Source organism: Pontibacillus marinus BH030004 = DSM 16465 (genome assembly GCF_000425225.1).
Lineage (GTDB): Bacteria > Bacillota > Bacilli > Bacillales > BH030062 > Pontibacillus > Pontibacillus marinus.
Genome location: NZ_KE384333.1, coordinates 113563 through 171233 on the forward strand (window position 1 = coordinate 113563; position 57671 = coordinate 171233).

Here is a 57671-nt window from a genome sequence, read left to right on the forward strand (position 1 = left end):
GGACCTACCGGGCCGACTGGACCTACCGGGCCGACCGGACCTACTGGGCCGACCGGACCTACGGGACCTACCGGGCCGACTGGAGAGTGTGTATGCTTACCGAGATATTGCGACTTCTACTTTGAAGGTACAACAATTAATGTAGCACCAAATAGTAGCATTCCATTTAACGAAGAAGGAGAATGTACAGAGGACGACTTTACTCCAGTAAACGTTATGGAAGGAACTTTCACACAAATCGAAGTAGAACATGAAGGAGATTACCTCATTAACTACAGTGTGATCTTTAATAACACACCGCCAACTGAAATTGTAGAAGGAGCTTTCGCATTGTTTGTAGACGGTTTAGATGTAGACGCCAGTAGATTTGGTGAAACTATAGTTCTTGCAAGCCAACCGGCAGGTGCTCAAACTAAAATACAGGTTAATGGTGAAGCCATTGTTCATATTCCAGAAGGTGGAATACTTGAACTTCGAAATATAAGTAACCGAACAGTTCATGTTTTAGCTAGCGTAGCTGGTGCCGATATAAATGGTGCTGCAATAACTATTGTTCAATTAGATAATGACACAGTATAAAATATAATCTATGTAAAAAAGAGGTAGGGTTACCCTGCCTCTTTTTCCATTCAATATTATTCCACTTCTTCTAAATGTTTCTTAATACGGAAGATAAATTCAGGATATGACGTAGCATCTCCTAATAGACAAAGTTCATTAAATAAGGGTTGGTTTTTATGACCATCAATGAGCATTGAAAGCAAGCCTAACTCAGAAAAATAATTATGTGTATGGTCTTCCTGCCAATTTCTTAATTTCACCCTCGCTTCTCGCTTCCTTTGAAGACGATATAGACATAATATAATCCAACGAAAATATATTGTTCTTCTCGACAGATCAGAGCGGTTATAAAGGACTTTGAACTCCTCCATAGCCTCATCGTATTCCCTTTTATAAAATGCTCGATACGCTTTATCATTTAGAATTGAAAAATGGTTTTTAGGCAATGCAGGACAGTAACATGTTTCTATGTTTGTGCTCATCGATTGTTTGCGATTAGCCACCACTTCCCACCTGGCTATCTCGACAAAACCATCCATATCATAAACAACAGGTACTTGAACTAAATCCGCTTCAGAATTCTGTAAGAACTTTTCAAACTTCTGAACATCCGCTTTTTGTAAAAACATATTTTCTCTTAAGATTATATCCCATTCTTCTAAACTGTTTTTTGGAGATACCTTATATGAGGATATCCCCCTATAATATCGCAGCACTTCAGCCATTATTTGGTCCCAACTAAATTTCCTTGCAGTAACCAGACCATTCTGAATGATCTTATCTCTTAATGGTTGTTCACCTAGTATGCGTTTTAATTTTGAAGCTATATCTTGTGGGTTTTTCATTTCAGAAATAAGAGAATTCTCTTCATGCACAGCATACTCCAACACACCTTTATTATTGGTTGTAATTACCGGACAGCCACATGCCATTGCCTCTAATGGTGGTAAAGAAAAGCTTTCATAATGGGAAGCTGAGACATACACACTTGCTCCCCGGTATAGCTGAGCGATGGTTTCTTGATTGGGTTGAACAAAATACTTTGTCACCTTATTTTTCATTTCACCACTAGGTTCCTCAGGAGTAATCCAATATAGATCTAACTGCAGATCTGTGTCTTTTATGATCTGATAAGCTTCCAGAATATCTTTAATTCCCTTAAACTTTGCTGATTCTGCACCCACCATTATTAGATAAGGTTTAACAGCTTTAAACTTTTCTACTTGGTCAGAGAAAACCGTTTCATCAATGGCATTATGGATAACTTTAGCTTTACGGTTATAGATCTCATCAATATATTGAGCAGTACTTTCCGATACTGTATAGATAAATTCAGGTAGTTCATATTGCTTTTGAATAAACTTTTTTAAAGTAGCATTCATCGTCTTATATTCAAACAGATGAAAATCACCTTGTTCAAAGTAAACCACTGGAGCAATTCCTGTTTCTACACATGCTTGGATATGATCCCAGTACGTAGCTACAATAACTTCGCAATCAGGAATTCCTTTTGCAAGCTCTAAATCAAAAGGAACCTGGATATAGTCCGCCTCAATCGGATACCATGTTGGTTTTTCAAAATGGGAGACAATTGATACTTTTACACCTAACTTCTTTAAGCGATTCACATGTTCAAAGATCACTTTTACCCCACCACTCACCCCCACATGACTCATAACATAGACCACGTGTAAGTTTGCTGATGAATCAACTGGTTCTTTCCTCACTAATTTTTGTTTCTGTGCAAGAGGAAGACGATCTAACCGTTTATTAAACTCTTTCAATTTCAGTTCTTGTATCATGATGACCTCCAAAATCGATATAGTAACCTTCTATAGTTTATTAAGGAGAACTTATGAAGTGAGTGGAGTTTGGGTGAAATGTTGTTTTTGATAAAACATCCTACACTCCCCCACACATAAGGGTTTACCTCGCATATAGTGCATAAGAATGGAAACATATGACCTTAAATGGGAGGGATAATGTGACAACAATTAGCCTATGTATGATCGTTAAAAATGAAGAAGAAGTATTAGAAAATTGTTTAAAGAGTGTCAAAAAAGCTTGTGATGAAATCATTATTGTAGATACAGGTTCAACAGATGAAACGAAAGAAATTGCAGCTAAATACACGGATAAAGTTATCGATTTTGAATGGGTTGATGACTTTTCAGCTGCCAGAAACTTTTCCTTTAGTCATGCAAAGATGGATTACATTCTTTGGTTAGATGCAGATGACATATTAAAGACAAAGGACCTTAAAAAACTATTAACCCTAAAAAAGAACTTGGATCCGTCAGTGGATGCAGTTTCCATGTTTTATCATTTAGCTTTTGATGAACATGGAAATCCAACTTTCAACCTTCGTCGTAACCGCCTTGTTAAACGAGAAAGAAATTTTAAATGGCATGGAGTTGTTCATGAGTATTTAGAGGTATCAGGAAACATTATCGGTTCTGATATCGCAATCACTCATAATAAACAGAAGAAGAAAAACACCAGTATTGAAGGGGGACGAAACCTAAGAATTTATGAAAAAAAGTTAAAGAGAGGCGAACCATTCACCCCACGTGATTTGTATTATTATGCAAACGAATTGAAAGACAATCACCACCATAAAAAAGCCACCCTCTACTATAAAGAATTTTTAGCAACCAAAAAGGGATGGGTTGAAGATGAGATAATGGCTTGTATTAATATGGCTGACTGTTATAGGCGACTTGGTGAAAAGGATGAAGAATTAAATGCTTTATGTAAATCTTTTCAATATGATTTACCTCGTCCAGAGATAAGCTGTCGTCTAGGTGAATATTTTATGGGCAAAAAGGATTATCAAAGCGCGATCTTTTGGTTTAACACCGCTATCAACACGAAACAAAAGGATAACGGAGGTTTTCAAAAACCTGCCTATTCTACATGGTTCCCCCATCTACATTTAGTGTTATGTTATTGGGAAACAGGAAATATGGAAATGTCTTATGAACATAATAAAATGGCTGAAAAATTTATCCCTAATGATCCAAGTGTTGAGTTTAATAATAATTTCTTTAAAGACTATTTTAAGCAGGAACCTAATCCTACCCCTAACGGAAAAAAGAAAGTTCTATATATAGGGTGGATTGGGCACAAAAACCTTGGTGATGAATTAATGTGGAATCTCTTCAAAGAAAAATTTGATGAGTCATTAGGAAATGAAAACTGGGAATTGCACGGTACTATACGAAAGCCAGCAAGAGACTTTGACTTAGATCAATTTGATTTAATCGTGCTCGGCGGAGGATCCATTATATGTAAAAACAATACTCCCGTTTTACATGAAGCAATGAAGAAAGGAAAAAAAGTAATGATTTGGGGATCAGGGATAGATTTAATTGAGAAAAGTGATATTCCATTATTAGCAGCGGGTGAGAAGATAAATGTTCATAACTATTTGGCTGAAGATATACAAAAAAAACTAGTTGAAATAATTGAACATGCTGAATTTGCAGGTGTTCGTGGCCCTTTAACGTACGAAATAATTAGACAAGTGGGAGCAAATGAAGAAAAATTAATGATTAGCGGAGACCCAGGATTACTCCTCACCCAAAAAGAGAAAGTTGATGAAGAAGTTAAGGTAGCCATTCTTCCGTTTAAAGGAAATAAGATTATCGGTGTTAATTGGGGAACATCTTTTAACCATGTGTACGGGGCGAATGAACGAAATGTTGAAGATCAATTAGCTGAAGCACTAAAAGAATATATCAACAATGGATATAAAATATATTTATATTCTGTTTGGGATCACGACACAACCGCTCTGAAGCAATTGTATAAAAAGGTTAATGATCACAAAAATGTCATTTTAGACACCAAACTTCATGATCAGAATTTCTTAATAGACTTAGCCTCTCACTTCCACTTTACAATTAATTTAAAACTACATGCCAACCTCATTTCTTTAGCAGCAAATACACCCCCAATTGCACTTGCTTATGGCTTTAAAGTATATGATTTCGCAAAATCAACTCAATTAGATCAGTTCGTCATTCCAACTGATTCTATGCAAATGAAGAGTGAACTAATGGAGATGGAAGCTTTAATTAATCAAGAACGAGATAAGATCATAAATAGAGTAAACGAAATAAAGGCTGAATATATAAATCATATATCTTCGCCTTTTAATCAGCATCTTTACCTAAGGAGGGATGATCATGCATAACCTTCCAAGGGAGGAATGGGAAAGATTAAAGAAGTTCGGACATATAGAAAAAGGCGATGAAAAAAACCTTGCCGTTGAAGGTCTTTATTATGGAGGAGATAAACTCGTCGAAAATAAGCTAAAAAAATACCATTACCTCCCCTACAATATTGAAGAAATCATTAGTGCAGGAATGGAAAAATTAAAAGATAAAAAGATCAACTTAAAAAATGCAGAAGAAATTGCCAATGAGATAAGAGATGCATTAGAAAAGAAGCGTGGCTATTCACTTGTTCGACTTGGAGATGGAGAATTAGTCTTTTTATCACATGATTTATTGTATTCAAGTGAAGAAATCGAAAAAGAACCAAGACTTAAATTTCTGAAATATGCAGGTGTTACATTGCCTGACTATGAGGCAAGAGATGCTTTGGCTTCTAGGCTATTACAAGGTGATGCTATCGGGATCCCCGTAGCTAGATTCCCGACTTTTCAAACCCTTTTCACCAAACTAGTTAAGTATCACAATTGGGATTTAAATAAGATGAACTTAGCTAGTTCCACTGTTCATTTCGAAATATGTCATTACACGACTTTGCTTCATGAAATTCTTAGCAAATATAAAGTATTATTAATTGGAAATAAGATGGAAAAGGGTAAAGCGTACTTTGAAAACCTGGGCTATAATAATATTGTAGGTAACATCCCGGTTAATGGAATGAAAGCAGTTCCTGATGTTGTAGAAAAAACAAAAGAATATGATTATGATGTAGCCTTTGTTTCTTCTGGCATTCCGGCAAATTTGATATGTGGAATGCTTGCTGAAGATCATAAAGTAGCGATTGATTTCGGGCATGCTATAGACTGGTTGTTAATGGGCCATGCACAAGTGCGATCATTAGATAACGGAACCATTAACTCAGAATACTGTTGTGAAATGGCTTATTACTACTTTATACGAGATGACTTTAAAACTGCAGCCTATTGGTATAAGCAAGCTGTTAAAGTTGGTGAAGCAACAGGTAATAGTTCACACATGTCTACAACGACTCCCCACCTTCAATTATCTGTATGCTACTGGCAATTAGGAGATGTGAAAAGAGCTTATGATCATAATGAACTAGCTAGAGGTTTCGAACCCAACAACCCAAGCATACTCCAAAATAAAAGTTTCTTTGAAGGAATTATGAAAAATGATTAGTGTCATTCTACCTGTCTATAATGGAGATGATCATGCACCTTAAATGATTATCATTCTACATGTGAATTTGAGAATATATAAAGTATATTTCCTTTTTAAAAGTGATTGAAAGACCGGTGTTAGATGCCTCTCTTGAAATAAAAACCTGTAAAAATTAATAGAAAAAACTCCTAGTTTAATAAATGAACTAGGAGTTTTTTTGTGTTCCCTTATAAATATTTACATAAGTAAATTAATCTTTTTTACGTTATAGATTCTTGACAATAAAACATAGATTGTATAATATAAATTACTGAATTAGAATTATTATAAATTAATAACTCTTTTTCATGAGTTTATTAATCAAACACATTTTCTTTTCTAGGAGGCTATACATTATGAATTTAATCGGAACTGAAGTACAACCATTTAGTGCAAAAGCATTCAAAAACGGAGAATTTATCGATGTAACAAACGAAAGTCTTAAAGGTCAGTGGAGCGTAATTTGCTTCTACCCAGCAGACTTTACATTCGTTTGCCCAACTGAACTTGAAGATCTTCAAAATAACTATGAAACGCTTAAAGAACTTGGCGTAGAAGTATATTCTGTTTCAACAGATACGCACTTCACTCACAAAGGCTGGCACGATAGCTCTGAAACAATCAACAAAATTCAATATGCAATGGTTGGTGACCCTTCCCAAACATTATCTCGTAACTTTGAGGTACTAAATGAAGAAGAAGGTCTTGCTGAACGTGGTACATTCGTAATCGACCCAGATGGCGTTATCCAAACAGTAGAGGTAAACGCTGGCGGAATTGGTCGCGATGCAGACACTCTAGTACAAAAAATTAGAGCAGCACAATACGTTCGCAACAACCCAGGCGAAGTTTGCCCGGCTAAATGGGAAGAAGGATCAGAAACGCTTAAGCCTAGTCTAGATCTTGTAGGCAAGATTTAATAGATTTAAGGAGTGCATGAACCATGCTTGAAGCAGATATTAAGTCACAATTAGAACAATACCTCCAATTAATGGAGAATGATATACTGCTTAAAGTTAGTGCAGGTTCAGATGATGTATCTAAAGAGATGCTAGCTCTAGTTGAAGAGCTAGCATCTATGTCTTCTAAGATTAATTATGAGGAAGCAGAATTATCTAGAACCCCTAGCTTTAGTGTAAATCGTATTGGGGAAGACACTGGCGTTACGTTTGCTGGTATTCCTTTAGGACACGAATTTACTTCTCTAGTATTAGCTCTTCTACAAGTGAGTGGCAGAGCTCCTAAGATTGATCAGGAAAAAATTGATCAAATTAAAAGTATTAGTGTTGAATACAACTTTGAATCATACGTAAGCTTAAGTTGCCATAACTGCCCTGACGTCGTACAAGCATTAAACATGATGAGTATTCTGAACCCAGGAATCTCTCATACCATGATTGATGGTGCAGCGTTCAAAGAAGAGGCAGAAAGTAAGAACGTTATGGCCGTTCCATCTGTTCACTTAAATGGCGACTTCTTTAGCGGCGGACGTATGACACTTGAAGAGATCCTGGATAAGTTAGTTGATGGTCCAAGTGCTGAAGAACTATCAAGTAAAGATCCGTACGATGTCCTTGTTGTCGGCGGAGGTCCTGCTGGAGCAAGTGCTGCAATCTATGCTGCACGTAAAGGCATCCGCACAGGTATCGTTGCAGAGCGCTTTGGTGGACAAGTTCTTGACACAATGAGCATTGAAAACTTTATCAGCGTAACCCATACAGAAGGACCTAAATTTGTTGCAAGCCTTGAGGAACACGTAAAAGATTATGATATTGATGTCATGAATCTTCAGCGTGCAAGCGGCTTACAAAAGAATGATATGTTCGAGCTTGAGCTCGATAATGGTGCAGTTCTGAAAAGTAAAAGTGTCATTGTTTCAACAGGCGCACGCTGGCGTCAGCTTGGAGTTCCTGGTGAAAAGGAATTGCAAAACAAAGGCGTAGCCTATTGTCCTCACTGTGATGGACCATTGTTTGAAGGAAAAGACGTAGCTGTTGTCGGTGGAGGTAACTCTGGCGTTGAAGCAGCGATTGACCTAGCAGGTATCGTTAAACACGTAACAGTCCTTGAGTTTGGCGCAGAAATGAAAGCAGATGAAGTTCTACAGAATCGCCTGCACAGCCTTCCAAACGTTACAGTCAAAACCAATGCCCAAACAACGGAAATCACAGGTACAGACAATGTCGATGGTCTAACCTATATCGATCGTGAAACCGAAGAAGAACACCGCATTGATTTAGAAGGCGTCTTCGTCCAAATCGGACTTATTCCAAACACCGAATGGCTAGAAGGCGTTGAGACGAACCGCATTGGTGAAATCGTAGTCAATAAGGCCAACGCTACAAACATCCCCGGCCTATATGCAGCAGGAGATGTCACAGACAATCCTAACAATCAGATCATCATTGCCATGGGCGATGGTGCAAATGCTTCATTAGGTGCATTTGATTATCTGATTCGGAACTAATATTTTTATTAAGAGTCGCTTTTCACCAATATAGGTGTAAAGCGATTTTTAATAAAATGGAAAATTTAGAAAGTAATCATTTTATTTTATTAATCATTTACATAAATATGGTATGTTTTATGTATCCTCGTTCTCCCCCTTCATGAAGTTACTATATTCCCAAACTATTAAAATTTAAGAAAGTAGGTCGATTCACTATGAGAAGTAATGTTTGCTCTTGTGGCAGTGGAAAAGCCCAAGAAGTATGTTGTGAAAACACGACAGAAACAAGAGTATGGATGGTCCCTTTTTCCAATGACAGCGAGCGTCAGGAGTTTCTGAACAACTTACAAATAGGTTCAGAATTTGATATGCGCTATCGTGGACTAGTGGAATTCTATGGAAAGGATTTTATCGCTTATAAGCAGGAGCAATACTTTGACCAAGACCGCAACGACTTCCTCCGTTATTTTTCTTCCTATATGGCAGATATCCTTGAAGATGACTGCCCCCCATCATGGAAACAATGCACCCCTCAATTTTGGGAAGAGTTCATCGTCTGTTATATCCCTCTTATTATAAAAGTGACCGAGGACCAAAAACAGGTTGAGACAATCATGAAGCAGCTGAAACTTTTTGTGAAATGGCTCGATAGACGAGCACATACATCGTGGTACAAATACATTTTAAATTACAGTAAAAGGCATAGATCTGAGCTTAAAGCCTGTGAAAGCCTCATCAACCATCTCTATTTAACCGATTTCCCGAAAGTATTTCAAAATGACTGGGATTACGAGCATGATCTAGACCTATTACTAGAAAGGTATACTGAGTATGACTCAACGGTTCATAGCATGTTTGAGATTAAGAAAATTGACCAGGATATTGCTCTTATGTATGACCTCAAAACTTCCCGCTCCTACTCAATTATCGGTTTACCCGAAAAGCTAATTCGTCCCGGTATTCTCATGCACGGCATTATTGGTAAAAAAGACGAAGACATTTTCTGGGATTGGCATCATACCGAAAACATCTCCCCACTAAAATCGAAGGATTACATCTATTTTGGGTTAGGAAGTGAATCATGTTATTAAAACAACGTCCTGAAACGAACGAGCTACGGGTTGGGCGAATTCTTTTAATGAGAATGGATCTGACAAATAAAGAAAGATATTATTACCTTATTCGCACTGCAGCCTTATGATAAGAAATAACAAAAGCCCAGAACCTCCATCTATTGGTAGATCAAAGATTCTGGGCTTTTCTCTATTTTACAATCACGAGCTCATACAATTATTCTTTGAAACCTACACAATCAACTATAGACCTCTTCTTTCTGATTAAGACCAAGTGCCTCATCGGCTGTTTGATGAATTTCTTGTAGAAGTTCAGGGTTTTCAGCTAGCGATATCCCATAAGAAGGAATCATTTCTTTGATTTTCGGCTCCCATTCTTTTACCTGTTCTGGGAAACACTTTTCAATTACTTCTAACATGACGTGAACAGCAGTTGAAGCCCCAGGAGAAGCTCCTAACAACGCAGCCACAGATCCATCAGCAGAACTTACAACCTCTGTTCCAAATTGAAGTGTTCCTTTTCCTTCAGAATCCGTATCTTTAATAATTTGTACACGTTGACCCGCTTCTACTAAATGCCAATCTTCGCTTTTAGCATTAGGGATAAACTCACGTAGGTCTTCCATGCGTTGTTCCTTAGAAGATATCACTTGTTCAATCAAATACTTTGTTAACGATGCGTTTTTCATGCCAGCTGCTGACATTGTTACAAAGTTATCTGTTTTCACGGATGTTAACAAATCAAGCATAGACCCGGTTTTTAAAAATCTTGGTGAAAAGCCGGCAAACGGTCCAAATAGTAGTGATTTTTCATTGTCGATAAATCTTGTATCAAGGTGAGGTACTGACATAGGAGGTGCGCCTACCTTCGCTTTACCATACACTTTGGCATGATGCTCTGCTACTACCTCTGGATTGTTACAAACCATAAATAGTCCACTTACAGGGAATCCTCCAATATGTTTGGATTCAGGGATACCCGTTTTTTGAAGTAAGTGTAGACTACCTCCACCACCACCGATAAAGACAAAGTCTGTTGTATGGTATTCAAGTCTATGGTTAACCATATCATATACTTTTACTTCCCATTCGCCATCGCTGTTTCGTTTAATATCTTGAACACTGTGACTATAGTTCACTTCAGTGTCTTGACTTTCTAAATGATCAAACATTTTACGAGTGATGGAGCCAAAATTCACATCTGTTCCAGAATCAATCTTTGTTGCCGCTATAGGTTCGGTAAAATAACGGTCTTTCATCATAAGGGGAATCCATTTCTTCAGTTGATCTGGATCGTCCGAAAATTCCATATCTGTAAATAATGGATGGTCCCCCATCGTTTGGTAACGCTTTCTCAAGAATTCGACGTTTTGCTCCCCTTGCACAAAGCTCATATGAGGTAACGGCATAATAAAATCTTGTGGGTTACGAATAAGATTGGTATTTACAAGGTAAGACCAAAATTGTTTTGAAATTTGAAATTGTTCATTTACTTTGATCGCTTTTGTAATATCAATTGATCCGTCAGCTTGTTCTTTCGTATAGTTTAGTTCGCATAATGCAGCATGCCCAGTACCTGCATTATTCCATACATTAGAACTCTCTTCTCCTGCTCTTTCCAATTTTTCAAACACTCTAATATTCCAATTTGGTGCTAATTCTTTCAGCAACGTTCCTAACGTCGCACTCATAATTCCTGCACCAATTAAGATAGCGTCTGTTTTATGATAATTTTTGCTCATGTCCCATTCTCCCTATGTTTACAGAAAAGATGCAACCGCAGCAACTAAGTGATATAAATAGACAAGTTTCGACTTAATTAAGCATCTTTTCTAAAAATTTTTAATCTAATACTAGTGTATCATTATTTACAAAAGATTAAAAAATCCTTATTTATATTTATTCATATTCATTTCTATAGGTGAATCTGGAGGGGGGCATATTGTACGGTTCATTCTGCTGTTCCCCTGTGCTCCATCTTTGAAAATAGGATTCATTTCCAGGAGGAATTTGCTAAATAAGACGCTCGTTCCCTTGCACTTTTGGTACGATACTATTAAGATATGTAATGGTTGAATTTCAGCCTAACTAGTTAAAATAAGACAGAGACAGTTTCGCTTTTTAATTTTGGGGATATTTTCCCCTTAAGGAAAGGGTTAAGATATATTATGAAAGATAATTTTTGGCATGAATTGCCGCGTCCGTTTTTTGTTCTGGCACCAATGGAAGCCGTTACGGATGTCGTTTTTCGTCATGTCGTGAGTGAAGCAGCGAGACCTGACGTGTTTTTCACAGAGTTTACGAATACGGAAAGCTACTGCCACCCGAATGGAAGAGACAGCGTACGCGGGCGTCTGACGTTCACGGAGGATGAACAGCCGATTGTCGCCCACATTTGGGGAGATAAGCCTGAATACTTCCGACAAATGAGTATTGGTATGGCTGAAATGGGGTACCGTGGAGTCGATATCAACATGGGTTGCCCTGCACCTAATGTCGCTACGAAAGGAAAAGGCTGTGGGTTGATCCGTCGTCCGGATGTTGCAGCGGACATTGTCCAGGCAGCTAAAGCAGGAGGACTGCCCGTTAGTGTGAAGACTCGTCTTGGTTATACAGAAGTCGAGGAATGGCACGACTGGCTGAAGCACATCCTGGAACAGGATATCGCCAATCTTTCCATCCACCTCAGTACGAAAAAAGAAATGAGTAACGTCGATGCTCACTGGGAGCTGATTCCGGAGATCAAAAAGCTTCGTGATGAAGTTGCTCCTGATACACTTCTGACCATCAACGGGGACATCCCTGATCGTCAAAAGGGACTTGAACTTGTTGAAAAATATGGTGTCGACGGAGTGATGATTGGGCGAGGAGTCTTCCACAATCCGTTCTGCTTCGAAACAGAAAAGAAAGAGCACACGAGCGAAGAACTACTTGATCTTTTACGTCTGCAGCTTGATCTTCATGATAAGTATTCTGCAGAGTTAGAGCCACGTCTATTTAAACCACTTCGCCGCTTCTTTAAGATTTACGTAAAAGGATTCCGCGGAGCAAGTCAATTAAGAAATCAGTTGATGGAAACAGAATCTACTGATGAAGTGCGTGCTCTGCTTGACGAGTTTACAGAGAAAAATGGAGTAAAAGAAGAGGAAGGTTTTTCTATTTCCTAAATAAAGACCCTTCCTTTGAACCGAATCATTCATAGATTTTCACAAGGAGAGGAGAGCCATTCGTGCTCTTCTCTCTTTTTATAAACAAAAAGAGAATTGAGGCAATCAAGCTGGTGCCTAGCATTGTACTAACAACCTCACCACTATGGTTTATCAAGTTGTTATCATCTTTCTATGGGGACTTCTGTATGAAAAACAAACCTGTCTAATTTTATGTAATAAAATAAATAACCCTAGTGAAAATGTGACACCATACGAGGGTTATTTATTTCTACCTTTTACCTCTTTGACTGGATTAGCAGTAGAGTTTTGGAGGATAGATTTTACTGAGCTCTATATGGTTTGATTTATTTTTCTCGTGTAATTTATTTTATCCAGATGCGCCTTAACAGTGATTGTGAAAAGAGTATTTGTAAAGAAGAGAAGGTAAATATGGGGTGAAACTACTTCCTTTTAGATATTATTTTTTCACTTATAGCTGTCGTCATGGATAGAGCTTTTATTCCGTCTTTAGCGGTAATGGCAGGATCTTTGTTATTTTGGATATTGTTTAAAAATTCCTCTAGTTCAACTGATAAAGGCTCTTTTTGTGGAATCATCACTTTTTCAACAATACTCTGTTGATTATAGTTAGAACTAAAAGAATTCACAAAAAAACTTGTAGATCTTGATATAAGGATAGTCTTGTTTAATAGATCTGCTTGAATAAAGGCATCTTCTGTAATCACTCGAATTGTACGGATTTTCCCTTCTGTTTTAAAACTGGCAGTAAGTTGTGCAATCGTACCTTTTTGGAATGTAGCAATGGCTATCGCATGCTTAATGGTATTATCATAAAATCTCCCTATAGCATCAAATGTATCAATTTCATCAGACAACAGGTGATATAGAATATAAAGATCATGAATCATGAGGTCATGTACAACATCGACGCTCTCGATTCTCCTGTTAAACGGGCTAAGTCTGTGAACATCTATAGCTATAATTTTTTCGTTAACCAGTATTTTTTTTAAGATTTCCACTGTCGGATTATATAATTCAACATGCCCTACTTGTATCTTAACACCCGCAATTTTTGCTTTTTCTTCTAAATCTTCCGCTTCTGCAACGGTTTTCGCAATGGGCTTCTCTATCAACATATGGACCTTGTGTTCTATACACTTTAGTCCTATTTCATAGTGATATTCTGTTGGAACAGCAATGCTCACTGCTTCTACTGATTGAAGAAGCTGATCTAAACTTTTAAAATGCTTTACTCCATACCTTTTAGACACCTCAATTGCCCTTTCTTCATTTACTTCATAAATTCCCACAAGCTTACAATGATCTATTAAATTTGAATAGACTCTTATATGATTTTCCCCCATCGATCCAGCTCCTATAACTCCAACTTCCATCTCCAATCTCCTTTTTTATGCTGTAATAATAGCATCCTATGAAGGAAATAAAAGAGGGTGATGCTATGAACAAAAATTAGGTGCTTTAAAAGAAATATGGTTTACACAAGTTATCAGTCCTTCACATATAACATAATAAATACCAGTTTAATGAGGAGGTAAATTTTTATGCTAAACCTATTATTCATCACTAAAGACACGTCGAACCTCATCTTTAAAAATTACTTTTATTTAGAAAAAGAGCTGAAAAAATTAACAAACCTGATGATATGGAAAGAATCCGGAAACATTAAAGATATTTTAGAGAAACTCCCTGCACGGCCAGACTTTATTTTAATATTAAATGACATCGGGGGGTTTGGCCCTATTGTAGACGGCCTTGAGGAAACGGAAATACCAGCAGGGCTTTTTATTAATGATGTTCATCGTCTCAGAATGAGGGATTCTTATATTAAGAAAAATAATATTCAATACCTATTTTCAGTTGTTCGTGAAAGATTTTACAAAGAATACCCATTTTACAAAGACAGATTCATCTGGTTCCCTCACTTTATTAATCCAGCTATCATTAGGGATTATAAACTGTCAAAGGAAAATGACATGTTGATGTTAGGTGTGATAACTAATCTCTATCCGCTCAGAAAAATCATAAAAAACTATTACAATAACAATCAGGGGTTTGTTTATAAAATGCACCCTGGATATAGGAATTTTTCAAATCAAGAACAAAATGAATTGCTGCTAGGAGAGAATTATGCCAAGGAAATTAATAAAGCAAAGATCTTCTTTACAGATCCCTCTACATTAGAATACCCAGTATTAAAGTACTTCGAGGTTCCAGCTTGTAAAACTTTACTGATGGCACCAACCTTCCCCGAACTTGAGGATTTAGGCTTTATTCCAGGCGTACATTTTGTTCCCATTACAGAAAATGACTTTTCTAGCAAAGCACAATACTATTTAGAAAACGAACAACTCCGGAACAAGATTATTGAACAAGGATACAATTTTATTTTAAATAATCATACCATCCAAATAAGAGCGAGACAGTTAGTTGATAAAATCGAAGAGATTATTTCAACTAACTAGATTAATAGAACGGGGGGATTGCAATGGAAAATCATCCAAATAGCTTAAAAAAAGGGGAATTTGTCGTTATTGAAGATGAAGTTGACATTGGGGAAAATGTATCCATTGGGCACAATACCGTAATTTTGAAGGGTACAGTAATAGGCGATAACGTCAATATTGGTTGTAATTGTGTTATTGGAATACAACAAGGTGGAAATACAAGAATGCGCAAGTCTGATGAGATGGGAAATAAGTTGATCATAAAAGATAATACCTATATTGGAAACATTGTATCTATTTATTCTGGCAGTATTATTTCTAAGAATGTATTCGTTGGAGATCATGCAAGTATTCGAGAAAATGTATTAGTTGATTCTGAATCCGTAATAGGCAGAGGAGCAATAATCGAACTTAATACAAAAATCGGAAAAGCTTGTACCGTTCAGACACTAGCATATGTTACAGGAGATACAACTCTTGAAGATCATGTTTTTATTGGACCTTGTGTTTCCATGTCCAATGATAAATACATGGGGGCAGAAAAGTATGAACTCAAAGGTCCTACTATTAAGGAAAATGCAAAAATAGGGAATAATTCTTCCTTACTTCCAAATGTGGTGATTGGAAAGGACGTAATTGTTGGTGCTGGTTCTGTAGTTACAAAAAATATCCAGGACGGAGAAAAGATAGCAGGAGTACCAGCCAACTCTATGAAAAAATAGTTTCATAAAACAAAACTATTTGTAACAAAAGGGGGTGACGGGTTGAAAGATATTGTGATTTTAGGAACCGGAGGTAATTGTCTGGACATCATAGATGCGATCAATGAAATTAATAAGGATAAAGAAACCTATAGATGCATTGGTTTTTTAGATGATAATCAAGAAAAATGGGGTAAAAAGTTCCTAAATATTGAAGTAATAGGTCCATTAAATATTGCACAAAATCTTGGAAACTCATGTTTTTTCGTAAATGGAATCGGAAGTCAAAGGAACTTCTTTAGAAGAAATAAAATTATTCAAGATACTCATATCCCATTGAATAGGTTTGAAACAATTATTCACCCCACTGCATCCGTATCGGAAACAGCTCAAATTGGGAAAGGAGTTGTCATACTGCAAAATGTAACTATTGCTTCAAACGTAAAAATTGGACACCAGGTGATGGTTCTCCCTAATTCAGTAATCAGCCATGATGATTTCATTGATGATTACACTTGTATTACAGGGGGAGTTTGTATTTCTGGCGGAGTCAAGGTAGGGAAGAGTTGTTATTTAGGAACAAATAGCTCTATCATCGAAGATATTACAATTGGAGATCAATCACTAATTGGAATGGGAAGCGTTGTTCTGTCTGACGTTAAAGAGAACAGTGTTATGGTAGGTTCTCCAGCAAGTTTTTTAAGAAAAACGACTAATGAATAAATTCTCCAGGAGTGTGAAAAATGAGGCCATTGCTTAAAGGAAAAACCATCTTAGTAACAGGCGGAGGGGGATTCATCGGGAGTCATTTGATTGATCATCTAATAAAAATAGGGGCTAAACAAGTAATCACAGTAGAAAATTTCTTTGTTGGGAATAGGCATAATTTAGAGGATGCATTAGAAAAGGGATTGATTCTTTATACTGATGATGCGGAAATTGAAGGAACATTACAATATATCTTTGATAGACATCAAATTGACGTCGTTTTTAATTGTGCAACAAAAGCACTCAACTATTCTTTTTATAACCCAGCCAATGCTTACATGACAAATGTGATTGTACTAAAGAATTTATTAGAATTACAACGTAAGCAAGCATATCAAACATTATGCCATTTCTCTTCCTCTGAGGTATATGGTTCAGCAGTTTATGAGCCTATGGATGAATCTCATCCACTGCTTCCAACGACGACTTATGCAGCGGGGAAAGCTTCTGCGGATATTCTCTTGCAAAGCTATGTCAAAATGTTCGGGGTAGATGCTTTTATTGTAAGGCCCTTTAACAATTATGGACCACGACAAAATTATAAAGGCAAACTCGCGGGGGTTATACCTCGAACAGTTCAAAAAATACTAAACGGAGAAACCCCTGAAATTCATGGATCCGGAGAACAAATGAGGGACTTTATTTACGTATCAGATACAATCGAGGCTGTTCTAAATGTGTACCAAAAACTCCCATCAGGTGAATGTGTAAATATCTCCTCCAATAATCAAATACCTATAAATGATGTTATTAACAAAATCGCTACCATTTTACAGTATAAAGGTGAAATTATTCGTAAAGAGGAACGTGTATCTGATGTTAAAATCCATTTAGGAAGCAATGAAAAGCTTAATTCACTTAATGATAAAGTAATTATGACTGATTTTGATTCAGGTCTAAAAAAGACCGTAAACTGGTATAAAGGTGTTATTCAAAATGGAAAATGAGAACAAGATCAGATTAATTAAACCTTATATTTCTTTCGATGAAGTAGAATCCGATTATCGGAGAATTTTTGAATCTGGGATCTTTACAAAAGGTGAATACGTAAACAAATTCCGAGATGAAATTAACAGCTATTTAGATTCGAAATATTGTTTTTTTACTACTTCAGCTACCACATCCTTAACTATGGCATTAAAAACGCTAAAAGTTGGTCCTGGTGACGAAGTAATTATCTCAGACTTTTCATTCCCAGCAACAGTGAACGTGGTAGAAGATTTAGAGGCAACTCCTATATTTGCTGATGTAAACCTCGATACTTTTAATATGAGGCCTTATGAACTAAAAAGGAAAATATCTGATAAAACAAAAGCTGTAATATTTGTAGATGCTCTTGGAAATCCAAGCGGGTTATTTGAGGTTAAAAAAATTTGTGAATCATATAATATCCCGTTAATCCAGGATAGCGCATGTGCTTTTGGTAGCAGTATTAATCAAAAGAAAGTTGGAAATATTGCTGACCTGACATGCTTCAGTTTTCATCCACGAAAAATGATAACAACAGGTGAAGGTGGTGCAATTGTAACAAATAACGATGATTATGCGAGGTTTCTGCAAGTAAAGCTAAATCATGGTGCTGCTTCTCATAAAGGGAAATTAGATTTTGTCACTTATGGATACAATTACAGATTACCTGATTTACAATGTGTTATGGGAATAGTTCAACTAAGAAAGCTGGACTCTATTATTAAAAATAGAAATCAAATTAAGAAAAAATATGAAGATTTGTTAACACCATTAGGATTCAAGGCTCAAATGATTGACCAAAATGTTATTCATAATGTCCAATCCATTGTTTTTACAGTTCCCACTACTGTTAAAAGGGATGATTTAATAGCATGCCTAATGGATCATAACATAGAATCCACTATAGGGACGTACTGCTTAAGCAATACATCCTATTATAAAAAGAAGTACAATCAAGTACAATCTAACGCACTTTTTCTGGAAAACCATACGATAACGTTACCTTGTTATGAGGATATTCCTGTTGAAAGAGTATGTAATTGCATCCAAAAATTTATAGTAAAAATGTCTAAAAGGCAGGTGAAACCCAATGATTCCAATGGTTGATTTAAAAAGTGAATTAGAATTAATGAAAGAACCTATATTGAATGCGATAAAAGAAGTTGTGGAAAGTACATCCTATATTCTTGGAGATAAAGGAGCAACATTAGAAAAACAAATTGCTGAATATGTAGATGCCAAATATGGTATAGGGGTTGCCAACGGAACTGATGCACTCTTATTGTCACTTAAAGCACTAGGTATTGGTGCAGGAGATGAAGTAATCACCACACCTTTCACCTTCTTTGCATCTGGAGAAGTCATTGCAAATGTTGATGCAACACCAGTCTTTGTAGATATTGATCCGAACACCTATAATATAGACCCACAAGAGGTTAAGAAGGCAGTTACGCCAAAGACGAAGGCTATCATGATTGTTCACATTTTTGGACAGACGGCTAAAATGGATTCTTTATTAGAAATTGCTAAAGAAAATAACCTTAAGGTCATTGAAGATGCGTGTCAAGCAATTGGAACAGAGTATAAAGGAAAAAGAATTGGTAGCATAGGGGACATAGGGTGTTTCTCGTTTTTCCCTTCTAAAAACCTTGGTGCGTTCGGAGATGCAGGAATGATTGTGACCAATTCAAAAGAGCTATATGATAAAGTGATAGAGCTAAGAAATCATGGAAGTAATATAAAATATAACCATACGACCTTGGGATTTAATAGCCGTTTAGATGAAATCCAAGCAGCCATATTATTAGAGAAACTTAAATATCTTGATATTTTTTTAGAAGCGAGAAAAAAAATCGCAACAAACTATTCGAGAGAACTTTCCGATATAGTTAAAACCCCGCCCATTTATACAACTAGGGAGCATACCTTCCATCAATATAGCATTGAAACACCATACCGCAATGAGCTTTCTAATTATCTACAACAAAAGCAGATATCCACCGCTATTTACTACCCGACTCCGTTACATCTACAAGAGGCATTTAAGTATTTAAATTATCAAAATGGAAAATTCCCGGTCGCTGAGTTCTCTTCTGAGAATATACTAGCTCTTCCAATTGGTCCGACACTAACGGAAGACCACCAAGGATATATTATATCCTGTATAAGAGATTTTTTTGATATCAAGATTAATTCCACTTCAGAATAAGGAAAGTGTTTACCTGGTAAAAAATGATTCTATTTGTGATACGGTTCATTCCTCATAATCCGAAAAGCCCGATATACCTGCTCCAACAGCATCAAGCGCATTAACTGATGAGGGAACGTTAATTTTGAAAAAGATAAAGCAAAATCCGAGCGCTTCCGGACATCCTCACTTATGCCAAGTGACCCCCCAATTACAAACGCAACTTTACTTCTCCCATAGGTAGCTAGTTGATCAAGTTGGTCTGCTAGCTTTTCTGAAGTGATCATCTTCCCTTCAATTTCTAGTGTGATGACATACGTATCTTGTCCTATTTTTGAAAGAATGCGCTCGCCTTCTTTTTGCTTAACCTCAAGCATTTGAGCTTCACTTAAGTTTTCCGGTGCTTTTTCGTCTGGAACCTCTTGAATATCGACCGAAGCATATGGGCCTAAGCGTTTTATGTATTCTTCAATACCTTGTTTAAGGTACTTTTCTTTAAGCTTTCCAACAGATATGATGGATATTTTCATAAGAATCTTCCTTCCTTCGTACAACTTCTTTTTTCTATTTTACTACATGAAAAAAGAGTGCTCCACCTGGATCACCCTTTTCGTTTCTCCATCCACTTTTGTAGTAATAAAAAGACAAAACCACCTACACCAGCAAAAACACCCGCCAAAATTGCGTTTTTAATATCAGAGAAATCACTTGTTATATAATAGCCAATGAAACCTCCTACCATAAACGCAATAGGTGTCCAGTTTCGATTCATTATCAAACAACTCCCTAGTCCAATCGTTGTAGGTCAATACCCTCATTATACTAGAAAGTAACCATAATTATAAAAAAACTGACTCTCTTTCTAAGAGCCAGTTTCTTATCCTACAGTTTTGATAAATCCCCATTTTTAATCCATCCACGAGCACGTAAGGCAGTAACAATATGATTAATCCCAACCATATAGGCAGCTTGGCGCATACCGCACTCTTTGTCCTTTTTCATATCATGGACACGTGTGAAAGCAGAAATCATTTTCTCTTCTAGTTCACCGTTGATCTTTTCTTCTTTCCAATAATAATTCATCGTGTTTTGAACCCATTCGAAATACGAAACCGTTACTCCACCAGCATTACAAAGGATATCCGGGATGATAAACGTACCTTTCTCCTCCAAAATATCATTCCCTTCTGGAGTAGTTGGCCCATTCGCCGCTTCTGCTACGATTTTTGCTTGAATATTTGGTGCTGTCTCGGCTGTTATCTGATTTTCAATTGCTGCTGGGATTAGTATATCGACAGGCAATGCAAACATCTTATCATTTGATATGGAATCTGCTTTGTTAAAATCAGCAATGACTTCTCCTTGGTCCACATGTTCAATTAACGCCTGAATATCAAGTCCATCCTCTTTGTAAATTCCACCAGATGCATCTGTTACAGCTACAATTTTGACCCCTAACTCATTTAAAAATTTAGCTGTTGCACTTCCAACATTCCCAAATCCTTGAATCGCTGCTGTAGCTTTTGATAAGTCCATATTCAACACATTAGCCGCTTCTCTAATTGTAATGACAACACCTCTACCTGTTGCATCAAGTCGTCCCTGGGAACCTCCAATAACAATCGGCTTCCCTGTAATGAGTCCCGGAATATTATAGCCTCGAAGCTTATCGTATTCGTCAATCATCCACCCCATAACCTCTGGGTCTGTATTCATATCTGGAGCAGGGATATCTTTTTCCGGCCCAATGATCGGAGTGATCTTACGAATGAAATTACGACTTAATTCCTCTAATTCGCGTTCGTTTAACTCATCTGGATCTACGATAACGCCACCTTTTCCTCCACCAAGGGGCAATTCAATGATTGCAGACTTTAAAGACATCCAAATAGACAAGGCTTTTACTTCATCTAATGTTACAGATGGATGGAAACGAATCCCACCTTTTGTTGGCCCTAAAATATCTATGTGTTGGGCTCGGTAAGCTGTAAAGTTCTCCATTTTACCATTGTCCATACGAAGGGGGATGGATACCTCAAGTACACGCATTGGTTTTTTCAAAATATGATAAATGCTTTCATCCAACCCTAAGCTATCAACAGATTCCTTTAAAAGTTCTTTTACAATATCATATGGATTTTGGTCATGTGTCGAGATATCCGCCTCGACTTTATGTTCTTCTGCAGTCATATTCATTCCTCCACAATCTCATGGTTGTATTCGTAATGTGCCTCTATTTCATGCTTCTTATGTAATACAATCCGAAAACTTCTCATATTTCCCCAAAAGTAGTGGAACGCTAATCCTAATGAAGTATGAAGACAGAAAGGAAGGCCCAATATGTCTAGAGCAATGATGAGTATCATTCTTCGATTAGAAATGGAAAAAGAAAACGTCTCTTTTGGTGAGATTGCAACAATCGTTAGCAATGTTGGGGGCGATATTGTTGCGATTGATGTTATTAAAGAAGGTAAGCATAAAACGATACGAGATATCAGTATTAATGTGAATGATGAGACTAAACAAGAAAGAATTATTCAGTCGATTAAGCAGCTTCCTGGGGTAGTGATCAAACACATATCTGATCGTACGTTTTTAGTACACCTTGGAGGCAAAATTCATGTGTCCTCAAAAGTAGAAATTGATAATCGAGAGGAAATGTCTCGTGTGTACACACCTGAAGTGGCACGTGTTTGTGAAGCGATTGATGAAGATCCAAACTTAGCTTATCAATTTACAATCAAACGGAATACAGTAGCTGTTATATCAGATGGGACAGCTGTGTTAGGGCTTGGAACGATTCGTCCAGAAGCAGCCATGCCCGTTATGGAAGGAAAAGCTATGCTCTTTAAGCAATTTGCTAATGTTGATGCATTCCCAATTTGTATTAATCCTTGTAAACCGGAAGAAACCATTCGTATTGTAAAGGCCCTTAGTCCTACTTTTGGAGGCATTAACCTAGAGGATATTGGATCTCCTCAATGTTTTGAAATAGAAGAGCGATTAAAACAAGAACTCGACATTCCCGTATTTCATGATGATCAACACGGCACAGCCATCGTTGCTTTAGCGGGACTCTTAAATGCCCTACACATCGTTAATAAAGATATAGCTTCATGTAAGATTATTGTATGTGGTATTGGAGCAGCAGGAATGGCCATTACAAATATGTTGCTAACAGCAGGCGCTACAAACATTATCGGGGTAGATATGGAAGGTGCTCTTACTAGAGATCTGTCTTATGATCGCCCTGGTTGGAATGAATTTGCTGGAAAAACTAACCCTCAAAAAGAAACAGGAGCGTTGCATGATGTCATTAAAGATGCGGATGTCTTTATTGGTGTATCCGCGCCAGGGATTCTTAAAAATGAAAACATACAATCGATGGCTAATGATCCGATTGTATTTGCGCTTGCAAATCCTCACCCTGAAATTACACCTGATGAGGCTAGACCATATGCAAAAGTGATGGCTACCGGGCGATCTGATTATCCAAACCAGGTGAATAATGTTCTCTGTTTCCCAGGTATTTTTCGAGGGGCGCTAGATTGTCGAGCTCGTGAAATTAATGAGGAAATGAAGCTTGCAGCTGCGAAAGCTATCGCTTCTACCATAAGCGAGGATGAAGTGAATGAGGATTACATCATTCCAAGTGTATTTAATGAAGACGTTGTTCAATCGATCCGAAACGCTGTCATAAAGGCTGCAATAGAGACTGGAGTAGCCAGAAGGAACCCTGACCAATAGTGATGTTTGTTTATTGTGCAAAAACAAATGTTTACACTTGAAGGAATTTACTGCACAAAAATTCTTGCCATCCTACTCCTTCACTTTTACAATGTTATATAACACATCATGAACAACAGTTATAAACATAGGATGTATGGTAAAGGAGGTTGTTCGATTATGACAAAGGATGATGATCAACAAATTCAAGATGCAAGAGAGGCTGTTGGTGACCATCAGATCAAGAAACTCGACTTTTATGGTGGTGCATTTGCAGCCACAATCCCATTAATTTTCTTTATTATTTGGGCCATTTCTCTAAGTGCCATGAAGCTTGTAACCGAAGAAGCACTAGTTCTCGGTATGGTAATTGGTGTAGCAATTGGGTTATTCTTTTGTAAGTCGCAATGGAAAGATTATGCTCAAGGACTTGTTCAAGGTATGGCACAACCAATTGGTGTTATTGCCGTAATTGCTTGGTTTTGGGCAGGAATGTTCGCTAAGCTATTAGCTGCAGGTGGACTTGTAGACGGACTTATCTGGTTTGGTTTTCAAACAGGTTTAGAAGGTGGCTTTATTGTTGGACTAACCTTCATACTAGCAGCCATTTTTTCAACAGCAGTTGGTACAGGGTATGGAACTGTAGCAACGTTTGGTATTCTTATGTATCCTGCAGGAATCATTTTAGGTGCAGACCCCGTTATTCTTCTAGCTGCCATTTTAAGTGGTGCTGTATTTGGAGATAACCTAGCACCTGTTTCAGATACAACAATCGTATCTGCAACAACACAAGATGCTGATGTACCTGGAGTAGTACGTTCTCGTTTTAAATACTCAATAACTGCCGCTATTCCGGCTCTTATATTATTTGTTATTTTCGGCGGTGGCGGATCAGGTGGTAATCAAGAAGCCTTCATGCAATTGAAGGAGAAAGTTTCACCAGAAGGATTAATCATGCTCCTTCCATTTGCATTAGTTCTATTTTTAGCTCTATCAGGTCGCCATTTACTTACATCTCTTACAATCGGTATTGTGGCATCTATTATTGTAATGCTCTTTACGGGAACTCCATTTACAGAAGTTATCCATATTTATCGTAATGATGCAGGGGATGCTGCTATTGGCGGTGCTCTAATGAATGGTATTGGTGGCTATTTTAACATGGCAATTCTTATTCTATTCATTTTAGCAGCGGCACATCTAATGGAATTAGCGGGGACAATGGAGGCCATCAAAAACTTCTTCCTTAAACTCATTAATGGTGTTGTAAAACGTGCTGAGTTAGCGATCTATGGTATCGTAGCTTTCCTAAATTTATTTATTACAATCAATACAGCTGCTGAGATTGCAGCCGGACCATTTGTGCGCAAGCTAGGGAAAGAGTTTAACATTCATCCTTATCGACGCGCGAACTTCCTAGACACAGTTTCCTCTTCTCTAGGTTATATTTTCCCTTGGAGTGGTGGTGTTCTATTAGCATGGGCAACGATTAAGGGTGCTGCAGACGAGTATGGATTCATTCCAATTGTCGGACCTGCCGAAGTATTCCCATACGTATTCCAAGGTTGGGGATTACTCATCGTAATGCTTATCGCTGCCCTTACTGGTTGGGGACTACGTTTCGAAGGTAAGAATGGTGAAGAGGTAAAGAAATAAATTATATATAAAAGGGCTCCTTCATGGGAGCCCTTTTCTTTATTCTTTAACTGGTTTCTTTTTAGTTGGATCTATGTTGTGGTTCATACGGAATATGTTGTGGGGATCATATTTTCTCTTAATCCCCTGTAAACGACTAAAATTATCTCCATAAGTTTGTTCAATTATATCTTCGTGAGGCTCTACACCATTCATATAAGAAGCACGATTATAAGAATAACGTACAAGACGGTTGTATAAATCCTCTGTCCAATTTACACAAGCTTCTTTTTGACCTCCTCCTTCATACATTACATCCACCAGAAGTACATATTTAGCATCACGAACAGAATAGGCATTCTCATCCTCAGATTTTTCATTCATTTTGCCATGAAGCTCCCATAGCTGAAACATAGCCGGGAATGCTGCATGACCTAATAAGGTAGATAGCTCATCTAACAAACCGTTACTGAGTTCATTAAAATACAGTGACGTACCATAGAAATTCGCAGCTGGTGGTACCATAGCGTCTAGTTTACTTTGTAACTTCGTATAAGGGATTACTGCTGTGGCATCCACTATTGGTTCAGCAAGATCCCGTAAAGATTGAATAAGCTCCTCTCCTTCTTTTGGATCACCATCATACATTCCTGTTAATGTTATAACACTTCTATTATGTAAAAAATCCGGAATGAATGGAGCTGGAGGCATTGTCATCATCATCGTGTTTAAGCTAACTTCATTCGGTGCTGTTTCTAAATACTCATCAAGCTTCTGGTAAACTTGTTTAGCATCTTTATAGTCATACATCACATCAATAGCTAAAACTTCTGGTCCTACTTGGTACAACTGAAATTCAAATGTTGTCACAATTCCAAAGTTACCGCCACCACCACGGATCGCCCAAAATAAATCCTCATAATCCTCTTCACTTACACGGATTAATTCACCTTCAGCCGTTACCACATTAGCTGCTACGATGTTGTCACAAGTCAATCCATATTTAGCTCGTAAGTAACCTAATCCACCACCAAGTGCTAAACCCGCAATACCTGTTTCAGATACAGTTCCTGTTGGTGTAGCTAATCCGTATTTCTGTGTCTCCTGATCGACATCACCTAAAGTTGCGCCACCTTGAACAAAAGCTACCTTTTGCTTTTCATCAACGCGTACTTCCTTCATTTCTGATAGATCTATCATTAATCCTTTATGAGTAACAGATGTACCAGCAATATGATGTCCACCAGCTCGAACAGATATTTCTAAATCTTCCTGCCTAGCAAAGCGTACTGCTTCAGTTACATCCTGTTCTGTTTTACATAACACAATGACAGAAGGGAAACGCTGAATCCCTTTATTAAAGATTTGTCTTTTTTCTTCATAATCCTTAGTACCTTGGACGATTACACGTCCATTTGCACTTAACTTTTTCATTAGAGCTTCCAGAACTATCACTCCTTCTTAATAAATATGCATAAATATAAAAGGTAACTTGAAATATTTTATATTGCTTAGTCAGATGACTCCTTTTACCTATATAATGAAAAAATTTTAATATGCATATCTGATACTTTAATCCTATGCATTCAGCACTTCCATTTCAACCATAAATTAGGTAAGATTTCCACTAGTTTTGTCGGAGTTTGGTCTTCAGCAATAGGAAGCGATTATAATATTAATCCTTTAAAAAACGCCTAGGATCCTAGACGTTTTTGCTCATTATCTGTTTATTGACTTCACTCTAAATAACCTTAAATCATGTTTCATTTCGTATTTAAACTTGACCTACATATACATAAGACCATCATGGTCATGAAGGTTATCCACAAGTCTATGCACAGGCTTCATATTCACATCTTATTAACGACAGTAAACAACTTATGCACAAAGTTATCCACATATACACAATCCACAGACCCTTATTTTGTAGAAGAACCAGTGTTCGCTACCATATATGCTGCGTTATCCTCACAATATTCACAGTCTGTGGATATGTCCGCTTCTTCAAATGCAGGGAATGTACCATATTCATCTACGACTACATCCATTGCTTTATCCACATGTTGAGAACATACATAAACTTTCATCATTTCACCTCTTTCACGTAGAAAAAGCAGGGACACTTTAAGTCCCCGCTTTCTTTATTTAATAACTTGACGATGACAGTTCCATTGTAAGTGTTTGTTTTTCTCCCTCACGATACAACGTAACTTCCATTTGGTCGCCTACTTCTTTTTCTTGATATAAATGCTTTCTTAAATCAACAATATCTTTAACAGGTTTACCATCTAATTGAGTAATCACGTCGTACTTTTTAAGGCCCGCAGCATCAGCTGGGGAAGCAGGTTCTACTCTTCTTAAGAATACACCTTGTGTTACCTCTTCAGGCAATTTAAGTGTACGCTCCCATTCAGCTCTCGGAACATCAGCTAATGAATATGCCTCAACACCCATATACGGACGTGTTACCTCACCATCTTCTTCGATATCCTGAATGATTGGTTTTGCGATGTCAATTGGGATAGAGAACCCAATCCCTTCTACTGCTGATTTTGCAATTTTCATGGAGTTAATCCCGATTAACTGTCCCTTAATATTGATTAAGGCACCTCCACTATTACCTGGGTTAATGGCAGCATCTGTTTGGACTACTTCTGCATTCCAATCGACTCGACCATCTCCATTTAAATCTTGTGGGATTGCTCTTTCTTTACCACTAATAATTCCTTTTGTAACAGATCCGGCGAATTTAAGACCTAATGGGTTCCCAATCGCTAATGCTGGCTCCCCTACTTTTAGATCATCTGAGGACCCTAGCTTAATGGCTTTACCTACCTTTTCAGAACTCATCTCTAAAACCGCTAAATCCATATAAGGATCACTTCCAAGTAATTGCGCTTCGATACGAGTACCATCAATTAGTTCAACTTCGAGCTCATCTGCTCCTTGAATTACATGGTGATTCGTCACCACATAAGCTTTTCCATCCGACTTTTTGTAAATAACGCCAGACCCCGTACCTTGTTGAGCTGATTGACTTTCAAAAAAATTAGATGAACCGCGACGAATATTGATGACACCCACAACGGTTTCTTGAACATCAGCGACGACTTTCGTAACTTGTGTGGTGACATCAACATTTACATCTTGTGTTTCAGAAGCAGCATCATTATCATTTTGGTTTTCATCTTCATCAGCTTGTACTTGGTCATTTGATTCGTCAGGAGTTGTAATATCATACGGTAATATGTTGGATTGAATTAATGCTGGCAATGCCAAAACAATAAGTACAGCTCCTAGTATGAGACCAACCACCGTCGGCATGATCCAGCTTGGACGTTTATGTTGGTTTTTACTAGAAACATGATCATCATAATAACCCATTCCCTCACCAATCCTCTCTTTGTTCATAGGATTTTCTCATTCTTTACTAAATGATTCCTCCATCAAAAATTGGTTAAACATCATTCAGCGTATAGATCGGGGTCGCTGATTTTGGATCTGTGTCATATAAATCAATGGAGTTTCCTAGAGGTATGCCTCGTTCATTCAAGATATTTGCCACAGACATACGTGCAAGGTCCTTCATATTGTTATCTTGACTTAAATGGGCTAAATAAATACGCTTGGTTCGATTTCCAATTATATCTGTTAAAGCGATGGCCGAATCCTCATTTGATACGTGACCTTTATCCCCAAGAATTCTTCGCTTCACATTCCATGGATAACGTCCCATACGCAACATTTCAACATCATGATTAGACTCAAAAATATAAGCATCCGCATCTTCAATTGTTTTCTTTATTCGGTCTGAAACATAACCCATATCTGTAGCTAAGGCTACCTTTTTCCCTCCATTACGAAAAACAAAAAACATCGGTTCTGCCGCATCATGGGAGACGCCAAAGGATTCAACTTCAATATCTCCAAAATCTTTTACAGAAGCCATCGGAAATTCAAACTTTTGATCCGTTGAAATCTTTCCGATCTGATCCTCCATAGCCATCCATGTCTTCTCATTTGCATAGATTGGCAATTGATAGCGCCTAGCCATGATACCAAGCCCTTTAATATGATCGCTGTGCTCATGAGTCACTAAGATTCCATCTAGCTCACTTGGATCAATATTCACTTCATTCATGAGACGCTCCATTTGCTTGCCGCTTAATCCTGCATCAACAAGCAATTTTTGATTGTCTGTTCCTATATAAAAAGCATTTCCAGTACTTCCTGATGCCAACACACTAAAGTGCAAACTCATATAGCTCTCCACTCCAAAATTATTGTTCAATTTGATCTAGAAGGTTTTGAATTGTATCTTCTACAAAGGTGTTTTCATCCATAGAAATCAATTGACCTTCCATGGCATTAACATAATACTGACGTTCCCCGTTCACAAGAATCTTCCACGTTGGTGCAAATACCTGTAATCCATTCGAAAGTGGGACTAACGTGTAATATCCTAAATTCATATCGGATACATTATCACCGTTATATAACTCATTACGAGAGAACAAGGTAATCGCTGCTTGCTTAGGTTTAATAAGCTCTTGTTTTTCGCCTGTTTTATTGAAATCATCAAGCATTGTTTGAACATATCGAGTCATTTCCTGATTTTCATTTAGAAAAACAATTACAACGCCACTCTCATTAAAGAAAATCGGGTTATCTTTATAGGATTGGAAGAAAAGAAGTTTATTGGCTTCTTTATTGTATCCCCAATACTCATAGTTTTCCCCATGTAAAATCTGATCCTTTACTTTGGTTGTTATATCCTCATCAGATGCTTCAACATCTATAGGAACAGATTCTTCAAGCTCAGATAATAATATCGTTCCATCATTAAAAAGCTGGTACGATTGATTTTCTGATTCATCTAGCTTCTTTTGATCCTCATCATTAAAGACATAACGGCGCGCAGAAATATAGGTTTCCTTTATACTTTCTTTAGGTAAATCACCAAGTGTGATTTTTTCTGCTTCCAACTGTTCTTCAATAGTTGAATCAGGTAACAATCCGATTTGTGCTTGCTCTCTTTTTTCAAAGAATTGTTGAACGAGAAAGACATCTAGAATCAGAAAGCAAACAATAAATAGTGTTTTAATTTGTCCCCATTGCACTATCTACCGCCCCCTTGATTCATAAGTCCTTCATCAAATTCGATTTTTTGCCAATCATTCAACTTAATAAACCAGCTAGGCTGCAATGTGAACACTTCTGCTGATGAACCAGTTCTTTTCATTTCGTAACCCACCGAGATATCTTTAATTAAATATGGAGGATACTTCTTCCAAGCTTCTTCAAGATAGGCAAGAACATCATTACCTGAACGCAATGTAATTTCCTGACTACCAAATGGAGGTTGAAGCTGAATAAGCGCACGTTGGTATTCAAATATCTCCTGGTTCTTCCATGTCTGTTCAATTAAGCTACGGTTTTCATCATCAAATACTGGATATCCTTCTTTGATTAAACGGTAACGAATGTAATTCTGATTCTGACTAAGATGATAAATATTATAATGGTCTGTCCAACCATTATGGTCATTGACAAATTCAAGGCTTTGTCGAATCAAACTCGAACGGTCCATAAGTGTGTATTCAGTTTCTGCTGGGTTTATAAATTCCATCATGGTCTCATTTTCATAAATACGTAATCTTGTTGTTCCATCTGAATAATATTCCTCTCCTATATTAGAAGAGTTCGGACGGACTAAATTTGGATTACTAAAGAGAACGTTAATGAAGGTGTTTGGATTGATGGATCTAGTTGGATACGTGTTCATCGGAAGGGTTACTTGTCCCTCCGGTAAATAAATTGGTGATTTACGATTTTTCTCATAGGCTACGTAATTTACTTGCCCATACGGATTTACAAGATAGTCTTCTACATTACTATACACATCAAAGTTTTGAATTTCAGCCTTAATATTTTCTTCATTTTCACTTGATACAAAGTGAACAAGACTTGAGGATTGCCGATGCGACATCTGTATTAACACACGGTCAACACTGAGCTCAGGTAAGTCCTCCTTCTCTTTTTCCTTTACAGTAAATGTATTAGCGAGTGTTTGGATTGGTACGGGTGTTGGTAATACAATCTCGATTGTAGAATCTCTTTCATATGTTCCTTTAGCACGATACTGAAAGTCAGTTAGTGGCCAAGTTCTAATCTCTTTATACAGTTCATTTTCCTCAGATAATTTGTCTAAAGAAAAGATACGATTATTTTGATGAAAAATAATATGCTTGGGTTCTATAATACTCTTAACCGATTCCTTACTACCACTTCTTATTTTCGTTGCATCGTTAATTATATTTTCTTTATCAAGGACATCGTATTGAGGTTGATAATTCCAAATCGCGAGTGTCAGTAATAGACTTGTACCTACTAAAGTGGTTAATAATACTGATTTGACATTTTCCCATGTCATTCTTCATCACCCCGCGATTGACTCATGAGCGGAAGTGTAAAGAGAACAGTTGTCCCTTCTCCTTCCTTACTTTCAGCCCAGATGTTACCTCCATGTGCTTCGATCATTTCCCTGGAAATAGCTAATCCTAAGCCGGTTCCTCCAAGATTTCTCGAACGTGCCTTATCTACACGATAGAAACGCTCAAAGATCTTATTAAGTTTTTCATCTGGAATGCCGACTCCTTCATCCGATATTTTCACAACAAGCTTCTGCTGTTGTTTCATTACATCAACGGTAAATGTAATCGTTCCTCCCTCTGGGGAATACTTAATGGCATTCGATATAATATTATCGAGCACCTGAGTCATCTTATCTTTATCAATCCACACCCACACTTCTTCCTCAGGTAAATGTCGAACAAACTCTATTTTCTCTGTCTTATTAAACTCAAATCGTTCAATTGTATGTTGAAATAAGTTAGTGAAATCTACTTGTTCTTTATACATCTTATAATCTTTATTATCCATCTTAGACAGTTGAAGCAAGTCATTCACAAGACGAATCATTCGTTCTGTTTCAGTTTGTGTAACACCTAGAAAACGTGGAGCAATTTCTTTGTCTTCCCACGCCCCATCTGTTAGAGCTTCTAAATAGCTTCTCATTGTTGTAAGAGGTGTCCTTAATTCATGTGAAACATTAGCCACAAATTCTCGACGTTCTCTCTCAATCTTTTCTTGTTCAGTGACATCGCTAAGTACCGTAATAAAACCATTCATCTCTTCACTCTCGAATTGAACCATAGAAAAACTAGCTTTTAGAAGTAATTGCTGGTCTTCTTCACTGAAGTCAATAATAATGGAGCCTGTATCTTGTATTTCATTAATGTCATCAAGACGGTCATGTATATTAAGTACATCTAATAATGGTTCGCCTTCCACATCATCAATCCGCTTACCAATAAGTCTCGCAGCTGGCTCATTCATTAAAATAATGGATCCAGTTTGGTCTGTAGCGATAACTCCTTCAGTCATGTTGGAAAGTACGGAGCTCAATTTCCTTCTTTCACTCTCTGTTGTTGCTTGAGCAACTTTTAACTTATCATTTAATTCATTAAAAGACAGAGCTAATTGACCAATCTCATCTCGTCCATACACGTTTACTTTTTGAGAAAAGTCTCCGTCTCCCATTAACTTAGCTTGTTTTCTCATTTCAGTAATAGGTTTTGTAATCGTACGCGCAATGACTATACCGAGTAAAACGGATATCGACACACCTAAAAACGTTCCATTGGCAAAAATACGATTAATTTCTTGAAGCTGGCCATAAACCCCTTCAAGGCTTGCTTCTAAATAAATAACCCCTGCCACGTTCTCTTGATCTCCATTCCCATTTGATTGATAAATAGGAACCGTCATTACTAACGTTCGATCACCCGTATTTTTATTTAGTAAAACTTCCTCATCGCTTTGCCCCAATACTAATGTACGGTTTACTCGGTAATCTATTGTACGCTTTCCTACGTCGCTTTGATTTAATTGGTTGGTTGTCCCAATTACACGACTTTTATTATTGATTACCCGAAGTTCTGAAATGGACTCCGCGTCAAAATCAGAAAGAATCGATTGGACTTCCTTTTGTAAAGAAGGATCTTCCTCAGACCGTTCCTTCGCAAAAGCCTGTTCGAGCTGATAATTTAACAGCTCAACATTATCGACAATCGATTCTTTAAAATTTTGTAGTAGTTGAGTTTCTAATTGCTGTGCAAAGTATGCTCCTATTACCTGAATAGGAAACAATAGGAGCAATATGATGACAATAATAAACTTTAAGCGAATGGATTGAAAAAATCCGACTTTCTTCATACAAACTACTCCTGCTCAGGATTTCTTAAATAGTAGCCGACTCCTCTTCTTGTTACGATCCACATCGGTGTACTTGGGTTCTCTTCAATCTTCTCTCGAAGTCGACGTACAGTTACGTCTACTGTACGTACATCTCCGTAATAATCATATCCCCATACCGTTTCAAGAAGATGTTCACGGGTCATAACTTGTCCAATATTTCTAGCTAAATAATGAAGCAATTCAAATTCACGATGAGTAAGCTCAATCTGCTCTCCATCGCGTGTTACGGTATATGCATCTGGATGAATAACCAGTTTTCCTATTTTTATATCATTATTGGTCTTCGTTGCATCCTCAGGCTGCTGCTGATGGCGTCGTAAATTCGCTTTAACACGTGCAATTAACTCACGATTGTTAAATGGCTTCGTTACGTAATCATCAGCTCCTAATTCAAGCCCCAATACTTTATCAATTTCAGAATCCTTTGCTGTTAACATGATAATCGGCATATTATGGTTTTTACGAATTTCTCGACAAACCTCCATACCGTCTTTACTAGGCAACATAATATCTAATAAGACTAAGTTCGGTTTTTCCTGGTTAGCAAGCTCAATGGCCTCGTCTCCGTCATAGGCACACACAACCTGATACCCTTCTTTTTCAAGATTAAATTTCAAAATATCTGCAATGGGTTTTTCATCATCTACTACTAGAACTTTAAAACTCATTTTTTTATCCCTTCCTTCTTTAAGGACATATATATCTTTAATTCTTTATTTTAACGTATTATATCCGAAATGTCTTTCAGATCAAAATGATGTTGGTTCTACTTTCTTAACTTGTCCCATATACTAAATAAGAAAACCCCTAGTTTTGTTTCACTAGAGGTTTGTAAATATTTTTATCGACTTATATATTTTAATGGGTTTTGAACGCTGCCATTTTTATAAAGTTCAAAATGCAGGTGAACACCAGTTGAATGTCCGGTTGTTCCCATCGTACCAATCGCTTGACCTTTTCTTACTGTCTGACCAGCTTTTACTTTAACGGAGGACATGTGTGCATATACGGTTTTGTAGCCATTATTATGATCAATAACTACCTTATTCCCGTATCCACCGGCCCATCCAGCAGATTCAACAACACCGTTATCAGCAGCTTTAAGTGTACGATTACTTACGCCTGCAATATCAATACCTTTATGGTAGGACCCCCATCTCATACCTAGCTTACTGGTAATGACACCACCAACTGCTGGCCAACTAAAGTTTCCAGTACCACGAGATGGAATAACCTTTGTGCCTTTAATGACAATTTTCTTAACAGGTTCTTTTAGCACTTTTTCCTTGAGCAATTCTTTCTCAACAACTTCACCATTCTTTTTGATGACTTTAAAATGCATTTCTTTAGAACCTTCTTGCCCTTGTTGCTCTACTCTCTTTTGTCCTTTATACATATCATCTGATTCTTTTACTTCCGTCTCATAATCAATCGTTTCTTTCTTACGGATCTCTTCTGTGACCTGAACATCTAGTAAAGAGTCAGGAGCTGTCACTTTAACTTTTTGACCAACATGTAAAATGGAGTTTTGATTTATTTTAGGGTTTAAGTCCAACACTTCTTGGGTAGATAAATTATAGTTACTCGCTACTTTACCTAATACTTCCCCAGATTTAATTGTGTGAACTTTTTCTTTTAATGTCCCTTTTTCTAAAAGCTTTACTAACTGTTTCACAGAAAAAATCTCTTCAGGTACTACTTTTTCTTCTGAAAATGAAACTTTTTGAGATAGTGAAACGTCTAATACTGTAGAATCGCCAATTTCCAGATCAATAGCATTTGCATCAAAGTTGGATTTAGATACTTTATCTAAAACAGCTTTTGATACATACTTTCGCTTAATTTGCTCAATGGCTTGATCAGCATCTTTACGATCTTCTACATAACCAAGTAGTTCACCATCAATTTCGATCTTTGTAGCTTCTACTTTTATTGATAAGTCTTCTTTTAGACTATTTAATACCTTTTTATTGTTATAAGATGGTCTGAACATCTTCTCAGGTATGTAGGTTACGTTTTCACCAACTGTTAAATCTAGATCTTTGAATTGTTGTTCAGCTTGACCTACACGTTCACCAATATAAGTTTTTACAACTTCACGGTCATCTACCGTGCCGATATGCTCACCATCCACATAAACATGATACACCGTCGGAATTGAACTCTCGAAACTCTCGGCATATACGGATCCTGCTGTTATGCCTAAACCTAAACAAGTTGTGAGAATAACTTTTTTCCAGATCGGTGCTGAATCTTGTTTTGTGGCATTGATTTGATTGCCTTTTTTTGCATTACTCTTCTTCGGCCACACGGTATAAACCTCCTCCCCACAAATTCCCAGTCGCTTTTTATCTATAAATCGTCTTTATCTATAAATTTATTCTCTGTTTTTGTTTACACTTAAATAATTTATCATACTTTCTAATTCGTATGAAATAGATTAGGAGATGATGTAATAAACTTGTATTATAATTTCCACTATACTACCAAATGACTAATTTCAATTGACTCCATTAGTGTATAATCACACTATTTTGGAAGCGTTTTTTTCGTAATTCTTGCTTTAATGTTACAGTAATATTACAAACATAAACTTTCGAATTATGTCATAAGACCCACATTATTCCTATATTGGATTCGACATTATTTCCTATACCATTGTCTAAAAATAGAAATAAAAAGAGAGGATAAACCATAGTAGTTTATCCTCTCTTAATGGATGGCTCGGGACGGAATCGAACCGCCGACACACGGATTTTCAGTCCGTTGCTCTACCGACTGAGCTACCGAGCCATAAGTGATATGGTGCCGCTTCTTTTGTGCGGTATTTAAGATGTTCATTCAGGGACGTTCATTCTTGCTGTGCTCGTCACGACCCAAGCTTATTCTGCTAGATGATGGGCTGTTCCTCGCAGATCCTACCATGAAGAAGTACATTGAAGTTTACGGATCCTCTACCGACTGAATTACCGATCCATAAAATATGGTGCCGCTTCTTTTGTTAAGTAAATGGCGGTCCGGACGGGACTCGAACCCGCGACCTCCTGCGTGACAGGCAGGCATTCTAACCAACTGAACTACCGGACCTCATACTGCTATGTATTAGTGGTGACCCGTACGGGATTCGAACCCGTGTTACCGCCGTGAAAGGGCGGTGTCTTAACCACTTGACCAACGGGCCACTTGTTAAAACTCAATCAGTGACAGCGATATTAATATTAGCATGATCCAATTTATTTTACAATACATTTTTGTGATTTTTATCGAAAAAGGTAAAACTTTTGGATATACTGACACTTATAACAGTAATGATCGATATTCTTCTATTGTAGTAATTCTTAAAGCATACTACCTATTTTACTTAACACATTTCTCATATAAGAAGTTTCATGTGGAACAAAATCTTGTAATCCAACCTCGGTATATATGGGCTTATTTAAGTAGTCCAAACCTTCAACTGAAATACTCTCCGTCACTCCTGACCAAAGACCAATGAAATCTTTTAAATCAGCTTTCACAATTCCAGAGACCTCATCTTCTTGTACATTAAAATCTTTGATATCTCCATTCCATATCAACAAAAATACATTCGTTAACTCATAATCTTGTATGTCATCCGTTATAAGACAATCTTTAATGACTCCTAGAGATATTAGATCATTAAAGTCTACACTAATTCCTAGCTCCTCTTCCACCTCTCTTACCCCCTCATTTACAGTTTCATCTTCAAGCAAATGACCTGCTGCTGTTATATCAAGTAAGTTCGGGAAGTCTTTTTTTGTCTCACTTCTTAACTGTAAATAGATATAATTTGTATCCCTTTCTCTACTAACTAACCAACAATGAAAGGTTTCATGCCATAAGCCTTGTTTATGTACTTCATCTCGTGATTTTACACCTTGTTCCTGATACTTTTCATTAAACACTTTCAGCATCTCTTTTTGCATTTAAAATCCCCTCCTGCTTCTTATTAAAGTTTTTTCACTATCTCTCAATGTTTTTAACAGATAGAATATCTCATAGCCGGCGCTGGACCTAGATCATTATGACCTACTTCTTTCCTTCTTAAAAAAAGCGTGTAAAACGAATGAATCGTCTTACACGCCTAATTGTTTATTTATATACATCAATTAAAACATTCGTCTGTACACGATCAGGCCCTACTGAAAATACAGCAATCGGTATGCCAGTTAATTCAGAAATGCGATTCACATAGTTCTGTGCATTATCAGGGAGGTCTTCAAAGCGACGAACTCCAGTGATATCTTCTTTCCATCCTGGCATTTCTTCATATACCGGTTCACACTCAGCTAATACATTTAAATTAGCTGGATACTCATCTAACACATTACCGTTGTACTGATAGCCTGTGCAGATTTTTAACGTATCGATTCCTGTTAATACATCAATGGAATTTAGAGACAATGCTGTTATTCCGCTCACGCGACGTGCATGACGAACAACTACAGTATCAAACCATCCAACACGTCTTGGACGGCCAGTAGTCGTTCCATATTCACGACCTACTTCTCGAATTTTATCTCCTGTTTCATCATGTAATTCAGTTGGAAAAGGTCCATCTCCTACACGCGTTGTATAGGCTTTCGATACGCCCACAACTTGTTTTATTTGTGTAGGTCCTACGCCAGCACCAACCGTTACACCACCAGCAGAAGGGTTAGAAGACGTAACAAATGGGTATGTTCCATGATCAATGTCTAACATAACCCCTTGTGCCCCTTCAAAAAGAACAGGCAGATCTTCATCAATTGCGTTATTAAGAAGTTTAGATGTATCACATACATAAGCCGAGAATTGCTCTGCATATTCATAATATTCATCTAGAATATCATCTACCTTATATGGTTCTACTCCATATACGTGTTCTAAAACAGCATTCTTTTCTCTTACGTTCGTTTCTAACTTCTCACGGAATGTATTTTTATCCAATAAATCAGCAATTCGAATGCCGTTACGTCCTACTTTATCCATATATGCTGGGCCAATACCTTTTTTCGTGGTACCGATTTTATTCGTTCCCTTATGTTGTTCCTGCATTTCATCTAGTTTAATGTGATACGGTAAAATAACGTGCGCACGGTTACTGATTCTAAGATTATCTGTTGAGATACCTCGGTCATGTAAATATTTAAGTTCTCTTACCAATGCCTTTGGGTTAATAACCATTCCATTCCCCATTACACAATCCTTATCTTTGTAAAAGATACCAGATGGGATCAAGTGAAGCTTGTATGTTTCTCCTTCAAATTGAATGGTGTGACCTGCATTGTCACCACCTTGGTAACGAGCTACGACCTTTGCTTGTTCAGATAAAAAGTCTGTGACCTTACCTTTACCTTCATCTCCCCATTGTGTACCGACAACAACTACTGAAGACATATATAAATGGCACCTCCGCCTATATAATTTCCGTTTTATTGACAACGTATGTAGCGTATCAATTCATATTGCAAAAGTCAATCCAAAATACGAACGATAATAATGCATTATTTATTTTTGTTCGTTAAAAGGTTATGGGAGTTATTCAGTATTATGGCAGTTATCTGGAATAAGCTGGTGCGGGGTGGTTCCGTTATGATAATGCAGTGCGGCGGGCTGTGGAACGGGTTGCTTTCCCCGGAAGACCGATCGAGCTTCCTCGTCACTTCGTTCCTGCGGGATCTCGCTCGCCCTTTCTACCGGAGGAGTCAACCCGTTCCACACCCCACCTTAGCAGAATGGTGATGAACGGAACCGCAGCGATCGTATAGTTTTCTCCATTGGATTATGTATTTAAATCATTGTATGCACCAAAGTGATCTAAACCCTTATATGCAGAGGGTTTTAGTATCTAAACTACATATTCCTTAAGCAAAGAATTAGATGATCACAGCCAAGGGTCCGTTAATCTCCATATCAGCAAAGGGGTGAGGGAAACGGCAAACTCCCGCGGTAGAAAGGGCGGACGAGATCCCGCAGAGAGCTTGCGAACGAGGAAGCTCGGCCGGTCTTCCGCAGGAGTATTGCCGTTTCACCGATCCCCTTACTCTCACAAAAGCAACGGACCTCCACCACACTTTATCTCGAATCCAAGCCTTCAACAATAGGGGGCTTTACTGAAATAACACCATAATAAGATTTAACACATAAAAAAGCCCAGTGATTTCATTTCACTGGGCTTGATTACGCAGGTGGAATATCACTCTGGTCATAGCGATGATCCAAGTCTACGAATTTGTTGTATTCTTTTACGAAGGCTAGTTCAACTGTCCCAACTGGACCGTTACGTTGCTTTGCCAGAATGATCTCAATGATGTTTTGTTTTTCTGATTCTTGATCATAGTAATCATCACGATATAGGAATCCTACAATATCGGCATCCTGCTCAATACTTCCTGATTCACGGATATCGGACATCATTGGACGCTTATCCTGACGTCCTTCAACGCCACGAGAAAGCTGAGATAGTGCAATTAATGGAACATTTAGCTCACGAGCTAGTCCTTTCAAAGCACGAGATATTTCTGATACCTCTTGTTGACGGTTTTCTTTAGAATTACCATTACCTTGGATTAACTGGAGGTAGTCAATTAGGATCATTCCCAGACCATGCTCTTGTTTAAGTCGGCGACACTTAGACCGAATCTCATTAACCTTAATACCCGGTGTATCATCGATAAATACTCCTGCGTTTGAAAGGCTACCCATGGCCATTGTGAGTTTACCCCAGTCTTCCTCTTCAAGGCTTCCTGTACGGAGTTTCTGAGCGTTGATATTTCCTTCTGCACATAGCATACGCATAACAAGCTGATCTGCTCCCATCTCAAGAGAGAAAATCGCAACATTTTCTTGTGCAGTAACCGCTACGTTTTGCGCGATATTTAAGGCAAAAGCTGTCTTACCTACTGAAGGACGAGCAGCTACAATAATGAGGTCGTTCTTTTGGAATCCTGAAGTGATTTGATCTAAGTCACGGAAACCAGTAGGAACGCCTGTCACCTCTTCATCATTATTATGAAGTTGCTCGATATTATCATACACATCAATTAAGACATCTTTTATATTTTTAAAACGCCCGGAGTCCTTACTTTGGGCTACTTCTAAAATACTTTTCTCTGCTTCATTTAATACGCTCTCAACTTCACCTTCATCAGAATATCCACTTGTTACAATGTTTGTAGCTGTTTTTATAAGTCTGCGTAAAATGGACTTTTCTTCTACAATTTTTGTGTAGTATTCAATATTAGCAGCTGTTGGTACAGAGTTTGCTAGATCACTAAGGTAGGATACCCCACCTACTTCATCTAGTACGCTCTGATTAGAGAGTGCAGTCGTTACGGTAACAAGGTCAATTGGCTCTCCTTTTTCAGAAAGGTTCGTCATAACCTCATATATACGTTGGTGACTAGCACGATAAAAATCCTCTGGTAAAAGAACTTCTGAAGCTGTTGCTATGGCCTGAGGTTCTAAGAAAATGGCCCCCAACACAGCTTGTTCAGCTTCAATATTATGGGGCGGTGTACGGTCATTCATTACATCGTTCAAGCTGTATTCCCCCCTTCAGCTTTTAAGAGGATGAATTCCTTTATTTTTCTGATACGTGTACTTTAATTGTACCCATTACTTCATTATGCAATTTAACAGGCACATTCGTGTATCCTAGAGTACGAATCGGTGAATCCATCTCAATTTTTCTTTTATCAATTTTGATATTGTGATTTTTCTTTAATTCTTCAGAGATATGCTTACTCGTTATAGACCCGAAAAGACTTCCCTTATCTCCAGATTTCGCTTGTAGCTCTACCGTAAGATTTTCTAGAGTTTCTTTAAGGCGTTTTGCTTCATCGATTTCTGCTTGTGCTTCTTTTTGTTTCTTGTTTTCTTGCGCCTCATGTTCTTTTAGGTTCGCTTTAGTAGCTTCAACAGCAAGATTATGCTTTAAAAGGTAGTTACGCGCATAACCATCTGAGACGTTTTTTACTTCTCCTTTTTTCCCTTTACCTTTTACATCTTGTTTGAAAATTACTTTCATGATTCACTACCCCCTTCAAAATACTCATCGATAATCTCTTTAAGTTGATCTGCAGCATCTTCAATTGAAGAATCATCTAGTTGGGTTGCTGCATTGGTTAAGTGTCCTCCACCATCCATACTTTCCATAATGATTTGGACGTTGACATCTCCAAGAGAGCGAGCACTTATTCCAATTCGCCCATCTGAACGTTCTGAGATAACAAATGAAGCGACAATCCCACTCATTGTAAGGAGTGTATCTGCTGCTTGTGCTATAAGAACAGGTCCATAGGTTTCACCTGACTCTGCTTTTGAAATCGCAATCCCATCACGATAGATTTCAGCATTTTCAATAAGCTGACTTCGTCGAACATAAACGTCTAAGTCTTCTTTCATAAACTTCTGCACAAGTACTGTGTCTGCTCCTTTTGCCCTTAAATAACTTGCAGCGTCAAAAGTTCTCGAACCAGTACGCAAAGTAAAGCTTTTTGTATCTACGATTATACCAGCTAATAAAGCAGTAGATTCAAGCATATTTAGTTTTAATTTCTTTGGTTGATATTCTAACATCTCTGTCACGAGTTCAGCTGTAGAAGATGCATAAGGCTCCATATAAACGAGTGTAGGATCTTTAATGAACTCTTCTGCACGGCGGTGGTGGTCAATCACCACGACGTGCTCTGTTCGATTTAGAAGCTTTTCCTCAATTACAAGAGAAGGCTTGTGCGTATCCACAACAACAAGAAGTGTATTCTTATTAACAACCTCATGAGCCTCGTCTGGTGTAATAAACCAGGACCATAGTTGTTCATTCTCCTGAACCTCATCCATTAATCGGTGTACGCCTGTATTCATGTCATCAGGATCGTACACAATAAAGCCATCTTTATCATTGGCCTGTGCGACCTTTAAAATGCCTATACAAGCACCTATAGAGTCCATGTCTGGATTTTTGTGTCCCATAACGATGACTTTATCAGCATCTTGTACAAGCTCTTTTAATGCATGTGAGATAACGCGGGCACGTACACGTGTACGTTTTTCCATAGGATTAGTTTTACCACCATAGAAACGTACTTTCCCGTTCTCATCCTTAACAACGACTTGGTCTCCACCCCTTCCAAGAGCCAAATCCAAACTGGATTGAGCAATTTCTCCAAGCTCAGGAAGTGAGGCTTCTCCTACCCCAATTCCAAAACTCAGGGTTAGTGGTACGTTTTTATCGGATATGAGTTCACGAACCTCATCTAAAATTTCGAACTTTGTTTTTTCAAGTTTTGATAAGATCCCTTTGTTCATAACAGCAAAAAATCGATCTTGAGATGAACGTTTTAAATAGATGCCATTCTCTTGAGACCACTGATTTAAAATAGAGGTCACTTGCGAGTTAATATGGCTCTTAGCCGTATCGTCCATTGCTTGGGTAATCTCTTCATAGTTATCTAAAAAGATGATCGCAATCACGGTACGGTCGTGTTCATAGATATTCTGAAGTTCTGTTTGCTTCGTACGATCAAAAAGATAAAGCAATCGTTCATCTTTCTTCACTAGTGTCTGAAGCTCATACTCCCCAACTGACACCCATACCTCTTCCTTATCTTCTTTAATGTTTGGAATCAGTTGACCAGAAATTTCATTCAATGATTCTCCTACTAAAGTATCTTGGGGAAAGAATTTGTTCATATAAGGGTTTGCCCATTCAATATTGTAATCTTCACTAAATAGAACAATCCCAATTGGCATTTCCATTAACGCTTCCTCACCCACTTTTTTTACTCGGTAAGAAAGTGTTGAAATGTACTCCTCCGTTTCATTTATTAAGTGTTTTTCTGTTCGCACACTATAATAAATGGAGGCAATCAAAAAAGAGGCCATCACAAATCCTAACTTCCACTCATAATAGAAGATAAGAAACAAAAGTAATACAGATAGTGTATATATGACCCATAAGTGACTGCTCAATGTTGGTTTTTTAAAGAAATTCGGCATAACCGTCATCTCCTACATCACGAATCCTAATTTACTTCTTATTTGCTAAACGTTCTCGTAAAGAAAAACCTAAGTCAATTATACCTAAGATTCGTACAGGATAAAGCAACAAGAATGAAAATAATAAAGAGATCACTACACCAATGATTGGCATCTTTTTAGATAACCCCTTAATATCGGCATAAGCGAACATAAACGAAAAGCCTTGTATGGTAAAGAGTGCTCCAGTAAGGACGTAGACATTCTGAGCAGCATCTCCCCATATACTTCCGTTTTCAAATTCAATAAATGTCACAAGTAGAGCAATAAAATAATACCAAATAATTACCCTTGGAAACGAAAGCTTTTTTACTGGCGGAAAGTAATGATGTTCACGAAACTGTTTATTCAATATTTTAAACCCTATCCAAAGAGTTATAAAGGCAAAAGATATAGCCAAAATCCCCATAATGCTTGGAAGCATTGACGGAATGTTCCCGAACTGGCTTTCAAGAGCTTTTAGTTGTTCTTGTGAGACATCTCCGCTGACTGATTCAATAAGTTCAACCGAATTGGCAATCGATTGATCTATCGTTTTACGAATCTCTTCGATCCAATTGATATTGAATAACCAAAGAGATATTAGGTATGTGAGTAATAAACCAACTACATACCCAACTGTACCTTGTGCCCATGCTTCATAAGGACTCTTATCCTGATGTAAGGCACTACCTAACGCAATTCCGCCAAAACCAGCTACAATCGTAAATGGTAATGTAACGATGTGTACTGCTAAAGCTGTGATAAATAAGACTACACTAATTAAAACCAGGGATGCTTTCCAGCCATTTCGTCTTGAAAAAATCAAAAATGGAATTGGCAAAAGAAACATCGTAATTAGACCAATAGCTGGTATAAATAGACTGATTAGTAACAATGCCAAATAGATACTTGCATAGATTAAGCCTTCTCGAATGAAACTAGAACCTTTCATATAACAATGCGCTCCTCTTTAAGCAAACATTAGAAAATACACCCTTTCAAATCTTTCTCAAAAGAAGATATAAGAGTATATTTTCTAAAGTTAAGTTCATAACCATAATAATAACATTACCAAACGATCTTTTCTCTTTTCAAATAATCTTAAGCCTTCTTTCCCATTTTACCCCAAATCAGTAGAAAACAGAATAAAATGAAAGACTTTGAACCATTAGTCTTTCTAGAAAAGTGAAAGTATCCGTTTAACCAGTCAACATCAACATGTAAAAACAAAAACTCGCCAAAAGGCGAGCTTTATACAAGTGGTATTTACTTCCTAAATAGATGTTCTTTAGAGAAAAAAGCACAGCGCAATGCTGTGCTTTAATTCTCACGACAAAAGATATTAGTCGTTCACGTATGGCAATAATGCCATCTGACGTGCACGCTTAATCGCTTTTGTAAGTTTACGTTGGTATTTTGCAGATGTTCCAGTTACACGGCGAGGAAGAATCTTTCCACGCTCAGATACGAAACGCTTAAGAAGATCTACATCTTTATAATCGATGTGCGTAATTCCGTTCGCTGTGAAGAAACACACCTTTTTACGTTTTGCGCGACCACGACGAGCCATAGGTGATAACCTCCTTTAGATTAATTTAGAATGGTAAATCATCGTCAGATATATCAATTGGATCTCCATTATTCGAGAATGGATCCTCTTGGTTTTGGTTCGATTGTTGATTTTGATTGTTATTTCCATATTGGTTCTGATTATTATTCTGGAATCCTTGAGAACCTGCGCCACCTGATCCAGAGCCTTTTGATTCTAAGAATTGTACACTATCTGCTACAACCTCAGTCACAAATACTCTCTTACCTTCTGAGTTGTCAAAACTGCGGCTTTGCAATCTTCCATCAACACCAACCTGGCTACCTTTTTTCATAAAGTTCGCAAGGTTTTCTGCAGCACGACGCCATACAACACAATTAATGAAGTCTGCGTCTTTTCCTCCCTGTTGACTGTTAAAAGGTCGGTTTACTGCAATTGTAAAGTTCGCAACGGCTACTCCGTTGGGTGTATAGCGCAAATCAGGATCCTTCGTTAATCTGCCGACAAGCACGACACGATTTAACACAGAACCACTCCTTATTGATCGTCTTCGCGTACAGCGATATGACGAATAATATCGTCAGAATACTTCGCTAGGCGGTCGAATTCATTAATCGCATCACGTTCACCGTTGAATTTAAGGACTACGTAATAACCATCACGGAAGTCGTTAATTTCATAAGCAAGGCGACGCTTACCGATTTCTTTTGTTTCATTAATCTCCGCACCCTGTTCAGTTAGAACGTTATTGAAACGCTCAATTACTGATTTTTGAGATTCCTCATCAATGTTTGGGCGGATGATGTACATGATTTCATAATTTCTCATCCGTCTTCACCTCCTTTTGGACTTACGGCTCCTCTTGGGAGCAAGGAGTAAATCATTTCGATTACTCACACAATGTAGTATTATAACAAACTTGTCTTCAAAGCACAATAGCTTATCCTGATTTGCGAACTATACATTAAAGCGGAAGTGAATAACGTCTCCGTCTTTCACTAAATACTCTTTACCTTCTAAGCGAACTGTTCCTTGTTCTTTTGCAACCGACATTTTACCAGCTTTTACAAGGTCATCATAAGATACCGTCTCAGCACGAATGAATCCACGCTCGAAGTCAGTGTGAATGATACCAGCAGCCTGTGGTGCTGTCATCCCTTCTTTAAACGTCCAAGCACGTACTTCTTGCTCACCAGCTGTGAAGTACGTAGCTAAGCCTAGTAGATTATAAGCAGCTTTAATCAGCTGATCCAGGCCTGATTCTGCAATACCTAGATCATCTAAGAATTCTTGCTTTTCTTCTCCTTCAAGCTCAGCAATTTCAGATTCAATCTTCGCACATACAACGATTACTTGAGCACCTTCTTGTTCTGCATACTCACGAACTTGTTGGACATATTCATTACCACTTGGATCTGCTACTTCATCCTCGCTTACGTTAGCTACATAAAGCACAGGTTTGCTTGTTAGTAGATGCAGACCTTTAACTAGCTTTTGCTGCTCTTCAGTAAACTCAACGGCACGAGCTGGTGTTTCATTTTCTAGAGCTTCCTTTAATTTTTCAAGAACTTCATGTTCAGCTAACGCTTCTTTATCTTTTTGTCGAACTAACTTTTGCACACGTTCTAATCGCTTGTTAACCGTTTCAAGGTCAGCAAGAATTAACTCCAAGTTAATCGTTTCAATATCAGCAATTGGATCAACTCCACCTGATACGTGCGTGATGTTATCATCTTGGAAGCAACGAACAACATGTGAGATTGCGTCTACCTGACGAATGTGAGATAGGAATTGGTTTCCAAGACCCTCTCCTTTACTTGCACCTTTAACGATTCCAGCAATATCGGTAAATTCAAATGCTGTTGGTACGGTTTTCTTTGGGTTTACTAATTCTGTTAACTTCTCCAGGCGATAATCAGGTACTTCCACAATCCCTACATTGGGATCAATTGTACAGAAAGGATAGTTTGCTGATTCTGCACCTGCTTGCGTTATTGCATTAAACAATGTTGATTTACCTACGTTTGGTAAGCCTACAATTCCTGTTGTAAGAGACATAATACATTTCCACTCCTTAAGGATTTCCGTCCATATGAACGTTCTGCATGAATCCAATTATAGATGACACTTGAACATATTGACAAGCTACTAAAATAGAAAAACAAGGGAATTGAATCCCCTGTTTCTCATAATTTCCATAATAGAATTTATATTTCTAACTAATGACACAGCACTATTTTACATTTTTAATAATTTTTAATTTGTTCCACGTGAAACATGTTACGGCTCATTCTTCTTCATGTTTTTCAAGAATCTTCTTCATTTTTGATTCAAATCGACGACGTGGAATCATAACACTATGTCCACATCCTTCACATTTAATACGGATATCCATACCTAAGCGAATGATTCTCCACCGATTTTCTCCACATGGATGAGGTTTTTTCATTTGAACAACATCATTTAAACTATATTCTTTATCTGTCATCAATTTTCACCTCATTTGTTTTCTATTTCTAGTGTTTCTTCTTCTTGTCTACTATACATGACTAAGCGAGGGAATGGAATCTCAATTCCACGCTCGTCTAAGCGGTTTTTCAATTCTTTACGAATCTTCCTAGCCATACTCCAGTGTTCCATAGGGATGACTTCTGCAACAACTCGTAGAACCACATCGGACGAACCTAAGTTTTGAACACCCAACAATTCAGGTACACCTACTAATTCTTCATATCGTTCAGGTAGCTCTTTTAACAGTTCCTCAATCGTTTGTTCAGCAGTTGCTATATCTCCCTCATATGCAACGCTAATATCCACTATGGCAACACTATTGTGAATGGAATAATTCGTGACTTCATTTATACTTCCGTTCGGGATAATATGGAGCAACCCTGTCCAACTTTTTATTTTCGTTGTTCTGAGTCCAATTTCCTCTACGAAACCTTCGAAGTTTGCTGTTTTTATATAATCGCCTACTGAGAACTGATCCTCAAAAATAATGAAAAACCCTGTAATGATATCTTTCACTAAGTTTTGAGCACCAAATCCAATGGCAAGACCTGCAATACCAGCACCAGCTAAAAGAGCACCTACTTGAATATTAATGGTTTCAAGCATCATAATAACTGCTGCAAAATACACGGTATAAGTTAGTGTATTCTCTAAGAGCTTAATTAAAGTAGTTTCTCTCCGAGGTGTTATTTGAAACGGACCTCTTCTTCTTCGTTTAAATAGATTACGTATGACACTTTTCCCAACTCGAATAATGAGAAAAGAAAAAAGAAAGATGACAATAATCTTCCCTATCCCCAGTCCAATGGTAGCCCAGAGATCAGGTCCAGCCACATATTTTATAAATTCATTCAGTTTATTATTAAACCAATCCAAGACAGGTCCACACCTCCCCAATACATGCCCATGATACTCCATTGTATCAGTTTTTTACTGGCTTTTGTATCGGTTTGTTAAAGGATAGAGCAAAAGGGATGAGAGCACATAAAGGTTTAGCAATCCATATAACGGATATAAATACTTTATCAATGTAGAAAAACCAAAACTCGTTAATGGTGCCATTAACATAAGCGTTAATAGTGCAAGTAACCACATAGGACCTGTGAAGCGTTTACGAAAACGGGTAATTAATCCAAGCATACCTGAAGCAGCTGTTGTGAATATCGCAATCCATAAAAGTACTGATATGAATAGGAACATCTCATATGGGTAATGTTTAAGAATTGCGAACAGGGGAATTTCATATAATAAAATATCTTCTGAAATCTGGATTAAACTATTGTTATAGATAAAGGATATTGTTCCTAAGATCATGCCACTTCCTATACTAGCGATCCATATTTCTCCCTTAACCTTCATCTGGTTACCGACTGCTCCTAGTACAGCAATTAAAGGGAGAATATTTAAAGCAGTAAATGGAAATGCGGCTGTCCAATTTTTCTGTTCACCAAGATGAGCAAAGATTGATAATTCTTGTTGCACTGTAAATAGGATAAGCACATATAATAATCCACCTATTAAAAGAGGCAAAATAAAGCTATTCATAGACAAGATACCTTTTATGTCCCAAACAAACACAAGAACTAGCGGGATAGCGATAGCTAAAATCCCAACCCAGTAAGAAAAATGAAACGCTTGCCATGTTGCTCCACTACCAGCCAACATGATCACAGTTGTCGTAAACAAATATAAAAGAATCATCCCATCATATAAAAGGGTTAGGTGTTTTCCGACGATCGTACGAAGAACTGGAAGGTAATGCTGAGATTGCTTCTCGTAACTTATTGATAAAATGACGTAACAACAAATCGAAAATAATATTGTAAATAAAAGTATAGCTAGTCCACTATCATGGCCAAAAAATTGCCACAACTCTCTACCTGAGGCATATCCTGCACCAATCATTGTTCCAACAATTAAAAACATCCACTTCATACCAGATCGAATCATGTAATTTCCTCCTACCTTCTAGCTTCGTCCATGTATAGATTTCTGAAAATAGCTGTATACTAATAACAATATGACTACGGAGGAAAAGCTATGAATCTAAAGCGGAGACTTTTTTCTCAAAAACAAGAAGAACGTTATCATTATGAAGATGAGAAAATGATTCTTGATATGACGCAGACCCTAAAAGAATGGGTTCCTGCTAATCGGGATGTTGTTATTGTTTGTATTGGTACAGACCGCTCGACAGGGGATTCCCTTGGACCATTAATTGGCAGCCTTTTAGAAGATGCGAATTTAAAACACATTAAAGTGTACGGGACTTTAGATGAACCTGTTCATGCTGTAAATCTTCAGGAAAAACTTGACCTCATTAAGGAAAGACACCGTCGACCTTACATTATTGGCATTGATGCATGCCTAGGCAAAGTATCATCCGTTGGTAATATTATCTTAGGCGAAGGGCCAGTCAAGCCTGGAGCTGCTGTTAAAAAGCAACTTCCTGATGTGGGAGAAATTCATGTGACGGGTGTCGTTAATGTAAGTGGATTTATGGAGTACTTTGTTTTACAAAACACAAGACTAAACATTGTTATGCATATGGCAAAACGGATCTCCAAGACTTTTGAGAATTTCGACCAACAAATTGGCCTAAATCGAACGATCACTCCTTCTCCAGAAGCATTAACAAAAAAGTGGAGTCAATTTAGCCCTGTTGAAGAGTAAGAAAAAAGCTGACTGTTCATTAAAAGAACGGTCAGCTTTTTTATCAGGCGTATATTTTCTATCCAGTGATATGTGTACTAACATAAAGAACAAATCCAACCATGATTAAGCTTGGCAATAAGTTTGCTACCCTTATTTTTGTAATGTTTAATAAGTTAAGGCCAATTGCAATGATGAGTAACCCACCAGTAGCTGTCATTTCTACAATAAAACCATCCAAGAAAGTATCAGGAACCCACTTTTGAATCTGAGTAGCTAATAGAGTAATACCACCTTCATATAGCAAGACAGGAATGATTGAGAATAAAACTCCGAAACCTAATGTCGTGGATAATACTAACGCTACAAACCCATCGATAATGGCTTTTGTTACTAAAACATCATGATCACCACGGATGCCGCTATCCAATGCACCAACGACCGCCATAGCCCCAATCACAAATATTAATGATGCTGTCATAAACCCCTGGGATACACTAGAAGAACTATTCTTTTGGAATCGCTTTTCAACCCAACCTCCTAGGCTTTCGAACTTTTCCTCTAATCTTAACCCTTCACCTATGAAGGCACCTATTAATAAGCTTAATAATAATACAATAATTTCATTAGACTGAATGGCCATTTGCAAACCTATTAAAAGTACAGCTAAACCTATACCGTTCATGGTAGTCTCTTTAACACGCTCAGGTACCCTATTTAAAAATAGCCCTAGTACTCCACCTACTAATATCCCCAATCCATTCATTAAAGTTCCGAATAAAACCATCAGAATCCTCCTTGTAACCCCACTTTAATTTCTTCAATCGCTCTTAAGAATTGATCAACTTCCTCCATCGTATTATAGGGACCGAAGCTTACACGGACAGCTCCTCCATTCTCCATGGTATTCATAGATTCATGACTTAAGGGTGTACAATGGATGCCACCTCTTACACAAATCTCATAATGTTGATCTAATATCATGGTCACTTCTTGTGATGAAACTCCATCGATATTAAACGCAATAACCCCTACACGACTTTGGAGGTCTTTTGAACCATATACTATGACACCTTCTAAATCATTCAAACCCTTTACGCAACGCTCTAGTAAAATTGTTTCACGTGAAACAATTTCTTCCATCCCCCACTCCTCAATTGCTTTGATGGAAGCATTCAGACCTGCAATCCCAGGGGTGTTCAAAGTTCCACTTTCATATTGTTCAGGCCAAACAGTAGGCTGTTCTATAGATTCAGAGTGTTTACCTGTTCCACCATGAATAAGTGGACGTAAAGGAATTTCCCCTTCTACAATCAGAACTCCTATACCTTGTGGTCCCAACAAACCTTTATGCCCAGGAATAGCTAACATATCAATTTGATCATCCTTCATTGATATAGGGATGACCCCTGCTGTTTGTGATGCATCAAGAAGTACTTTAATTCCTTTTGATTTTGCTACATGTATCATAGTATCAATAGGTAAAATGTCTCCCGTGAGATTGGAAGCATGATTTAGAATAAGGAGTTTAGTATTTGATTGAATGACTTCTCCTAAAACCTCTTCAATAATACCTTCACCCAAGGGATTGATATATGTAATCTGTAAGTTTTTATTTTTTTTAACGTCTTCTAGTGGACGGCGAACAGCATTATGTTCAAAGGTAGTCGTTATAACATGATCTCCTTCTTGAAAGGGAAAACCTTTTATGGCCTGGTTCAAGCCAGCTGTAGCACTGGGCAAAAAAAGAACTTTCTGAGGATCAGAGCTATCGAAAAAAACAGACAGACGTTTCCTCGTTTCATCAATTACTTCAGTAGCTTTTCGAGATAAGGCATGTCCCCCTCGCCCTGGGTTAGCTCCATATTCTGTTATCGCTTGCGTAACAGCCTCAACTACACCTGGTGGTTTCGGAAAAGAAGATGCTGCTTGATCGAAGTAAATCATCTTAACACCCTTCCTGTTGGAACTTAAATATGATTCTACAATGTATTTTGGGTTAACGAATAGGTTTATGATGATAAAACAGTAACCTTTGGCATAGCCATTAAAAAAAAGCCCGCTACTTATGAAAAAGTAGCAGGTTAGTCATGATTATTGATCGAGGACTTGTAGAATACGATCTAAATCATCTTCAGAGAAAAATTCTATTTCGATCTTCCCCTTACGTTTCCCTTTATGAATTTTCACTCCAGTGCCAAACCTTTCTTGCAAGGCATTTTCGCGCTCTTGAATGAAAACATCTTTTTTCTCTTTTGATTTCTTTCTTTTTTGAACTGATTTTTCATTCATCTTAATAATGATCTGTTCAACTTGGCGTACATTTAAACCTTCTTTTCGAATCTTTTCTACGAGGGGCATGAGCTGCTCTTTATTCTTTAAACCAAGTAAAGCTCGTCCATGACCCATAGTTAATTCACCATTATTAATTAAGGCTCCAACTTGCTCAGGAAGTGATAGTAATCGAACAAGGTTAGCAATATGCGGTCTTCTTTTCCCAAGTCTTTTAGCTAGTTGTTCTTGAGTCATTCCGAGCTCTTTCATTAAATTTGAATACGCTTGGGCTTCTTCCATAGGTGTTAAATCTTCTCGTTGTAGGTTTTCTAGCAATGCTAATTCCATCATGTTGTCATCAGTTAAGTCTCGGATTACCGCAGGAATGGTATCTAAACCGGCTTCTTTAGCTGCTCGAAAGCGTCTTTCTCCAACTACAATTTCGTATCCTTTAATACTAGTGCGAACAATAATTGGCTGAAGAATACCATGTTGAATAATGGATTCCTTTAGCTCTTCAATAGCATCAGCTTGAAACGATTTACGAGGTTGATAAGGATTTGGTCTACATTCCTTAACAGGGACCTCTTGAACAGCCTCTTCCTCCTTTGCTTCTATATCAGGAAAAAAAGCGCTTATTCCTTTACCCAACCCTCTGGCCATTAGACATCACTTCCTTTGCTAATTCTAAGTACACTTCGGCTCCGCGTGACTTAGGATCATATAAAATGATTGGCTGACCGTGACTTGGTGCCTCCCCTAATCGAATGTTACGAGGGATAACAGATTGGTAGACTTTGTCTTGGAAGTATTTCTTTACTTCCTCAATCACCTGTAAGCCTAAATTCGTACGTGCATCCAACATCGTTAATAGTACACCCTCGATCATAAGTTGCTTATTTAGGTGTTTTTGAACTAATCGAACGGTATTTAATAACTGACTTAACCCTTCTAAAGCATAATACTCACACTGAACAGGAATTAATACGGTATCAGATGCAGTTAAAGAATTGATCGTCAATAATCCTAATGATGGCGGACAATCTATAATAACAAAATCATATCCGTCTTTCACAGAGTCAATTGCTTTTTTCAACCGCACCTCACGTGAGATCGTTGGGACTAGCTCAATCTCCGCTCCTGCCAATTGAATAGTAGCCGGAATACAATCCAGATTTTCAACCATCGTAGAAACGCATACATCTTCCGCTTCAGCGTTTTCGACTAGTACATCATATACACACTGATCCATATCAGCTTTGTCTAGTCCTACACCACTTGTTGCATTTCCCTGAGGGTCGATATCAACAAGTAGAACCTTATGATTTAAATAGGCTAAGCAAGCACTTAAGTTTACCGCTGTTGTCGTTTTTCCTACTCCGCCTTTTTGGTTGGCAACGGAGATCACTTTGCCCATGATGTCACCTACCCCTATACTGACAAATCTATAATCCCTATTTTATCATTTTTTTCAAAAAATGAAGAAAAATTTTAAAATCTAATCAAAAAACACAACTTAACACCCATTATTAGGGATGTAAACGATTGCTTCTAACTAAAACTCGATAAACGGTTCAAAAAATACCCATCTTAAGTTTATACAGAAGATGGGATAAAAAGCTACTTACGATTGTTTTTTGGTAATTTGATCGTGATTTGATAATAATCATCATGTTCTTCTTCATCAGTCTCCACATTAATTCCTGTGTCAGAGACCATGGTCAATGACTGACGAATTGTATTCATAGCAATTCTCATGTCTTTACTGATACCTTTTAGCTTCGGCTTACTTTTCTTTGGTTCAGAAGTATCAAGCATTTTGGCAATGCGTTCTTCTGTCTGTTTTACATTCAAACTCTTTTCGATAATCTCATTCAACAGCTTTTCTTGTTTTTCAGGTTCTTTAAGAGCTATAAGTGCACGTGCATGTCTTTCAGTAATACTTTTTTCTAAGATTGCGTATTGGACAGCTTCAGGTAATTTCAATAACCTTAACTTATTAGCTATAGTTGATTGACTCTTACCAAGTCGTTGAGCTAAAGCCTCCTGTGTCAGTCCATGTATTTCTAATAACTTGGCATAAGCCATTGCTTCCTCAATAACCGTTAACTCTTCACGTTGGAGGTTCTCTATCAGCGCTACAGATGCCGTTTGGGTCTCGTCCATCTCACGGATAATAGCAGGTACTTCTTCCCATCCAAGAGACTGAGCAGCTCTCCACCTACGCTCACCAGCAATTAGTTCAAAGCCATCCGCTTCATCTTGAACCCTACGTACGACAATAGGTTGAATTAACCCGTGTGTATGTATCGTTTGGGCTAGTTCCTCAATTTTTTCATCATTAAAGATTGATCTTGGTTGGTAACGGTTTGGCTGAATTTGGTTTACAGGAACTTGAATCACTTCATCTGGATGATAGTCAGGTTCTTTCTCTTGTTCTTGCTCCTGACCTTGCTCGCTTGTTTCTTGATCCGCTTCTGCTTTATCTCCAATTCCAAACAAACGGCTGAATGGGTGTTTCATCCTTGGTCACCACCTTCTTTACTCTCACAATGCTTAGGTAATCATGAATGTTTCACGTGAAACATGAACAAAAATTCATTTAAATAAAACTTATTTTTAACGTGCAAAAAAGCGCTTCAGCGGGAATGCTGCCGCGCATGCAATACCGTTTCTATCAACTCTATCTTCATTTTATCATATTTATTAGAAAAATAGCAGTGACTGCTAGAAAATCTTTTCATTTCTTCCATCGTTCAAAACATTCATATGAAACTATCATAGCGATAAGAATAGTATAAGAACAACTATTTTGCCTTTTCCCTTTTTGAAACATAGGATATAGTTTGTTGGCCCATTTGTTCCCAACTTGCAATGAATTTATCTTGATCTATTTTCCGGTGATAAAAGGTGCTGAGATTCGGTTTTTGCTTGGACTTTTCGAGTTGGTATAAAAATGGTTAGCAAAAACAAAAAGATTACCGTTATCGTTCGTAACAAATTCATTTTGTCTCCCCCACTCTTTTTATCGATATATCCATTAGATTACATACTAAGAAGATTTCAGCTGCTACTTTTGTATGAGTAATCCATTTAAAAATTGAACATTTTTTCCGTAAACTCAAAATCAATTTTCCCTGTTGAGTCAATTGATTTGGCAGTAACTGTAATCGTTCCAAAATATCCTTTTTCAAAATATCCAATGGCTGTTTCTTTGTGTACTTGTCCCTTTTGGTCTTTATAATATAAGGTCATGTCACTTTCACCAGATATGCTTAATGGATTAATATGAACGTGGGAATTCCCCCCAGGAGATATGGGTTGTATTTTTATATCCCCATAGCTCCCCTTATATGATAAAAATAATTCAGGAGTCTCATACTCAGTTTGATTTTTGAATGTGAAATCAAAACCTTCAGAATCGAAGTAAACTTCTTTAAATCCTATCGCAAGAGCCAAACCTACAACCGATATTATGCTGGCTATAGCTACATATTTTTTCATAGCAGTACCCCTCCTTATAGGGACTGATTCCCTAATGGAATACATTTACTCTTATGTTTAAATTTATTTTTTCCAAAAAGTAACTTACCATATGAACTCTACCTATAAAAAAGCACAGGAAGTTATATAAATACCTCCTGTGCTCAAATCTTTACTCTGCTGATAAAGGACTTTTATTTGGTGTTCCAGCTTTTCTCGGATACTTCTTTGGCGTTTTACGACGTTTATCAATAATAGCGATATTACGCTCACTATCCTCTTCTGGTAACGAAAATGCATGTACATCACGTACTTCCCCACCTAGAAATTGAATAGCAAACTCTGCATCCTTCATTTCATCCTTGAAGCCTGAAGCTTTCATAACGAGGAAGGTACCTCCCACTTTGGTAAGTGGAAGACATAATTCACTTAATACAGATAAGCGTGCAACAGCTCGAGCTGTCACTACGTCGTATTGCTCACGGAACTTAGCATTTTTACCAAAGTTCTCAGCGCGATCATGATAAAATGCTACATCATTAAGCTCTAATTGAGTTGCTAAGTGATTTAAAAAAGTGATCCGCTTCTTTAATGAATCTACAATCGTTACTTTTAGATCTGGAAAAACAATTTTAAGCGGAATACTTGGGAATCCTGCTCCTGCTCCAACATCACAAATATGAAGAGGTTGGTTGAAATCCATATAGAAAGCTGCTGTTAACGAATCATAGAAGTGTTTTAAATACACTTCTTGTTGATCTGTTATAGCTGTTAAATTCATCTTTTCATTCCACTCAACAAGAGTTTGAAAGTACGTTTCAAATTGACTTATTTGTTTATCATTTAAGGTGATACCCTGCTCTTGTAAGGCTTGATAAAATGCTTCTGTATTCATCGATCCAATCCCTTCACTTTAGGATTCATCCGCTACTTTAGCGATTTTTCCTTGTTCAATATAAACAAGTAAAATGGATACATCTGCAGGATTAACACCAGAAATACGTGAAGCTTGCCCAACAGATAATGGACGAACTTCTTTTAATTTTTCACGTGCTTCAGATGCAAGTCCATGTATATCATCGTAATCGATATTTTCTGGAATCTTCTTCGTTTCCATCTTGCGCATACGTTCAATTTGTTGATTCGATTTTTGAATATAGCCTGCGTACTTCACTTGAATTTCTACTTGTTCTTTAACGTCTTCTGGCAACTCTTTTCCGCCCTCAGTTAAATCAGCAACTGCTTGGTATCCCATTTCTGGGCGTTTCAGTAAATCTGATGCACGAGCGGCTTCCTTAAGCTGTGAACCTCCAGCAGCTTCTACAGCAGCTTGAACCGCTTCAGAAGGCTTTATAATAATACCTTCAAGACGCTCAATTTCTTCAGCAATAAGTCGTTTCTTCTCTTGGAAACGTTCATACCGTTCATCAGGAATCAAGCCAATATCATGACCGATTTCTGTTAAACGAAGGTCAGCGTTGTCATGACGCAATACTAAACGATACTCAGCACGAGAAGTTAGTAAACGATATGGTTCATCCGTTCCTTTAGTTACAAGGTCATCAATTAATACGCCAATATAAGCTTGGGAACGATCCAATATTACAGGGTCCTTTCCAAGTACCTTAGATGCTGCGTTGATACCTGCCATAATTCCCTGGGCTGCTGCCTCTTCATAACCGGAAGTACCGTTAATTTGACCTGCAGTAAATAGGCCTTCAATCTTCTTCGTTTCAAGAGTTGGCCATAATTGAGT

50 protein-coding genes, 3 tRNA genes and 3 pseudogenes (1 of these 56 running past the window's edge) are annotated in these 57671 nt (G+C 37.6%); 17 read left to right on the top strand and 39 right to left on the bottom strand.

The genetic code is table 11. The features are described 5' to 3' along the window. Positions 1-579, top strand: a pseudogene (locus H514_RS25025) (hypothetical protein); the annotation flags it as partial. A 56-nt stretch (positions 580-635) separates the two neighbouring features. On the opposite strand, the gene H514_RS0119285 reads toward H514_RS25025, so the two are convergent. Beyond that, positions 636-2363: a glycosyltransferase family 4 protein gene (locus H514_RS0119285; RefSeq protein WP_027448439.1), complete on the bottom strand. Its 1728-nt coding sequence runs from the start codon at positions 2361-2363 to the stop codon at positions 636-638. A 182-nt stretch (positions 2364-2545) separates the two neighbouring features. Between H514_RS0119285 and H514_RS25250 the strand changes: the two are divergent. From H514_RS25250 to H514_RS0119310, 6 genes and pseudogenes are all read left to right on the top strand, one after another. Beyond that, a pseudogene (locus tag H514_RS25250) lies at positions 2546-3604 on the top strand (tetratricopeptide repeat-containing glycosyltransferase family 2 protein); the annotation flags it as partial. 99 nt (positions 3605-3703) lie between these two features. After that, positions 3704-4759 (top strand): annotated as a pseudogene (locus H514_RS25255) (polysaccharide pyruvyl transferase family protein); the annotation flags it as partial. Further along, entirely contained in the window at positions 4752-5939 is a 1188-nt protein-coding gene (locus H514_RS0119295) for a GT-D fold domain-containing protein (protein WP_027448440.1), read from the top strand. The pseudogene H514_RS25255 and the gene H514_RS0119295, both read left to right, overlap by 8 nt. Positions 5940-6316: 377 nt before the next feature. After that, positions 6317-6880, top strand: coding sequence for an alkyl hydroperoxide reductase subunit C (ahpC, locus tag H514_RS0119300; RefSeq protein WP_027448441.1), 564 nt, complete (start codon positions 6317-6319; stop codon positions 6878-6880). Positions 6881-6903: 23 nt separating this feature from the next. Then, positions 6904-8427, top strand: coding sequence for an alkyl hydroperoxide reductase subunit F (ahpF, locus tag H514_RS0119305; protein WP_027448442.1), 1524 nt, complete (start codon positions 6904-6906; stop codon positions 8425-8427). 197 nt (positions 8428-8624) lie between these two features. Further along, positions 8625-9500, top strand: coding sequence for a hypothetical protein (locus H514_RS0119310; protein ID WP_027448443.1), 876 nt, complete (start codon positions 8625-8627; stop codon positions 9498-9500). Between the two features lie 221 nt (positions 9501-9721). Here H514_RS0119310 and mqo read toward each other — a convergent pair whose 3' ends face one another. Continuing rightward, positions 9722-11224 carry a malate dehydrogenase (quinone) gene (gene mqo / locus H514_RS0119320; RefSeq protein WP_027448444.1) on the bottom strand — a complete coding sequence of 501 codons (1503 nt, stop codon included), beginning with the start codon at positions 11222-11224 and terminating at the stop codon, positions 9722-9724. A gap of 426 nt (positions 11225-11650) precedes the next feature. Here mqo and H514_RS0119325 point away from each other — a divergent pair, with 426 nt between their 5' ends. Further along, positions 11651-12649 carry a tRNA dihydrouridine synthase gene (locus H514_RS0119325; protein ID WP_027448445.1) on the top strand — a complete coding sequence of 333 codons (999 nt, stop codon included), beginning with the start codon at positions 11651-11653 and terminating at the stop codon, positions 12647-12649. Between the two features lie 443 nt (positions 12650-13092). Here H514_RS0119325 and H514_RS0119330 read toward each other — a convergent pair whose 3' ends face one another. After that, positions 13093-14046 (bottom strand): Gfo/Idh/MocA family protein, encoded by a 954-nt coding sequence (locus H514_RS0119330; RefSeq protein ID WP_027448446.1) that lies wholly within the window; start codon positions 14044-14046, stop codon positions 13093-13095. Positions 14047-14214: 168 nt separating this feature from the next. On the opposite strand from H514_RS0119330, the gene H514_RS0119335 reads away from it, so the two are divergent. The 6 genes from H514_RS0119335 to H514_RS0119360 are packed head-to-tail and all read left to right on the top strand — an operon-like array spanning position 14215 to position 19764. Continuing rightward, entirely contained in the window at positions 14215-15135 is a 921-nt protein-coding gene (locus tag H514_RS0119335) for a glycosyltransferase (RefSeq protein ID WP_027448447.1), read from the top strand. A 23-nt stretch (positions 15136-15158) separates the two neighbouring features. Beyond that, positions 15159-15839, top strand: a complete 681-nt coding sequence (locus H514_RS0119340) for an N-acetyltransferase (RefSeq protein WP_027448448.1) — start codon at positions 15159-15161, stop codon at positions 15837-15839. 42 nt (positions 15840-15881) lie between these two features. Continuing rightward, positions 15882-16541: an acetyltransferase gene (locus H514_RS0119345; RefSeq protein WP_027448449.1), complete on the top strand. Its 660-nt coding sequence runs from the start codon at positions 15882-15884 to the stop codon at positions 16539-16541. A gap of 20 nt (positions 16542-16561) precedes the next feature. Beyond that, on the top strand, positions 16562-17533 hold the full coding sequence (locus H514_RS0119350; protein WP_027448450.1) for a dTDP-glucose 4,6-dehydratase: 972 nt from the start codon (positions 16562-16564) through the stop codon (positions 17531-17533). After that, complete coding sequence (locus H514_RS23545; RefSeq protein ID WP_051255236.1) at positions 17523-18662, top strand: DegT/DnrJ/EryC1/StrS family aminotransferase; 1140 nt, start codon at positions 17523-17525, stop codon at positions 18660-18662. Before H514_RS0119350 ends, H514_RS23545 begins: the two co-directional genes overlap by 11 nt. Continuing rightward, positions 18646-19764 (top strand): DegT/DnrJ/EryC1/StrS family aminotransferase, encoded by a 1119-nt coding sequence (locus H514_RS0119360; protein ID WP_027448451.1) that lies wholly within the window; start codon positions 18646-18648, stop codon positions 19762-19764. Before H514_RS23545 ends, H514_RS0119360 begins: the two co-directional genes overlap by 17 nt. 29 nt (positions 19765-19793) lie before the next feature. Here the strand turns inward: H514_RS0119360 and rlmH are convergent, their stop codons facing one another. The 3 genes from rlmH to H514_RS0119375 all read right to left on the bottom strand — a co-directional run bounded on the left by rlmH (position 19794) and on the right by H514_RS0119375 (position 21933). After that, on the bottom strand, positions 19794-20273 hold the full coding sequence (gene rlmH / locus H514_RS0119365) for a 23S rRNA (pseudouridine(1915)-N(3))-methyltransferase RlmH (RefSeq protein WP_027448452.1): 480 nt from the start codon (positions 20271-20273) through the stop codon (positions 19794-19796). A gap of 71 nt (positions 20274-20344) precedes the next feature. Next, positions 20345-20515: a hypothetical protein gene (locus H514_RS24785; protein WP_154657420.1), complete on the bottom strand. Its 171-nt coding sequence runs from the start codon at positions 20513-20515 to the stop codon at positions 20345-20347. Positions 20516-20625: 110 nt separating this feature from the next. Further along, entirely contained in the window at positions 20626-21933 is a 1308-nt protein-coding gene (locus H514_RS0119375) for a Glu/Leu/Phe/Val family dehydrogenase (protein ID WP_051255237.1), read from the bottom strand. Positions 21934-22083: 150 nt separating this feature from the next. Here H514_RS0119375 and H514_RS0119380 point away from each other — a divergent pair, with 150 nt between their 5' ends. Both H514_RS0119380 and H514_RS0119385 read left to right on the top strand, forming a co-directional pair. Continuing rightward, positions 22084-23490, top strand: coding sequence for an NAD-dependent malic enzyme (locus H514_RS0119380; protein ID WP_027448454.1), 1407 nt, complete (start codon positions 22084-22086; stop codon positions 23488-23490). A gap of 159 nt (positions 23491-23649) precedes the next feature. Next, on the top strand, positions 23650-25125 hold the full coding sequence (locus tag H514_RS0119385) for a Na+/H+ antiporter NhaC family protein (protein WP_027448455.1): 1476 nt from the start codon (positions 23650-23652) through the stop codon (positions 25123-25125). A gap of 39 nt (positions 25126-25164) precedes the next feature. Here H514_RS0119385 and H514_RS0119390 read toward each other — a convergent pair whose 3' ends face one another. The 25 genes from H514_RS0119390 to H514_RS0119510 all read right to left on the bottom strand — a co-directional run bounded on the left by H514_RS0119390 (position 25165) and on the right by H514_RS0119510 (position 49456). Next, positions 25165-26538 carry an FAD-binding oxidoreductase gene (locus tag H514_RS0119390; protein ID WP_051255238.1) on the bottom strand — a complete coding sequence of 458 codons (1374 nt, stop codon included), beginning with the start codon at positions 26536-26538 and terminating at the stop codon, positions 25165-25167. 485 nt (positions 26539-27023) lie between these two features. Continuing rightward, positions 27024-27191, bottom strand: a complete 168-nt coding sequence (locus H514_RS24480; protein ID WP_081673093.1) for a CxxH/CxxC protein — start codon at positions 27189-27191, stop codon at positions 27024-27026. Positions 27192-27249: 58 nt separating this feature from the next. Next, entirely contained in the window at positions 27250-28488 is a 1239-nt protein-coding gene (locus tag H514_RS0119400; protein WP_027448457.1) for a S1C family serine protease, read from the bottom strand. A gap of 73 nt (positions 28489-28561) precedes the next feature. After that, positions 28562-29365, bottom strand: coding sequence for an MBL fold metallo-hydrolase (locus H514_RS0119405; RefSeq protein ID WP_027448458.1), 804 nt, complete (start codon positions 29363-29365; stop codon positions 28562-28564). Between the two features lie 19 nt (positions 29366-29384). After that, positions 29385-30224 carry a two-component system regulatory protein YycI gene (locus tag H514_RS23550; protein ID WP_051255239.1) on the bottom strand — a complete coding sequence of 280 codons (840 nt, stop codon included), beginning with the start codon at positions 30222-30224 and terminating at the stop codon, positions 29385-29387. After that, positions 30224-31537 carry a YycH family regulatory protein gene (locus H514_RS0119415; RefSeq protein ID WP_027448459.1) on the bottom strand — a complete coding sequence of 438 codons (1314 nt, stop codon included), beginning with the start codon at positions 31535-31537 and terminating at the stop codon, positions 30224-30226. Before H514_RS0119415 ends, H514_RS23550 begins: the two co-directional genes overlap by 1 nt. Next, positions 31534-33381 (bottom strand): cell wall metabolism sensor histidine kinase WalK, encoded by a 1848-nt coding sequence (gene walK / locus H514_RS0119420; protein WP_027448460.1) that lies wholly within the window; start codon positions 33379-33381, stop codon positions 31534-31536. Before walK ends, H514_RS0119415 begins: the two co-directional genes overlap by 4 nt. Positions 33382-33386: 5 nt before the next feature. Further along, positions 33387-34091: a response regulator YycF gene (gene yycF, locus H514_RS0119425; protein WP_027448461.1), complete on the bottom strand. Its 705-nt coding sequence runs from the start codon at positions 34089-34091 to the stop codon at positions 33387-33389. A 173-nt stretch (positions 34092-34264) separates the two neighbouring features. Further along, entirely contained in the window at positions 34265-35734 is a 1470-nt protein-coding gene (locus H514_RS0119430) for a peptidoglycan DD-metalloendopeptidase family protein (protein ID WP_231566583.1), read from the bottom strand. A 409-nt stretch (positions 35735-36143) separates the two neighbouring features. Beyond that, positions 36144-36216, bottom strand: a tRNA-Phe gene (locus H514_RS0119435). A 217-nt stretch (positions 36217-36433) separates the two neighbouring features. Next, positions 36434-36510: transfer RNA gene (locus H514_RS0119440), tRNA-Asp, on the bottom strand. A gap of 19 nt (positions 36511-36529) precedes the next feature. Next, positions 36530-36604: transfer RNA gene (locus H514_RS0119445), tRNA-Glu, on the bottom strand. 157 nt (positions 36605-36761) lie between these two features. After that, the gene (locus tag H514_RS0119450) at positions 36762-37370 is read right to left on the bottom strand and encodes an NUDIX hydrolase (protein ID WP_027448463.1); all 609 of its coding nucleotides are present in this window, start codon (positions 37368-37370) and stop codon (positions 36762-36764) included. A gap of 166 nt (positions 37371-37536) precedes the next feature. Then, a complete protein-coding gene (locus H514_RS0119455; protein WP_027448464.1) occupies positions 37537-38823 on the bottom strand; it encodes an adenylosuccinate synthase in 1287 nt (428 codons plus the stop codon). A 783-nt stretch (positions 38824-39606) separates the two neighbouring features. Further along, positions 39607-40956: a replicative DNA helicase gene (dnaB, locus tag H514_RS0119460; RefSeq protein ID WP_407946830.1), complete on the bottom strand. Its 1350-nt coding sequence runs from the start codon at positions 40954-40956 to the stop codon at positions 39607-39609. Positions 40957-41008: 52 nt separating this feature from the next. Then, complete coding sequence (gene rplI, locus H514_RS0119465) at positions 41009-41455, bottom strand: 50S ribosomal protein L9 (protein ID WP_027448466.1); 447 nt, start codon at positions 41453-41455, stop codon at positions 41009-41011. Further along, positions 41452-43425: a DHH family phosphoesterase gene (locus H514_RS0119470; RefSeq protein ID WP_027448467.1), complete on the bottom strand. Its 1974-nt coding sequence runs from the start codon at positions 43423-43425 to the stop codon at positions 41452-41454. The genes rplI and H514_RS0119470 overlap by 4 nt, the downstream gene beginning before the upstream one ends. A 31-nt stretch (positions 43426-43456) precedes the next feature. After that, on the bottom strand, positions 43457-44398 hold the full coding sequence (locus H514_RS0119475; protein ID WP_027448468.1) for a YybS family protein: 942 nt from the start codon (positions 44396-44398) through the stop codon (positions 43457-43459). 390 nt (positions 44399-44788) lie between these two features. Next, positions 44789-45016 carry a 30S ribosomal protein S18 gene (rpsR, locus tag H514_RS0119480; RefSeq protein WP_027448469.1) on the bottom strand — a complete coding sequence of 76 codons (228 nt, stop codon included), beginning with the start codon at positions 45014-45016 and terminating at the stop codon, positions 44789-44791. Positions 45017-45041: 25 nt separating this feature from the next. Continuing rightward, positions 45042-45521 (bottom strand): single-stranded DNA-binding protein, encoded by a 480-nt coding sequence (gene ssb, locus H514_RS0119485; protein WP_027448470.1) that lies wholly within the window; start codon positions 45519-45521, stop codon positions 45042-45044. Between the two features lie 11 nt (positions 45522-45532). Beyond that, the gene (gene rpsF, locus H514_RS0119490; RefSeq protein WP_027448471.1) at positions 45533-45823 is read right to left on the bottom strand and encodes a 30S ribosomal protein S6; all 291 of its coding nucleotides are present in this window, start codon (positions 45821-45823) and stop codon (positions 45533-45535) included. A gap of 129 nt (positions 45824-45952) precedes the next feature. Then, the gene (gene ychF, locus H514_RS0119495) at positions 45953-47053 is read right to left on the bottom strand and encodes a redox-regulated ATPase YchF (protein WP_027448472.1); all 1101 of its coding nucleotides are present in this window, start codon (positions 47051-47053) and stop codon (positions 45953-45955) included. A gap of 229 nt (positions 47054-47282) precedes the next feature. After that, positions 47283-47483 carry a DUF951 domain-containing protein gene (locus tag H514_RS0119500; protein ID WP_027448473.1) on the bottom strand — a complete coding sequence of 67 codons (201 nt, stop codon included), beginning with the start codon at positions 47481-47483 and terminating at the stop codon, positions 47283-47285. A gap of 11 nt (positions 47484-47494) precedes the next feature. Continuing rightward, the gene (locus H514_RS0119505) at positions 47495-48382 is read right to left on the bottom strand and encodes a mechanosensitive ion channel family protein (RefSeq protein WP_051255240.1); all 888 of its coding nucleotides are present in this window, start codon (positions 48380-48382) and stop codon (positions 47495-47497) included. Positions 48383-48436: 54 nt separating this feature from the next. After that, entirely contained in the window at positions 48437-49456 is a 1020-nt protein-coding gene (locus H514_RS0119510; RefSeq protein ID WP_027448475.1) for a YkvI family membrane protein, read from the bottom strand. Between the two features lie 90 nt (positions 49457-49546). Between H514_RS0119510 and yyaC the strand changes: the two genes are divergently transcribed. Continuing rightward, positions 49547-50179, top strand: a complete 633-nt coding sequence (yyaC, locus tag H514_RS23555; protein ID WP_081673096.1) for a spore protease YyaC — start codon at positions 49547-49549, stop codon at positions 50177-50179. Between the two features lie 58 nt (positions 50180-50237). On the opposite strand, the gene H514_RS0119520 is transcribed toward yyaC, so the two are convergent. The 8 genes from H514_RS0119520 to mnmG form a co-directional block, all read right to left on the bottom strand. Continuing rightward, positions 50238-50945 carry a DUF554 domain-containing protein gene (locus H514_RS0119520; RefSeq protein ID WP_027448476.1) on the bottom strand — a complete coding sequence of 236 codons (708 nt, stop codon included), beginning with the start codon at positions 50943-50945 and terminating at the stop codon, positions 50238-50240. After that, complete coding sequence (locus H514_RS0119525) at positions 50945-52105, bottom strand: aminotransferase class V-fold PLP-dependent enzyme (protein WP_027448477.1); 1161 nt, start codon at positions 52103-52105, stop codon at positions 50945-50947. Before H514_RS0119525 ends, H514_RS0119520 begins: the two co-directional genes overlap by 1 nt. Before the next feature lie 147 nt (positions 52106-52252). After that, the gene (locus H514_RS0119530; RefSeq protein WP_027448478.1) at positions 52253-53095 is read right to left on the bottom strand and encodes a ParB/RepB/Spo0J family partition protein; all 843 of its coding nucleotides are present in this window, start codon (positions 53093-53095) and stop codon (positions 52253-52255) included. After that, positions 53076-53849, bottom strand: coding sequence for a ParA family protein (locus H514_RS0119535; protein WP_027448479.1), 774 nt, complete (start codon positions 53847-53849; stop codon positions 53076-53078). The genes H514_RS0119530 and H514_RS0119535 overlap by 20 nt, the downstream gene beginning before the upstream one ends. A gap of 203 nt (positions 53850-54052) precedes the next feature. After that, complete coding sequence (gene noc, locus H514_RS0119540; protein ID WP_027448480.1) at positions 54053-54955, bottom strand: nucleoid occlusion protein; 903 nt, start codon at positions 54953-54955, stop codon at positions 54053-54055. A 570-nt stretch (positions 54956-55525) separates the two neighbouring features. Next, complete coding sequence (locus tag H514_RS23560) at positions 55526-55936, bottom strand: hypothetical protein (RefSeq protein WP_036842075.1); 411 nt, start codon at positions 55934-55936, stop codon at positions 55526-55528. 151 nt (positions 55937-56087) lie between these two features. Next, entirely contained in the window at positions 56088-56810 is a 723-nt protein-coding gene (gene rsmG / locus H514_RS0119550; protein ID WP_027448481.1) for a 16S rRNA (guanine(527)-N(7))-methyltransferase RsmG, read from the bottom strand. Positions 56811-56828: 18 nt separating this feature from the next. Next, on the bottom strand, positions 56829-57671 hold the 3' portion of the coding sequence (gene mnmG / locus H514_RS0119555; RefSeq protein ID WP_027448482.1) for a tRNA uridine-5-carboxymethylaminomethyl(34) synthesis enzyme MnmG. It continues 1053 nt past the right edge of the window; only the last 843 of its 1896 coding nucleotides appear in the window; the start codon falls outside the window, past its right edge; its stop codon occupies positions 56829-56831.

Excerpts from the sequence above, each read along its gene's own strand:
- rlmH (WP_027448452.1), bottom strand. The coding sequence starts at position 20,273 with ATGAAAATATCCATCATATCTGTTGGAAAGCTTAAAGAAAAGTACCTT.
- ahpF (WP_027448442.1), top strand. The coding sequence starts at position 6,904 with ATGCTTGAAGCAGATATTAAGTCACAATTAGAACAATACCTCCAATTA.
- H514_RS0119475 (WP_027448468.1), bottom strand. The coding sequence starts at position 44,398 with ATGAAAGGTTCTAGTTTCATTCGAGAAGGCTTAATCTATGCAAGTATC.
- H514_RS0119350 (WP_027448450.1), top strand. The coding sequence starts at position 16,562 with ATGAGGCCATTGCTTAAAGGAAAAACCATCTTAGTAACAGGCGGAGGG.
- H514_RS24785 (WP_154657420.1), bottom strand. The coding sequence starts at position 20,515 with ATGAATCGAAACTGGACACCTATTGCGTTTATGGTAGGAGGTTTCATT.
- mqo (WP_027448444.1), bottom strand. The coding sequence starts at position 11,224 with ATGAGCAAAAATTATCATAAAACAGACGCTATCTTAATTGGTGCAGGA.
- ychF (WP_027448472.1), bottom strand. The coding sequence starts at position 47,053 with ATGTCTCTTACAACAGGAATTGTAGGCTTACCAAACGTAGGTAAATCA.
- rsmG (WP_027448481.1), bottom strand. The coding sequence starts at position 56,810 with ATGAATACAGAAGCATTTTATCAAGCCTTACAAGAGCAGGGTATCACC.
- H514_RS0119385 (WP_027448455.1), top strand. The coding sequence starts at position 23,650 with ATGACAAAGGATGATGATCAACAAATTCAAGATGCAAGAGAGGCTGTT.
- H514_RS0119525 (WP_027448477.1), bottom strand. The coding sequence starts at position 52,105 with ATGATTTACTTCGATCAAGCAGCATCTTCTTTTCCGAAACCACCAGGT.
- H514_RS0119455 (WP_027448464.1), bottom strand. The coding sequence starts at position 38,823 with ATGTCTTCAGTAGTTGTTGTCGGTACACAATGGGGAGATGAAGGTAAA.
- H514_RS0119520 (WP_027448476.1), bottom strand. The coding sequence starts at position 50,945 with ATGGTTTTATTCGGAACTTTAATGAATGGATTGGGGATATTAGTAGGT.
- H514_RS0119340 (WP_027448448.1), top strand. The coding sequence starts at position 15,159 with ATGGAAAATCATCCAAATAGCTTAAAAAAAGGGGAATTTGTCGTTATT.
- yyaC (WP_081673096.1), top strand. The coding sequence starts at position 49,547 with ATGAATCTAAAGCGGAGACTTTTTTCTCAAAAACAAGAAGAACGTTAT.
- H514_RS0119360 (WP_027448451.1), top strand. The coding sequence starts at position 18,646 with ATGATTCCAATGGTTGATTTAAAAAGTGAATTAGAATTAATGAAAGAA.
- H514_RS0119510 (WP_027448475.1), bottom strand. The coding sequence starts at position 49,456 with ATGATTCGATCTGGTATGAAGTGGATGTTTTTAATTGTTGGAACAATG.
- H514_RS0119500 (WP_027448473.1), bottom strand. The coding sequence starts at position 47,483 with ATGACAGATAAAGAATATAGTTTAAATGATGTTGTTCAAATGAAAAAA.
- H514_RS0119335 (WP_027448447.1), top strand. The coding sequence starts at position 14,215 with ATGCTAAACCTATTATTCATCACTAAAGACACGTCGAACCTCATCTTT.
- rpsF (WP_027448471.1), bottom strand. The coding sequence starts at position 45,823 with ATGAGAAATTATGAAATCATGTACATCATCCGCCCAAACATTGATGAG.
- H514_RS0119405 (WP_027448458.1), bottom strand. The coding sequence starts at position 29,365 with ATGAGTTTGCACTTTAGTGTGTTGGCATCAGGAAGTACTGGAAATGCT.
- ahpC (WP_027448441.1), top strand. The coding sequence starts at position 6,317 with ATGAATTTAATCGGAACTGAAGTACAACCATTTAGTGCAAAAGCATTC.
- H514_RS0119285 (WP_027448439.1), bottom strand. The coding sequence starts at position 2,363 with ATGATACAAGAACTGAAATTGAAAGAGTTTAATAAACGGTTAGATCGT.
- H514_RS0119400 (WP_027448457.1), bottom strand. The coding sequence starts at position 28,488 with ATGGGTTATTATGATGATCATGTTTCTAGTAAAAACCAACATAAACGT.
- H514_RS0119295 (WP_027448440.1), top strand. The coding sequence starts at position 4,752 with ATGCATAACCTTCCAAGGGAGGAATGGGAAAGATTAAAGAAGTTCGGA.
- dnaB (WP_407946830.1), bottom strand. The coding sequence starts at position 40,956 with ATGAATGACCGTACACCGCCCCATAATATTGAAGCTGAACAAGCTGTG.
- H514_RS23560 (WP_036842075.1), bottom strand. The coding sequence starts at position 55,936 with ATGAAAAAATATGTAGCTATAGCCAGCATAATATCGGTTGTAGGTTTG.
- H514_RS0119415 (WP_027448459.1), bottom strand. The coding sequence starts at position 31,537 with ATGACATGGGAAAATGTCAAATCAGTATTATTAACCACTTTAGTAGGT.
- H514_RS0119380 (WP_027448454.1), top strand. The coding sequence starts at position 22,084 with ATGTCTAGAGCAATGATGAGTATCATTCTTCGATTAGAAATGGAAAAA.
- yycF (WP_027448461.1), bottom strand. The coding sequence starts at position 34,091 with ATGAGTTTTAAAGTTCTAGTAGTAGATGATGAAAAACCCATTGCAGAT.
- H514_RS0119470 (WP_027448467.1), bottom strand. The coding sequence starts at position 43,425 with ATGCCGAATTTCTTTAAAAAACCAACATTGAGCAGTCACTTATGGGTC.
- rpsR (WP_027448469.1), bottom strand. The coding sequence starts at position 45,016 with ATGGCTCGTCGTGGTCGCGCAAAACGTAAAAAGGTGTGTTTCTTCACA.
- H514_RS0119330 (WP_027448446.1), bottom strand. The coding sequence starts at position 14,046 with ATGGAAGTTGGAGTTATAGGAGCTGGATCGATGGGGGAAAATCATATA.
- H514_RS0119375 (WP_051255237.1), bottom strand. The coding sequence starts at position 21,933 with ATGACTGCAGAAGAACATAAAGTCGAGGCGGATATCTCGACACATGAC.
- H514_RS23545 (WP_051255236.1), top strand. The coding sequence starts at position 17,523 with ATGGAAAATGAGAACAAGATCAGATTAATTAAACCTTATATTTCTTTC.
- noc (WP_027448480.1), bottom strand. The coding sequence starts at position 54,955 with ATGAAACACCCATTCAGCCGTTTGTTTGGAATTGGAGATAAAGCAGAA.
- H514_RS0119310 (WP_027448443.1), top strand. The coding sequence starts at position 8,625 with ATGAGAAGTAATGTTTGCTCTTGTGGCAGTGGAAAAGCCCAAGAAGTA.
- rplI (WP_027448466.1), bottom strand. The coding sequence starts at position 41,455 with ATGAAAGTAATTTTCAAACAAGATGTAAAAGGTAAAGGGAAAAAAGGA.
- H514_RS0119390 (WP_051255238.1), bottom strand. The coding sequence starts at position 26,538 with ATGAAAAAGTTAAGTGCAAATGGACGTGTAATCGTCCAAGGTACTAAG.
- H514_RS24480 (WP_081673093.1), bottom strand. The coding sequence starts at position 27,191 with ATGAAAGTTTATGTATGTTCTCAACATGTGGATAAAGCAATGGATGTA.
- H514_RS0119535 (WP_027448479.1), bottom strand. The coding sequence starts at position 53,849 with ATGGGCAAAGTGATCTCCGTTGCCAACCAAAAAGGCGGAGTAGGAAAA.
- H514_RS0119450 (WP_027448463.1), bottom strand. The coding sequence starts at position 37,370 with ATGCAAAAAGAGATGCTGAAAGTGTTTAATGAAAAGTATCAGGAACAA.
- H514_RS0119325 (WP_027448445.1), top strand. The coding sequence starts at position 11,651 with ATGAAAGATAATTTTTGGCATGAATTGCCGCGTCCGTTTTTTGTTCTG.
- H514_RS0119530 (WP_027448478.1), bottom strand. The coding sequence starts at position 53,095 with ATGGCCAGAGGGTTGGGTAAAGGAATAAGCGCTTTTTTTCCTGATATA.
- walK (WP_027448460.1), bottom strand. The coding sequence starts at position 33,381 with ATGAAGAAAGTCGGATTTTTTCAATCCATTCGCTTAAAGTTTATTATT.